We start from the raw sequence: 57,671 nt of genomic DNA on the forward strand, positions 1-57,671 counted from the left end.
CAGTATAGGTGCTAATGTATTAAATACTTAATTGAACTTACACATATTATTTTATTAATTATCAGCCCAGCCCGCTTTTGCATATAGTATTAACGACTAATTTGAGGGAGGCTTTTTCATTGTCAGAATATCTTCATTCAATAGAATTATGGTGTAAAGAGATGGCGCAAACATATCGGGAAGCAAGGGAATCTTTTCAAGAGGATGTCCGTAGAGATGCATTAGCTGAATGGGAAAAGGAATTCAATCAATTTCAAAAGGAGCTTGCAAATCATCAAGCTATAGAAGAACAGGAGGCTTATAACCAAGCGAATCATTTGTACACAACATTTAACCAGTATATAGAACAGTACACGGAGGAAATGCGAGCAGAAGGGAATCGTGAAAGAGTGGTTCCAATCGGCGGCCATACGCTTCCGCCGCTTCCGTACAGCTATGATGCTTTAGAGCCTTATATCGAACGCCGGATTATGGAGCTGCATCATGATAAGCATCATCAGAGCTATGTGGACGGTTTAAATAAAGCGGAACTGGAAATGCAGCAGGCGCGTTGGGATAATAATTATGACCTGATTAAGCATTGGGAAAGAGAAGCAGCGTTTAACGGTGCAGGACATTATCTACACACGATATTTTGGAAGGTGATGAGCCCGGATGGGGGCGGGGAGCCTACTGGAGATTTACTGCATGAAATCGAGCAATCCTTTGGCAGCTATGACCAGTTTAAAGCACATTTTACAGAAGCAGCAAATCATGTTGAAGGAGGTGGCTGGGCTATTTTAGTATGGTCTCCGCGGGCAAGACGTCTGGAGATTCTTCAGGCGGAAAAGCATCAAAATTTAAGTCAATGGGATGTGGTACCTCTTCTCGTCCTTGATGTGTGGGAGCATGCCTATTATCTGCAATATGAGAATGTGAAAGAGGATTACGTAGATAATTGGTGGAATATTGTCAATTGGACGGAAGTGGAGAACCGATTTAATAAGGCAAAACAATTGAAATGGCAGCCTTTTTAATAGGCGTTATAAAATGTTTAAATTTAAGCAAATACCAAATTTTCTTTTAAAATGAAAGTTTTAGCACTCATTTTGAAGGGAAATCCTCCTGTAGATGTAAAAATGAGGGAGGACAAAAGTTGTATGAAGAAGCATTATATTTTGGCAGTCATGGTATCTTTTTTACTAATATTAGCGGCATGTAATGATACAGGGGAAAATGACGCAGAAGACAATGGCAATGGAACAGATACACCAGAAGTTGATCAAACAGAAGAGGGAGAGGTAAATGAGGAAGAAGAGCTTCTGGAGGGAGCCCTAGATGCTTTGTCTGGAATTGATCAGCGTTATGAAGAAGCAACGATTACCATGGAGATGTCCTTAGATGAGGAGCTGGAGGAAGAACTGGGAGGAGAAGAGAACGCTGAAACAGAATCTTCTACTACGATGCATATGTACTCATGGCAAATGAATAATGAAGATGGAACGGTCAGTGAACGTACGGAAATAGAGACAGATGGCGGCCCAGTAGAATATAGCGCCTCTGATGATAGTGAAACTTCCATCAATTATACAGAGGGTGATGATACGGCATACGAAATCGAAATGTTAGATGTGGAAGCAAATCCAGCAGAAATCCAAATGGAAGAAGATCAGATTCGCGAGATGATGGATACGCACGACATTACCTATGAAGGTGAGACTGCTGTTAATGAATATGATGCGCATCACTTCGTATTCACAGATGGAGAGGAGGAAATCGACTATTATTTTGATACCGAAACCTTTGTCATCGTCCAGATGGAGATGAGCTCAAATGATGGTGAGGTTACAACAAGTATGGAATTAGAGGATTATGCACTAGACTTTGATTACGATGAAGGTTTTTTCCAGTTAGAGGACGTATTGGATGATAAGATCAAGGTTGAACAGGTAGCCCCTGATGAACATATGGAAGAGCAATTGGAAGACGAAGAGACGGAGGATAATGAAGCATAAGATGTATGATTTGCTTCTATATATTAACAAGGAAAAAACGGCTTCGTTGCAAAGGAGTCGTTTTTTTGGTGCGAAAAAAATTATTTCATCTTCCGGAGCATTAAAGGAATAGTTTGTTGGGTTAAAGTAAAAAGAATAAATTAATGAATAAAATAGAATCGGGAATTAAGTGATTGAACCTATTTCCATTCTCTTGTGAACTGGCAAAAGATAAAATAATAAGGGGACGAGGTTATCGTAAACCTATTGTTGAGAATTATATTGTTTTCTACTTGATTAAGAACAAAAATGTATTGATTATGCGCGTTTTATTTGGCGCTCAGAAATACGATGATTTAGTAAAATGATTTTAATTAATCATAGAAAATAAAGGCTGATACAAGTCATTTTTTTCTTGGTTTGGTATCAGCCTTTTCTGGCATACAGATAGTTACTGTCGTGCATCTTTTCGCTATTCCTCCAAAGCAGCTTGAATATATCTATACAACACACTGTCCAAGCCAAAATGCAAAGCAGGCTGTGGGTTTTTAGCGTAAAACTTTTCGGCGCTCTCTATCAAGTCCTTATTTCCTCCTGAAAAAGTATCCATCAATTCTTGCCATTCCTCTGCCAAGCTCTGAACGGATGGATCCTGTGGAGATACGCCATCTTCATGCTTGTCTTTTAACGCTCCAAGCAGTTCTTTAAAGCGTTTTTCCCCTTGTTTGTATGCTTTTTTTCCTGTATGAAGATAGTGTTCTCTCATTTTATCAAGCTGTTTATTTGTAAAATAGTCGGAACGATTTAATCGAATCAATTCAAAAAGGGAGGTCAGCTCTTGGAAAGAAATAGTTTTCATCTTAGCTGCTTCCTGTTTGGTATATTCTAACTGGCTCAGCAGTTTTTCCTGAACAGCTAATTCTGCTTTGACCCGGCTAATTTGTTGATCGAGTGTATCTAATAGGTTCTCGTTGTGTGTTTGGATAATCTCCTTTATTTCCTCCAATGGTAAATACATTCTTTTCAACACGAGAATTTGCAGCAGCATCTGCATATCCTCGCTGGTGTAGCGCCGATGTCCCGCCTCTGAATAGAGAGAAGGCGAAAATAACCCGATTTGATCATAGTACCTTAGTGTACGGATGGAAAGTCCTGTCAGCGCTGCTAATTGCCCGGTTGACCAGTAATCTGGCATGTGCTCACCTCGTTTGTAAAATAGTTTGTATTTCAGAAGGGTGAAATACATAGCTTCTGCCGCAAATATGGCATGTTGTATCAATAGAAGTGCTTGTTTCCACGGCTTTTTGTAATTCTTCTGCAGATAGGGAATACAGAAAGCCATAAAACATTTCCTTCGAGCAGGAACAGGAAAATTGGATTGGCTTATGTTCCAACACTTTAGAACGATAAAAGCGCTGGTTCAACGCCTTTTCTATCTCGGCGTCATTCATGTTAAGCAGCAAAGAAGCAAGGTTTTCTGCTTCGAATTGCTCCCGTACAAAATCCAATGCACCTTCCTCAGCTCCAGGCAAGGCCTGCGCATAGATTCCATAACTTTTAAGAAGACAGCTATTCCTGTCCAATTCAATATTTGTTTGTATCATGGTATCTGTCTGCTCACTTTGTTTAAAATAATAGGCAAAATCATCGTCCATATTTTGATAAGGCATATCTGTAACCCCAGTGAATTGGCTCATTTCCAATCCTTTCATCATTCGTATGGAAGCTTTTGTCCCGATAAGGTCCTGGAGTGAGTGGTTTGAATTCTGTTGTCGGGATGCTTTTAAAAGTGCTTGGCTGACGTAGCCGCGTACATTTCCTCCTGCATCTGTATCTGCATATATTTTATGATTCTTGTTCGTTAATGTAATAACCAAGCTGATTCGCTGATTATCCTTCAGTGCTGCGGAAAGAAGGCTCAGAATGGAAACCGCTTTAGCTAAAGCAAAACAGCAGGTCTTATCCTTTATTGTACTTAACTCCATGATTTCCTGTAGCATTTTTGTGTTATCCGTAAAGTATAAACGGATACTTTTATCTAAAATAAGGGTTTTTATAATTGTATTTATCATGTGATCCGCTCCTTTCTAATAATAGGATAAAACATGACGTGACGTAAGGTTCAAGCTTCATTTGGAAGAGTGTAAAAAGGAAGAACGGTCTTTTACAATATGGACAGTTCATCTTAAAATAGAATTAACAGGAATAGAAAGCAAAGGAACATTTCAGGTATTTTCATCAGCATGGTTACCGTGGAGGTGATAAAACAGTTGAAGCTTATACATTATTCTGTACAGGAAACAGATACACTTTATGCAGTGAAGGCGTGGCTTCCGGAAGATATGAGCGCTATTCCAATTGGCAAGCTGGGGCAATTTCATTTTCCAAAAGGGTATTATGTATATGCTGGCAGTGCCAAACGGAATATTCGTGCGCGGGTGGACAGGCATCTTCAGATAGACAAAAAGAAGCGCTGGCATATAGATTATTTACGCCCTTATTTACAAATTGAGGCTGTGCAAACGTATCCCGGTTTGGAAGGGGAATGCGGGCTTTTTCAGCGGTTGATGCGGGAAAATGCAGGAACAATGCCGGTAAAAGGCTTCGGATCATCGGATTGCAGATGTTTTTCGCATTTGTTTTATTCTGGTGAGGAAATGCCTGATTTTATTGGTTTTTAGCATCAGCAGCGGAATATTTAGGCAGAGAAAAGGCTGCTGCAGTCAATTCTATTCCTGCAGCAGCCTGTCTTTAATGTTCTCTCCGGGCAAAATCCACGAAACGAAACTTATCTGGACGATGCCTGGATTCGGTATATTGAAATAATGTCGCATCGTCTAGATAGACATAATTTTTTATCACCACGATATTATGAAAACCTTCTAAATCTAATAATTCACGGTCCTCTGCTGTTGGTTCTTCTACAATGATTTCTTTTTTTGCAAAGCTGATAATCAGTCCTAACTCATTTTCAAGATAGTTATAAATAGACGTTTCAGCAATGTCTTTGGAAATGTACGGAACCGTTTTTGTGATTAAATAATCCTTGTCCAAAATAATACGCTGTTCAGAGAAGGAACGGGTCCGGATAATTTCCCAGACTTCCTGGTTATCCTTGAGCTTTAATTGCTTCTGGATAAAATCATTTGCGCTGACTTTGGCACATTGATGAACAGCAGTAATTGGCTTTTCTCCCATTTTATCAGCTAATTCTTTAAAGCTGACTAACCCGGATACGGGAAAGTCAAATTTATTCCGTTCAATCACCGTGGATCCTTTCCCGCGGATTTTTTGAATATACCCGTTTTGAGCAAGCAAATTTAATGCTTTCCGAATTGTTTCCCGGGAGGTTTGATACTGCTCGGCTAATTCATTTTCCGAGGGAAGAAATTCATTTGCTTTAAACGTTTCTCTTTCTATTTTTTGGACCATTTCTTGATAAATAAGGACATATTTATTTCGCATCGCAATTAACTCCAGTTATTTCTTTAGATAGTAAACAACAGACTCATACGGCCGCAGTGAAATCTGATCTGACGTTAAAGATGGGGAATCGGTATAGTTAGACAGTATAATCTCGCTGTCTGTAAATGCACGATGAATCGATTCAGGTAAACCCAGCTCTGCTTCGTTTGCGTAAAAATTGTTTACTACTAATAGTTTTGTATCCTCATTTTCTCTTATATACGCAAAAATTGCAAAGTCCTTTGGTAAAATCAGCTCATATTTTCCATCTGTTATCACTTGGTAGTCTTTTCGAAGCTGAATAAGCTTCTGATAATGGTAAAAAATAGATGTTTTATCAGCCACTGCAGCTTCTGCATTGATTTCTTGATAATTATCAGGAAGGCCGATCCAAGGAATACCTTCTGTGAACCCGGCATTGGCTGAATGGTTCCATTGCATAGGAGTTCGAGAGTTATCACGGGACTTTTGCTGCAGAATTTCAATAATTTCCTGATTAGATAAGCCTTCAGCTTTTTTTATTTTGTACATATTCAGTGATTCGACATCGCGGTATTGGGAAATATCTTCAAAACCAGGGTTGGTCATGCCGATTTCTTCTCCCTGATAAATATAAGGCGTACCCTGCATCATGTGCATCGTTGTTGCCAGCATTTTTGCAGATTCCTTATGGTATGTTGTATCATCTCCAAAACGGGAAACGATTCGCGGCTGGTCGTGATTACACCAGAAGAGCGCATTCCAGCCGCCGCCTTCTTGCATCCCGGTCTGCCAGTCGGATAGCAGCTGCTTGAGATAAAGAAAATCAAATGGTGCTTTTGTCCACTTATCCCCGTTTGGATAATCGACCTTTAAATGATGGAAGTTGAATGTCATATCCAGTTCTTCGCGTTCTGGATTTGTATATTTGATACAATCCTCCATGGAGGTAGAGGACATTTCCCCGACAGTGAGGGTTTTACGTCCTTTAAAAACTTCCTGATTCATTTCATGAAGAAATTCATGTACCCGCGGGCCGTCTGTGTAAAATTTACGTCCGTCTCCTGGTGGTACACTGCCATCATCGTCTGGAAAACGCTGGTCTTTAGAAATTAAGTTGATCACATCTAAACGAAAGCCATCTACCCCTTTATCCAGCCAAAAATTCATCATTTGATAGACATCGTCGCGGACTTTTTCATTTTCCCAATTGAGATCTGCTTGGGTAACATCGAAGAGATGCAGATAATAAGAGCCGGTTGCTTCATCATATTCCCATGTGTTGCCGCCAAATTTGGACTCCCAGTTTGTCGGCAGCTCGCCAGGCTTGCCATCCTTCCAAATATAATAGTTTCGGTAAGGGTTATCCTTCGATTTTCTGGATTCCTGGAACCATTTATGACTGGTGGATGTATGGTTTACAACGATATCCATAATTATTTTTAAACCAAGTCGATGTGCTTTTTCCATCATTGTTTCAAAGTCTTCCATGGTTCCAAATTCTGGTTGGATTGCATAGTAATCAGCAATATCGTATCCATTGTCTTTTTGAGGAGAAAGGTAAATAGGGGTAAGCCAAATGACATCAACCCCCAGTTCTTTTAAATAATCGAGTTTTTCTGTAATTCCGTTAATGTCGCCCATTCCGTTGCCTGTCGTATCGTTAAAGCTTTTTGGATAAATTTGATAAACGACGGATTTTTGCCACCATTTTTCTTCCATAATCAACCTCCTAAATGTTGCTGTGTTTCAATTATTTTTTTATGAATGGAGGAGGGAGAGAGGCTCCCTCCTCACTTTATTTTTTACCTAAGCGTTTGTACGCGTCTACGCCCATTTTTGTTTTGGATAAAATCACTGTCAAGATGAATGGAATAACAATTGCTGCGACCATTGCTACAGCGAACATCAGCATATGCGGTACCTGAATAGATAAGATTCCTGGTATTCCGCCAACACCAATGGAGTTAGCCATGACACCTGAGCCGACTGAAATCACTGCTGCAACGGCAGATCCTGCCATACCAGCGAAAAGCGGGAACAGATATCGTAAGTTAACACCAAACAATGCCGGTTCAGTAACTCCCAAGTAACAGGAGATTGCTGCCGGGATGGTTACTTGCTGTTCTTTCTTATCTTTTCGGTTAAGATAAATCATTGCGACAACGGCAGAACCTTGGGCAATGTTTGATAAGGCAATCATCGGCCAGAGGTTTGTTCCCCCGAATTCACTCATCAACTGCAAATCAATGGCATTTGTCATATGATGCAAACCAGTAATAACAAGCGGTGCGTAGGCAAATCCAAATACCGCTGCAAATAACCAGCCGACTGCAGAAGTTAATCCGTCATATACAATATTTGAGATCCATGTACCGATTGTCCAGCCGATAGGGCCTAAGATTACATGGGCAATAATTACTGTTGGAAGTAATGCAAAGAAAGGTACAAAAATCATGGATACAACCTGCGGGATAATTTTTCGCAAGCCAATTTCTAAATAAGCTAATACAAAACCTGCTAAAATAGCCGGGATAACCTGGGCTTGGTAGCCAATCATTTCAATTTGGAAGAAGCCAAAATCCCAAACCGGTACTTCGGATGTTTCGACCACACTATAGGCATTTAAAAGCTGTGGAGAAATTAATGTAAGACCTAAAATAATTCCGAGTACTTGTGTCGTTCCCATCTTCCTGGAGATAGACCAGGTAAGAGCAACAGGGAGAAAATGAAAGATCGCTTCAGCAATCAGCCAAAGAAAATCATATAAACCTGCCCAAAATTGGGAGGAATCAGCCAAGGTCAGCGTTCCATTATTCAGCATCTCAATATCACCAATTACGTTTCGGAAACCTAGGATCAGTCCTCCGACAACCAATGCGGGAATAATCGGCGTGAATATATCTGCTAAATGAGATACTAGCCGCTGCATGATATTCATATTTTGCTTTGCAGCTTCTTTGACATCTTCTTTAGAAGTGTCACCAACCCCAGAAATTTTTGTGAATTCATTATAAAAGGAAGCAACTTCATTTCCGATAATTACTTGGAATTGTCCAGCCTGTGTAAAGGTTCCTTTTACCATATCAATATCTTCTATAGCTTCGACATCTGCTTTTTCCGGGTCATTTAAAACAAACCGCATCCTGGTAGCGCAGTGTGTGACCACAGATATGTTTTCACTTCCACCGACTTTTTCCAGCAGCTTCTTTGCATCGCCAGTAAATTTACTCAATGTCTTACCTCCTCTTTGTATCTTGTATATACAAGTGTTATCGCTTACAGTTTAACTTGTATATACAAGTTTGTCAATAAGAAGTTGAAGGATAAATTGTTATCATTTTGTGAATCTTGTATATTGAAGGCAGGATGACGAAGAGAAGACAATGAAAATGGATTCAAATAGGAGGGGGACATGATGATGGGAATAGAGGAAGAATATCTGCATGTCGTACGCAAAAGGTTTCAGAGTGTGAAGGAACTTGGCGATAAAACAATCAATCAATTGGCGGAAGAGCATATTCATTGGAGTTTGAATGAAGCATCCAACAGTATTGCTGTGATTGTAAAGCATTTGTATGGCAATATGGTATCGAGATGGACCAATTTTTTAACATCAGATGGTGAGAAGCCAACCAGAGACCGTGACCAGGAATTTGAAGAGACAATATATTCTTTGCAAGAATTAAGAAACACCTGGGAAAACGGCTGGAAAGTCCTCTTTCAAGCATTGCATGAAGTAAGCGGTGATGATTTATTAAAGACTATTCTGATTCGGAGTGAAGAACACACAGTAATAGATGCGATTGAAAGACAGCTGGCTCATTATGCTTATCATGTTGGACAGATTGTTTATATAGGTAAACAAGTAAAAGGGGAGGACTGGGAAACACTGAGTATTCCTAGAGGGAAATCGGAAGCGTATTTAGAAGAAATGCGGAGAAAATATAAATAAAAGGCTTTTGGGTGGCTTCTTCTTGCCACCCAAAAGCTTTTTAGAGAGAGAACACTATATTTTGAATTAACGGAGTTCAGGCCAATAATCTTTATTCGCAATCAACATATCATCAAGGACTTGTTTAGCTGCTCGCGCAGACGGTACGGTTTGATTTAAGGTAAATGCTTGTAAGGCTTTGTCATAGGAATTCTCAAAAAATGCATCCACAAGCAGTTTTTCTGCTGCAACCTGTGCTTCCATCATTCCTTTATGAAAATCATTGATAGGATGTAAAGCAAGCTGTTCTACACCGGTGGCGCCGATATAGGCAGGGACCTCTACAACTGCATCTTCTCTTAAATTTGGAATTGACCCTTTATTAGGTGTAATAACCATAAAACGTTTCGGTTCATCATTTAAAATCGCAACAGCTATATCTACAATATAGTTACCATGTTCACCAAAGTTGAAATGCAGAATATCTTCTGTTTCTCCATTTCTGATTTGTTCTGCCATTTTACGTGTGTTTGCTTCACGGCCCTCCATCACCATATTGGCTCTGGTGAAGTTTTTATCTTCATTTTCAACCATAAGATCGGGGAACCAGTAATATTCTAAATAATTATTAGGCAGTGCCTCAGGGAAATATTTCACCATGGCAGACATCAGTTGATACGTCTTCGCCCAATATCGATCTCCTTCATTAAATTCGGCAACGTCCATATTAACTTGACGCAGCTTGTCAATAATTTCAGGCATAACATCCCGTTTTAACGACGTATCATATATTTTGCTATACCAGCCGTAATGATTTAGACCATAGTAAGTTGGTATCCAGTTTTTTCTGTCGTACCCAAAGTTAGATGCAATGGTCTCTTCCAGGGATATGGTCATATCACACACATTTATCATATTGGCATCAGGATATTTTCTCCGTATTGCTTCGGAAATGATAGATTCCGGGTTCGTGTAGTTAAGAATCCAGGCATCTGGAGCATATTGCTGTACATAGCCTACAATCTCCAATATTCCGCCAATGGAGCGTAACCCGTATGCAAAACCGCCCAGTCCGCATGTTTCCTGGCCTACCAGGTCGTATTTTAACGGAATTTTCTCATCTTGTTCTCGCATAGCAAGACCGCCAACACGAATTTGGGAGAAAACAAAGTCCACATTTGTGAATGCTTCTTCTGGATTTTCTGTTACAACCAGCTTCATATCTTGTCTGTCCTTATCAATCAATAACTGATTGATAATTAACTTCATATCTTTATTTCTTTTTGGATTGATATCATATAACCGCATTTCTGTAATAGGAAATTTACTGCTATTACTTAATAGCGCAGAGACGATACCTGGTGTGTAGGTACTTCCGCCGCCGGCAATGGTTATGATTAAATTATCCTTCATTCTTTATTCCTCCAGTACATGACTAAACTTTTTATTCTGTTTCTTTTCCGAGATAATTATCTACATCCTCTTTGAGATTTTGCACAGATAATCCGATGATTACTTGAATGGCATTTCCGTTTTTAACGACACCTGATGCGCCGAGGCTTCTAAAATGCTCATCAGAAGCTATTTTTTCAGGATCCGTGACGAGCACTCTTAACCGGGTAGCGCAATTTGTAACATGCTCAATATTTTCTGGTCCGCCGAGAAGGTCCACATATTCACCAGCCAGATTCTTTTCTGTGGATTCTGCGCTTTTCTTTTCTTTATAGTCTTCTTTTCCATAAAGTTTGACTTCTTCATCAGTACGCCCTGGTGTTTTAATATTTAATTTCAAAATCATAAAACGGAATACAAAGAAGTAGATAAAGAAGAAGACGATACCAATGGCGATTTGAATTAAATAGGTCATCCAGTGATTGCTAAATAAAGGTATCCAGTTCATGGACATGAATTCCAGCAGTCCGCCGCCAAAATTTCCAGTGACGCCAAATATATACATCGTTGTAGCCAGAAAAGCATCCAGAACAGCTTTTACAGCAAATAATAATGGTGCAACAAAAATATACGTGAACTCAAGCGGCTCGGTAATTCCTGCCAAAACAGCCGTTATGGTTGCGGGTATTAATAATCCGGCGACCACTTTTCTTTTTCCTTTTTGTGCTGTTACATAGATAGCTAAAGCGGCAGCTGGTAAGCCAAATATATTGGAATTCCCCTGCATGGCGAATCCGCCTTCTGGGAATAGTTCTTTCAAGGAAGCAGTAGATTGGGCGAAATCACCCATATTTGCTGCCCAATTGGCATAAGTTCCGCCGTCAATAATAGCTGGTCCAAACTGGAATGGTCCGTAAATAAAATGATGTAACCCTGTCGGAAGCAAAATCTTTTCTAAAAAGATATAGAGCCATACACCGAAATTCCCCGCGTTAGCTAAAAATCCTTGAAGGGATGCAATCCCCATTTGGATGTAAGGCCATAACCAGGCAGTTAAGAAAGCAACTGGCAGCATAGCGAAGAAACCGATAATGACTACAAATGCAGACCCTTGAAAAATACCGAGATAGTCTGGCAGTTTCGTATCATAGTATTTATTGTGCAAATATACCGCAATAGCGGATATAATAATTGCGCCAAGAATGCTCGTATCTAATGTTTTAATCCCTGCAATCTCTGCTAGCCCGCTGACACCGCCGGCCTCTTGGCTGAAATCAACATTAAAAAATCCGGGAAAGCTTGTTAACATCGCATTAATGAAATAATTAAAGGTGAGAAAAATGATAATTGTTTCCATTAACGCTCTGCCATTTGCTTTGGCAGCCAATGCTACCGGAATGCCCATTGCAAAAATGAGGGGCATTTGATTAAATACGGTCCAGGCACCTTCTTCAATGATGAACCAAATCTTAGACCATGCAGTGCCTTCTTCTGCAAGACTGCCCATAATAAGAGGGTCATTAAAAAGTGTCGAAAAGCCTATGACAATCCCTGAAAATGCGAAAAATAAAACCGGAACAAACATAGCGCTTCCAAACCGTTGGAATTTCTGCATCATCTGTATTTCCCCCTAACTTAAAATAGTAATAGATAAAAGTTGTTACTTTTTCTGCTCCAAATAATCTAAATACGACCGGAAAAGCGCCTCAACCATAACGAAAAAGGTAGAAAATGTTGTAATCTCTAAAGCGAGATGGCTTTTTTGCGGATGAGCAAACGCATACATTCTTAAATCAGTTAATTGAGCAAGCTTGTTATTCTTTAAATCTGTTATTGACATCAATGGAATCTTTTTAGCAGCAATCCGCTGTGCAAAAGGAAGCATGGAAGGCGTATTGCCTGAAAGTGAAATAATAATAATTAAATCGTTTTCAGTTAAATCGTCCATTAATACATGAAAATCCATTTCGTCATCAATCACATGGACATATTTATTGAGTACCCAAAAATATCTTTTCAGTTCATTTGCACACAATTTTTGTTCTGTTCCTGTTCCGTATACAAATAAACGCTCGGATGATTCAATGGCTTCGCATATTTCTTCAAAGTCCCAATGCTGCAGCTGCTCAATATTCATTTGTATATCAGTGATGAGGCTTTTTTTATAAGACTTTTCTGAAGTCTCCTTTTGTTCCTGCCATTTTATTGCATATTTCATTTCGCTAAAACCCGCGAATCCAATCTTCTTAATAAATCTGGATATCGTTGATTTTGATGAATGACATGCATCAGCCAGTTCCCTGATGGTCATCTTCTCTACAGCTTCACGATGCTTCAGAATATAGGAGGCTATCGACTTATCTGTGGCATTAAATGTTTCATAATATTGGTTAACTGCTTCTTCTATTAAATCCATTTTTATCACTCCTGTAAGTCTTCCTTTACAAGGAGTATAATTTAAAAATCTGTATAAAAGCAATCACCTCACTATCCATAAATTTTTTCCTGCCGGCGATGGAAGGGGTTTCAACTGATTTTAATTTTAAATGCTGTTTTCAAGAACAACAATAGATGGAAGCGATTATGGATGCTTTTACTCATGCTGACACATGCGTTCATTTTCCGGGACATGTCCCAATGAAAAAAGCATTTATATGAAGCTGGGATTTTAGAGAGGATGAGAAATCCTTTTTAGAGCAGCTGATTGAAAATATTATGGTGGAGGGAACAGAGAGCGGCGTTTTTGAAGAAAATAATAAGAAGCCCCAGGAGGTTACCTTCACAGAGAGCTTCATTATATTCAGAGTAATATTTTGTTTATATTAAATATCTTCTATAAAATGTTCAGCGTACATATTCCAATACTTTTTAAATACGCGATTTTTCTTATTATCCCAATTAATCTGCTGATACATCCGGAAAGTAACGAGAATATCCTTATCCAATGAGGTAAATGGCCGCAGAATCAATTGTTCTGTTTGAATCTCCAAGATAACTTCACTCCCTTAATTATGTTCTTTACTCGCACTAAAGGTTATGAGAGAAGGGTCATTTTCTTGACCATAACCAATGTCATAATCGATGGAACTGAAACCGATATGTTTTAATAAACCTTCTAATTCCTTCAATCCATACCAGTAAAGAATGAAATGGGAGATTTCGGTTTTCTTTACAGCACCTTTATGCAGCAGTTCATATTTATGGATATAGGAAATTTTTTGTTCCAGCCAGTCGATGCCTTTGCTTATACTTGTAAATAATATCCCTGAATCCTCTGTTATAGGATAATTGCTTATTTCCATATCACCCGTTTGAAAGCCGATTGGCAATAAGGTATCAAAAATAAATAGTCCGTCTTCCTCCAGATGATGATAGATTCTTTGAAGGAAGGTATCGATTTGGTTTCTGGAAAGCAGACAAAAACTCCCTGAAGGCATAATGATGGTGCTATACTTCTGTTTTAAATCAAGCTGTATCAAATCTTGATTAAATAAATTGGTGTTTACTTGATATTTTTGCATATTGGTTTTGCACTGCGTCAGCATCTCTGGTGAGATATCTACGCCGTCTATGGCTATTCCTTCTTTTAAAAGGGGGATTAGCATTCTGCCTGTACCAACACCGGCCTCCAGTACCGAACCCTGTCTATTTTTTACTTTCTCAAGATAATATTCCATGTCGCCGTTCAATGAATGTCCAACTGGTTTGGTAACTTCATATAATTTTGTACTTAGTTCCCCGTACTCTTTGAACATACCTATCCCTCGATTCTGTCATATTCTTATTTCAAACTGCAGCATTCGTGAAGCATATATTACCATTCTATAATAAAATGGAGGAATAATCTAAAAAAGGATAAAAAGGCAGAAGTATTGCTAGTAATGTTATTCGAAAAAAGCTTGCCCTATATAACAAAGGCAAGCCATTCTGTGTTAAGAGGCACTTTCAACAGCTATTTGCAATGCGTCTATTGGATTGTCGATGCTCTCATCAATTTCATAAACGGTGTTTCCTTGCTGCCAGCGGATTCTGCGTCATTTTCTTCCGTACTATCCGTCTCAGAAGCAGTTTCTTCATCCGATTCCTGCTCCTGCTGTGAGGTGTCTCTTTCTGCCTGTTAAGCGCTCTGACATGTCCCCAGGATAAGTAAGAGTGCCATGCCTGGTGCTGCAAAATATGATTTTTTCAGTCTCATGCTGTATCACTCCTTCTAATGTATATATTTCCCTTATTTTTTTAAATGAATCCTGAAGTTCAAGATTGCTTTTGACAAATAGACAAATAGCAAAATGTTAGGTTGAAAAAGTGATATACTGGCTGTAGCTTTCTTTTTAAGGAGGAATCGACATGGAAGCATTCTTTGATAATGCTTGCTCTAGACTAGGCACCTTTTTGGTCTGAGAGGTCTGAATATAGTAAGCCGGAATAAATAATGAATGATCTCTTTAGGCCGTAAGTTTTAATAAATAGCCTAATATAATGGAGTGAATTCGAATGGGAAAACAAGTAATTGAGCCGTTTTTAACAGTAGCGAATTATCGTTTTATAGAGCAGCAGGCACATAAAATTTTAAGAGCCTTAACCACCACGAAGGATAAAAATGTCATTCTGGCAGTACGCGGAATTGTAAAAGCAGATGTCATCGATTCCTTTACATGGTCCGAAGAAGAAGAAAAAGTAATCCAGCCGTTGATAGATATAACAGACCGGACAGAGGGAGAAGCTTTTTTAGAACAGCTAACATCCTATATTGTTCCATTTAAAACAGTAGAAGCAAGTAAATTAAAAAGCTTATTTAAAAAGGAGAAAAAGTTGAAGCTTCCAACCCTTGAGGAGATGGATTTTCAGCACATTTCTTATTTAGCTTGGGATGATCCCGGGAAATTACGCAGATATATGGTGATAGAGCAAGATAGTGGGTTTAAAGCACTTAAGGGTACTTTTACACACCCTTCAACGAAAGGTATTTGTGCGCTTTGCAATCAGCACTCAGATGTTGTTCGTTTAACCACTTCCGTAAAAGGAGAGGTTCCCGGAACATTTACCAAACACTATAATTATATCTGCGCTGACAGTCAATTATGCAATCAGCAAGTAACGGATATAGAGAAGGTAAGAACATTCTTTGACAGAGTCACTAAGTAACTTTTATGAAAACAATTTAAAAGCAGACAGGTAAAGAAGGTGCGTACTTTCTTTGTCTGTCTTTTTTAAAGAATAGGAAAGTATATAAAAAATGCTGAATATAGCCGCTTTAGAAATACACTACGCTTTCCGTGGGCCCCGAGCTCATCTCCTCTAAAGAAGACTTGCTGATTGGCAAGCCGTCAGGCGCAGACAGAAGCATAGTCGCACTTATGCCCTACGGGTAGAAAAAAAGAAAAACACTTTTTTCCTGCGGGGTTTTCCCACTGGGACTGGGACTGCGATTACTCGTCCCATCGAAGATTTTGCGATTACTCGCCCCATCGAAGATCACTGCGCATTCCCACAAGAGTCTCCGTGTATTTCTTCCGCTAGAATTATGTTTTATTTCCTTGTAAAAAAGCAAATAAAACATAATTCCACTTGGATGAGAGCGGATGTTGTCGACTCCTGCGGGAAAAGCAACAGGTAGACCTGAGCAGGAAGCGATTTTCTTCCGAGGAGATTTAAGCGTTGCCCGCGGAAAGCGACTTCCCGTAGCGGACATCTGCTCGAAAAGAATACCACTATTTTAAAGACCAAGTGATTTTCTTGGTTTTTCTTAGAATGAAAACGCTAAAGAAAAGCCATTCCAGATCCTGTAACAGATCTAGAACGGCTTCAATTCGATTAATTACTTTTCAGAAGGGAATACATTTGAATATCAACAAAACCTTTGTTTACCTTTTCATATTGCCGTAATGTTCCTTCAAAGCTGAATCCCAGTTTTTTCAGGACTTTCACCGAATTCACATTTGCAGGCTCCACTTTCGCTTCGATCCGATTTATTCCCAAATTCTCAAAAGCTTCATGGATCAGTACCTGGATTGACTCAGGAGCATATCCATTTCCCCAATGCGCTTTCGCAATATCATAGCCAATCTCAACCCGGGCATTTTCAAGGTCGATAGCATTGAAGCCGCAGCTGCCGATAATTTCCTGTGAATCCAAATCAATCACACTGTAGCGGATGGCTTGATTGGTTTCAGCTAATTCATTCAATGTGTTAATCATTTCTATGGCCTGCGATTCGTGTGTGAAAGCAGAGATATTCATAAATGCTGCTACTGCCGGGTCAGACCAAATATGAAATAGAGCATTGGCGTCAGATGTCTGCATTTTTCTCAAGACTAATCTTTTTGTGAATAGTTCTTCTTTCAATACTTTTACCTCCAATAATCATTTAAATCTATTGTAAAAAGTATTGCTATCTGCGCATCATTCAGTCCCTTCAAGGTTTTCTGGTTAATTTACTTTTTCTTTTTCGGTTTTTCATCCAAAATCGATTTTAATTCTTCAATTTCTTCTTCAGACAAAGAATCTTCTTCAATAAACTGTACAAGCATGGATTTTACCGTGCCGCCATAGATTCGCTTGATAAAGGATTCCGCTTCGGCACGCTGGCACTCATCCTGTGAATAAAGGGGGTAAAAGGTATAGACCCGCTGTTCTTTATTTACACCGGCAACGCCTTTCTGCACTAACCGATCTAACAATGTGCGTACGGTTTTCGCCTTCCAATCTTTTTGCCCCTGCAGGGAGGTAATCACATCATTTGCTGTTTGCGGTGATTTTTCCCACAGGACATTCATTACTTCCCATTCTGCTTCAGAAATACTTGGTACTTTCTCCGTCATGTTCCTCACCCCGGTTTTATTCCTCATAAATTTGTTTATCTTTTAAAATCGCTAAGGTTATTTCTGTTGCTATACTTCCAGAGGCATTATCTTCGTCCTGTACATTTGTTGCGAAGAAATACGTGTTTGTTTCTGTTTCAACAAATCCGACAAACCAGCCATTGATATCCTTGCCGTTTACATTACCTGTTCCCGTTTTTCCGTAGAGAGCAGCACCGTCTTTTTGGTCCATTTGCAGGGCCTCTTTGACAGCTTGGATATGCTCTTCCTGAAAGTCAAAGCGATTGGTATAAAGTTCCTGCAACAGCTCTACCTGCTCTACTGGTGAAATTTTTAAAGTAGATTCCAGCCAGTATGGGTTCGTTCTGTCAGAAATATCCTGGTTTCCGTAATGAATCCGGCTTAGATAGGATTGAATGCTGTTTGCACCTAATTTTTGATCAAGCTGCTGGAAATACCAATTGACAGAACGGTTTAAAGCCGTCTCCAGATTTTGGTCCTGATTCCATTGGTCATAAGGCTGTTCTGTGCCATCCCATTCGATGGTGCTTTGTTCGGTTGTGATGATGTTTTCTTCTAATCCGAATAAAGCACTATAGATTTTATAAGTAGAATCAGGAGAAATCCGCAGTGTGCTCTGATCTTCATTATAGATATGGTATGCATCCTTCTGCATATCGTACAGAACAAAACTGCCCTCGTAATTTTGGAAATAAGAACTCAGGTCTTCCTCGTTTGTCTGCTCAGGCTTAAAGGAAGTATAACGATTATTGTCATTTGCCATTACAGAAGCAAATGGAATCTGCGTGATTACAAATAATCCAACCAGCAAAAAGATTCCCATGCTTTTGGCACGCTGTAATTTAGAGTCTGCTTGAAAGGAAGCAATCTCTACAATCCGTTTCTTTATCTGCTTTTTAGAGCCATTTAATTGATTTGCCAGCTTATTGTACGGAGGGCTGGAGGATTTATCGATAAAATGAATGATGGTATTTCCGTATTTTTTATGATTTTTGTCATCTAAAGACAACAGTACTGCGTAATCACAAGCAATTTCCCGGTCGAGACGCATTTCTTTAAATGCAATCCAAATCAACGGATTAAACCAGTAGATGATTTGAAAGAAAACCATCAGATAATTTGTAGGGATATCCTTGTATTTATAATGGTTTAATTCATGCAGGAAGATATGCCTGATATCATCCTCAGATAACCATTCTTCAAAATTCGCCGGCAGCACAACAAAGGTTTTACGCAAGCCGAATGTCAACGGGGAATGTACTTCATCGGAAACTCCCAATGAAATATTTTTTGAGATATTTAACTGCTGCTTCGCTCTTTTGAAAAGGTCAAGAATAGCTTTATTTTCCACCGCGGAAATAGATTTTCTTATTCCTTTTAATTTCAGCCATGCATGTATGGAAAGCCCGGTAAATACGAGAGCACCTGCAATCCAGATCCCGCCGGCAATTCCATTGAACAGATCCGTATTTGTCTGCGTTACAGTTACAGAAAAGTCCTGCATCCAATTTGTATTGGTTCCCCCGGATTCGGGCGCTGCAGTATTTATCGAAGCGGTACTTCCTTCGCTGGACGGGCCAGTAAATGAATGGAATAGGTTGCCGGCAGGAAGAAAGTGCGCAGGGATAAATGGAATGACCAAAGCAGCAAGCAATAAATACCATAGGTTATATTGCCATTTCGCAGATAATTGGCTTTGGAAAAGCTTTTTTATAAGCAAAATAAATCCGACTGTAATGGAAGAAATGATGAAACCTGTAAGAAGCGTTGTTACAAACATGCTTTTCGTCTCCATTCTTCATTTGCGGTAATAATATATAAACAATTTACCGAAAGTTATTTGACGTAAAGAAATACATCCATATTTCTTTCTGCATAAGTGCATCTGAAATTACATCTGTAATACGTTAAAGTTTAGCACGCTGAGGTAAAGTTATCAAACGTTGAATAAGAATGGAAAAATAGGAATTGACATATGAGGACTACATATGTAGTATTGTATTACAGTTGTAGTCAAAAAGAATGTTTAGGAGGAATTTAAACGATGTATATTCAAGGTATTTTTAATAAAAAAGGATTGGCCTTATTGTTATTGATTGCTGTGATAGGGTTAGCAGGCTGTTCCAATGAAGCGGGAAACAGTGATAAAAATCCTGAAGCTGCGGAGCGTGAAACGCAAAGTGAAGAAGTTTTTAAAGAGCTGGAGGATGAATTTGATACAAGACTTGGCGTATATGCGATAGATACGGAAACAAATCAGACTGTTGCTTATCGCGCGGATGAAAGGTTTGCTTATGCTTCTACGTTCAAGGTCTTAGCAGCTGCTGCCATTTTACAAACCGCATCAATGGAAGACTTGGAGAAAGTCATTACGTATACGGAGGATGAGTTAGTAACTTATTCTCCTGTGACGGAAAATCATGTAGATGATGGAATGAAATTAAAAGAAATCATGGAGGCTGCTATTCGCTATAGTGACAATACAGCTGGAAATCTGTTATTGGAAGAGCTAGGAGGGCCGGATGGACTGGAAGAAAGGCTAAGAGAAATTGGTGATGAAACAATCGAAGCAGACCGGATGGAGCCGGATCTAAATGAAGCAGCGCCGGGAGATACCAAAGATACGAGTACACCCAAAGCACTTGCTGAAAGCTTGCAAAAATATGTGCTCAGTGATTTGCTCTCTGAGGATAAGCACGATTTGTTAATTGATTGGATGACCGGGAATGAATCTGGAGATACATTGATTCGTGCTGGCGTACCTGAAGGCTGGGAAGTTATCGATAAGAGCGGAGCCGGGGGCTATGGTACAAGAAATGATATTGCTGTGGTATGGCCGCCTGACCATCAAGCACCGATTGTTATCTCCATTTTGTCCAGTCGTGATACAGAAGACGCAGATTTCGATGATGCAGTCATTGCAAAAGCAGCACGAGGTGTCATCGAGCAGATGCAGAATGAAGAATAGGAAGGTGGAAGAATGAAAGGTTATCGAATGATTCTCCTCCTGCTGGTGATGCTGCTTTTGATAATCGTTGGATGCTCCAAAAAAGAAGAGCCGTCAGAGGTACTGGATGATTATCTTTCCAACTGGGAGAATAAAGATTTTTCTGCTATGTATGAACAGCTTTCTGACGAAGTAAAAAATAAAATAACAGAAGAAGCGTTTATCGAACGCTATGAAAATATATATGATGGGATAGAAGCAGAGAATTTACAAGTGACATCGCAGGTAGATTCCGAGGAGCAGTTAAAGTCTGATGGAGGTGTTATGACTCTTCCATATAAGGTAGAAATGAACACCGCTGCTGGTCCAATTGAATACAGGCACCGGCTGACATTAGAACAGGGAGATGAGGGAGCGTGGCTGGTTAAATGGAATACCTCACAGATTTTTTCGCAGTTAAGTACAGGAGATAAAGTAAAGGTCAACACGTTAGAGGCAGAAAGAGGAGAGCTGCAGGATAAGAATGGAAACGGACTTGCCGTTAACGATGATGCGAATGTTATAGGGGTTATCCCGGGCATGCTGGAAGAAGGAACCCAAACAAAAGAGAAGCTGGCGGAGCTCTTGGATATTTCGGTGGAAGAAATAGACCAGGCGCTGGATGCATCCTGGGTAACACCGGAAGTGTTCGTGCCAATAAAAACCTTGCCAATGGAAGAAGACGATATAGAAGCCTATGTGGAACTTCCAGGAGTAAGCTCCCGCGTGGAAACCGTACGTACCTATCCGTTGGGAGCTTCGACCGCTCATTTAACAGGCTATGTCCGGGAAATATCGGCAGAGCAGCTGGAGAAGCTCGATGGTTATGCTGCTGGCGATGTAATTGGAAACGCAGGGTTGGAGAAGGTATTTGAAGATAAATTACGGGGAGAAAAAGGCGCCCATATTTATATCAGCAATACAGATGGAGATGTAAAAGAAACGCTTGCCAAAAAAGAACCTGTCGATGGAGAAGATGTACAATTAACCATTGATGCTGCACTGCAGCAAGAAATATATAATCAGTTTGACGGGGATGCTGGAACCTCCATTGCGCTCGATCCAAATTCAGGAAAAGTATTATCACTTGTCAGCTCACCGAGTTACAATCCAAATGCTTTTGTAAGAGGACTGTCAGACGGGCAATGGGAAAAATGGAGTGAAGACCCGGATGAACCATTCTTAAATCGTTTTATTAGCCGTTATGCTCCGGGGTCTGTATTTAAAACGATAACTGCATCGATTGGATTAGAAACCGGCATTACCAATCCGGAAAAGGTCCGTCAGATTGACGGTCTTCATTGGACAAAGGATGATTCATGGGGAGATTATTATGTCACTCGTGTTCATGACAAAGCAGATGTCAATCTGCGAGATGCTTTTGTTCATTCTGATAATATTTATTTTGCGCAGGAAGCTTTAGAGATGGGGAAAGACAGCTTTTTAGAAGAGGCAGCTGCTTTTGGATTTGGCGAAGAAATCCCGTTCCCATTTGCTATTCCAGCTTCGAATCTGACGAATAATGGAGAAATCGATCATGAAGTACAGCTTGCTGATACAGCTTATGGACAAGGGCAGGTAATGATGAGCCCACTCCATCTTGCGTTAACATACACGCCCTATCTTAATGAAGGAAACATGCTATACCCTTCTCTGGTTGAAGCGGATGAACCTGAGGTTTGGAAGGAAAAACTTATCAGCGAAGAAACCGCTGATTTGGTAAAAGAGAATTTGATTCAGGTCGTAGAAAGCCCGGATGGTACTGCACACAGCACGTATATACCAGAAGCAGTAATTGGCGGGAAATCTGGAACAGCGGAGATAAAAGGAAGCAAGGAAGATGATAATGGAAACGAAAATGGCTGGTTTGTCGGATTTGAAGAAGACGATTTTGACATATTATTGGTAATGATGGTGGAAGATGTGAAGGACCGCGGCGGCAGCGGTTATGTGATATCCAAGGCGAGAAGTATTTTTGAATATATGCAATAAAGAATAAAAATGAGCATTCACCTGAATCCGGCAAAGAGGATTCAGGTGAATATGTTTTAGATAGGTTTTTTATTCCCCGCCTTCAAAAATGTCCTCCACCTTGTCCTCATCTGATCCGCCTTCGTTATCATTTTTCTCTGTATCTTCTGATTCCGCTCCATCTTCATTGTCATTTTCTTCTTGACTTGGTTCTTGATTATCCGGTTCTTCATTTTCATCGTCCTGACATGCTCCAAGAAGAAGCATCAATGAAACTCCTAAGGCTGCAAGGTAAGATTTTTTCAATCGCATGATGTATTATCACTCCTTCTAATGTATGCTCTTACCCGATTTTAACAAAGAAAATCAGAAAAATTGCTTTTGTTAATAATTTGTAAAGGGATTTAGGTACAACATGTCATATTTCGTTTCAAATATGGACAAAATGTTCATATAGCTTTATTTATTTCTCCGTCAACTTCTTCATAAAAGTATCCGTATTTGTATAACTCAAGGACGCTTATCCCAAGGCTCTAATGTTCCAATAATTTTTATTTCCTGATTGTGAACAACAGCATCAATCACTCCATCGCTGATTTCCTGATGTGTTAGCCATCTGGAGTCTTCTTTCTCTAAAATAAATCCAAGCTGAATTTGTCTGTACTGGCAGCCTGGATATTTCTTTACAGCAGCATCTTTTATTTGATTTAAACTGGAGCTGCTCCCTAAGATGTGATAGAGTTTCCAAGCTGGAATTTCCTGTGCAACTTCATGACAGATAATATCTAACGCATGGTGCGCATCCGAATGAATCCATGCAATAACCAAATCGATTGGACCGTTCTGAAGGATGGCTGCTTTAATCCTTTCTTTCAGCCCCGCCCTATCTTTGTAGTTAACAAATAACGGGGTAATAGAGGAAGCCGCATCCGACTTGTTAAGTACTCTCTCCATTTTAGTCTGATTGCGTGCGATAATGGAAACTTTATCTGAATGATCAGCAAGCCATAAAGAAGCAGTGGATAACATTCCTGTTCCGCCGATAACCAAGGTGTGGGCAGGGAGGTCTTTCATTTTATTATGGATGATTTCCAGCCACGGATGCTTCCCGTTAAATTGCTGACGTAATGAATAATAAAGCCACTTTATTTCATTCTTTTTCAGAACGGGAAGCAGCCGTTCTAAATCTTTATGATCCTTCTCTCTGATAACAGAGCTGCCGCCCTTATATAACAATTGTATCTCTGGCTTTATATAGGGTATACCATCGTCTGTGAGTGCTCCAATCCTGCTGATAGACCGTTTGATTTGGTTCTCTCTTTTGTAAATCCATTCGTCATTCTCTGAATCTATTAGCATGATTTCGAATAACCAGCTTGTTCCCTGCTTCTTTCTGACCCAAAGACTGCCTGATGCTACGCTTAGGCTTTCAGAATCTTCCAGCTGTGTCAACATACTGTTATCAGCAATAAATAATTCATAGCTTTCTCCTAAATACTTTTTTAGTGCATCTAAATCTTCGCTTCTAATCAAAATATCCATATCGCCATGCTCTCTTGTCTGCTGTCCATAATGCAAATCAAGCGCCCAGCCTCCAGCAATCCACCATGACACAGAGACATCTTTCATCAGGTGATTTATTTCTTCCACTGTCAAAGCTTCCCAAGGATAATGCTGCAAAAAATCTCTCCTCTCCTTATATTTTCTAGCAGGACCTTTTATGTTTATTGTAAAAGCGTTTGCGCGAATCAGCAATGGAACCTATTCATTTTTCCTGCTAAATAAATTGTTATTTTCTGAAATTAATCTTTGTGTTACATTAAAGTGGGAGAGTGGTAAAAAATGGACTTCGAAACGGAAGAAGTATCCGCAAAAGAAGCATTTCAAAAGGAAAAAAAGAAATTGCTTCCATTAAGTATACGATTTTTTTGTGTGTTCTTATTTGCTTCCTTGTTGATGATGGTTATACGAAGTAATTATGCTAATGTAATTGATTATATTGGGCCACCGGTGATTGGCTTTTTTATATATTATTTTGTACAGTACGCTGAGGTAAAGAGAGCTTGCGGTAAAACAAGAAATAATTTTAGAAAAAGAAAATAAAGAAAGTTCAGAATGTATTTTATAAAAACGTTGACTTTGTATGCGCTTTCGTGTTATTTTAATTTTACGTAAACGTTTACTAAGGAAAATGGAACTGGAGGTAGATTATGAGCCAGGAAAACCTAATTGAACAAGAACCTGTTCATGAATCCAATATTAGGCGCCTTCCTTTTAAAGATTTAATGAAGAGAATTGGCCCGGGTATAATATTGGCTGGGATTGTTATTGGACCTGGAGCGATTACAACAGCTTCTATGGTAGGGGCGATGTATGGATACTCGTTACTTTGGATTATGATACCAATTGCTTTTATGGGTATATCTTTCTTATTAACAACATATAGAGTAGCTCTTTTGACTGGCATGCCAGCGTTACATGCGATTAGACATTATTTTGGCCCTTTAGCTGCTCAGATTGTTGGAATAACAACTTTTTTATCTTGTGTATTTTTTACTATAGGAAATATTTCTGGTACAGGTGCAGGTATGAATCTGCTATTCGGGATAGACTGGAAAATAGGTGCGTTAATTATGTTGGCCTTCCTAGTGTACTGTTATTTTTCTAAAGGTGTATATTCGAAAGTGGAAAAGATATCAATGTTGTGTGTTATTGGGTTAATATTGGCTTTTTACGCCACAATATTTCAAACTGGAGGACCAAATTTAGGTGAATTAGCGTACGGAATAAGCCATTGGACTTTTCCGGTTGGAAGTTTAGCTTTAGTATTAGGTTTTATTAGTACAAATGCTTCTATTACAACTGCGTTATATGGTACTTATTTAAGCAAAGAGAAAAAGTGGAAAAAAGCTGATTTATTTAATGGCGGTATGCTGGCTGATTCGATAGCGCATATAGCGGGAGTAATATTAGTGAGCGGCGCAATAGTTCTAGTGGGCGCTATTGTGTTATTTCCTAATCAAGTAATAATAAGCTCTCCTACGCAGCTGGCGGATATGCTAGTTCCTTTTATGGGAAGAGCTGCAAGTATAGTTATGGGACTTGCCCTAGTTGCTTGTGCGTTTTCATCACTTCTGGGAAACACACACAGATCAATTGTATTATTAAATGCAGGTTTTAATAAACCGACTGGCTTAGAAGAAAAAAGTGTCCGTTGGGGGTCTCTTGTTGTCTTGGTTATTTCTGCAGTTGTTAGTTTCAGTTATGGAGGGTCACCAATACAATTGATATATGTGGCAAATATAGCTACGGCTGTTGCTGCGCCGTTTGGAGGCCTTTTTATGTGTTTGCTTTTATATAACAAAGAAGTAAATAAAGGCTTGAAAAAACCAAAATTATTGCAAGTATGTATGACCATAAGTTATTTATTTTCTTTAATATTAATTACTTTTGTAATTATAGATGTAATTTCTAAAATATTCAGTTAATAAACGGAAGGATTTATATAAGGTCATTATTTATTATTGACAATATAATGAAACCGTTTTACCATTATTACGTAAACGTTTACGTTAAAAACAGGAGGAGATTATAATGAAAAATAAAGAAAAATGGAGTGGAGTATTTCCTGCAGTATTAATTCCTTTTAAGGATGATTATTCAATTGACGAACCAGAATTTCGTAAATTAGTTAGATGGGTGGCAAGTCATGAAGGTGTAAATGGAATAGTGGTTAATGGGCATACGGGAGAAATCATGACTTTATTACCGGAAGAGCGTGCAGAAGCAGTAAGGATAGCAGCAGATGAATTACAAGGGCGTATTCCAGTAATCTCTGGTGTTTCTGCAGAAGGGTCAATTGAAGCCATTCAACATAGTCAGGCAGTTGAGCAAGCTGGTGGGGAAGGAATTTTATTAATGCCTCCACATTCATGGTTACGCTTTGGAATGCAGCCGGATTCACCTGTTGAATTTTTTAAAGATGTAGCTGAATCGGTCAATATTGGAATTGTAGTCCATCAATATCCTACATGGACTAAACCATCATATACGACGAGTCAATTATTGGAAATGGCGAAAATACCTAATGTGGTCTCCTTTAAAATCGGTCAACGTGATATGGCACAATATGAAGTAGACGTAAGAGCGCTTAAGGAGCATGCGCCAGATGTTTCACTGTTAACATGCCACGATGAATATTTGTTACCGACACTTGTACAAGGTATTGACGGTGCATTAGTAGGATTCGGTTGCTTTGTTCCAGATTTGATTGCAGAACTGGTCAAACAAGTTAAGAATCAAAATTTAGCAGAAGCTAATAAAGTATATGATCGTATTTACGAATTAAAACAGGCAATCTATAAGATGGATGAACCTTCATCTACCTCACATTTAAGAATGAAAGAAGCAATGTATCAACGTGGTTTAATCAGCAGTTCTCTAGCTCGTCGTCCAGTATTACCATTAACTGAGGAAGAAAAACAAGAAATATCTGATGGACTTAAAAAAGTAGGGTTATCTGTAGAAGTATAAGTATTATTAATTAAAAATGTTTTATGATAAATAAAAAGCTAGTATGTTCCTGGAAAAAGAACATATTAGCTTTTACATATATCCCTATTCTATGAATTGGTGTAAGAATGTTTTATAATAAAAACAACAATCATTAAATGGGGGATAAGATAGTGACTGTCAGTATGAAAGATGTTGCATTAAAGGCAGGAGTTTCAATTGCCTCGGTTTCACGAGTCATAAGTGGAAAACCAGGTGTAGGCAAAGAAACTGAAAAAAAAATACGCGAAGTCATGGATGAACTAGATTACCGTCCTAATATGGGTGCTCGTGGGTTAGTTATGAAATCGACCGGAAATATTGCTATAGTAATACCCAGAGGTACATTTACTTTAAATAACCCTTTTTTTTCTACTGTACTAGAAGGTATTGCGAAAGGTTTAGATAAAACAGATTACAATATGGTGATGTCTTTTACTTCCCTGCAGCAAAAAAGGTTGCTGGAAACTCAATCAGTTGATGGAGTAATATTATTTGCTCCGAGATACAAAGAGTTGAAATTAGAATGGTTAGAAAGTATCGGATTGCCGATTGTAGTAATCGGTAGTTATTTAGAAGATTCGCCATTCCCTTGTGTACGGCCAAATGACGAGATGGGGACCAAAAAAGCGGTAGAAGAACTCTACAAATTAGGACACAGAAATATTGGTTTTATAAATGGGCCTATGGACTCTATGCATAGTGTGAAATGCTTGAAAGGTTATAAAAATACAATAGAGTCATTAAATATGGAATACACTAAAAATAATGTGTTTGAAGTGGGTGAATTTGAAATACAAGCAAGAAATCAGGATTTAGAAAAATTTTTAATTGAAAATTCAAGAATAACTGGATTTGTTTGTTCATCTGATTATTTAGCAATTGGTTTAATCAAAGCTGCCGGAAAAGTTGGTTTAAAGATACCTGAAGATTTATCTGTTGTTGGATTAGATGATGTGCCATTATCAAGCCATATTACTCCTGCGCTATCGACCGTGCATGTTGATTTGATTGGAATAGGAAAAAGAGCTTCAGCAATTTTAATTAATTTGTTAAAGGGTAAACAAATTCGCAAAAAAGAGATAGTTTTTGAAATGGATTTTATTTCAAGAGACACAACTGGAATTGTGAAGGATTAGTTTGAATATAATAATTAATTAAGAACGAACAGAATTTTCCCGGTGCTATTGTCATTTTACAAAAAACCTTTTTGTAAAATGACATGCTTAGCTCTATAAAAGAAGGTGTATGAAGATGACCGTTATAATAGAACGAGCAAATAACCTTGAATTATTAGTTGATTTTCTTGCGGATATGAATCATCAAAAGACCAATCATATTGGTTTCTGCGGAACAGATAAAGCGGATATTTTACAAGCGCTTAAAGAAGACTTTGTGAATGAGAAGGGAGAAGTTTCCTTTCTAATAGCTAAACGCAATACGGGAGAAATGATGGCTGCCTGCGGATTGGATATAGAGAATAACGAAGCAGAAGTCTGGGGTCCGTTTAATAAGACGGAAAGAATGGAATGGGATGTTCAGCTTTGGCAGCGATTAATCGATCGATATCCATCTGTTCAGTATTTTTCCTTCTTTATTAACGAAGAAAATAGAAAGCAGCAGGCATTTATGAAACAGATTGGAGCAAAACAAGGAAGGAAACACTTAAATTTAGTTATTTATCGGAACCGTTTTGAAAACGCTGATGAACGAAAATGCCGTTTCTTTACTGAGCCTGATTTTCCAGCATTCCGGCAGCTGCATGACAGCATTTTTCCAAATACATATTATGACGCAGAAACAATCCGGAACAGGTTAAACAAGAATAATGTACTGAAGGTTTTGAAGGATGATCATGGTGATTTCGTTGGTTATGCTTATTTTGAAATAAACAAAGAGCTTTCAGAGGCTTCATTAGAATATATTGCCGTAGCAGACAGGTATCAAAATAAAGGATTTGGAAGGCTTTTATTAAAGGAAGTGTTAACAGCTATATTTGCTTTTCCTAAAATAGATGAGATACATCTCACTGTGGATGCCGACAACCATCATGCGAATCATGTTTATGAAAAAATAGGATTTGAAAAGGGAGATACATTGATTCATTATAAAATTCAGTACTAGCGGATATACAGTGAGTAAGGAGTAAAAGCAGTCTTTTCCAGGAAAGGCTGTTTTTATTTATTTAAGAGACTGTTCAAAAAGGTAGGAATGACCTTCCGTTAATTCCTGCTTCGTTAAATAAGTTTAGAGGATATCACTATACAGGCCATTAGTAAAAATCACGGCTTTTTCATTTTAATAATCAAATTGAGATAGGGGGCCTTGTAGCGGGCTGCCTTAGCCGTCTTGTAAATAACAGGATGAAATACAAGATCATCCCCCGAATTAATCTTTCATCCCCATCAATTCCTTCAGTTCCTCTTCATTCTGTATTAAATCCTCTAATGTATATTCTTCCAGCACTTTAAAAAATTGAAATAACGCTTTATTCAGGACATGCTTTAAGGAGCATCCTGGTGAAATCACACAATGGTTGGTTCCCTTATCAAAGCATTCGAGTAAATTGAAATCACTTTCCAGCGAGCGGATCAATAATCCGATATTGATGTCAGCAGCAGGCTTAGCAAGACGAAATCCCCCATTTCTGCCTCTTACAGAGGTCAGTAATCCTCTTTTGGTTAAATCATGGACAACCTTTCTCAGATGCTCTGGTGAGATGGCATACACATCGGATACTTCTTTAATTGTCGAAAGTTCATCCCCTGACTTTAAACCTGCCAAAATCAAGACGCGCAAGGAGAAGTCTGTATATTTTTTTAAGTTCATGATATCTCTCCAATTGTTAATTGTTTCACATAATTGTAACATAAATTTGCTTTTGACACATTGAATTCACATTTTAACCGTATTAAAATAAAAGATGTATTCAAAATACATCTTTTAAATGATCAAGATAAAATGTACCTTGGTGCAATCGTCTGTAACCTCTCTGTTTCAAGGATTAAGGTGATTTATGAAGAGAAAACGGGAAGCAGCGGACGTGAATACCCCGATTGATTTAGCTAAAACTCTGTAAGAGGGAAGCAGCCCTCCATGGAGTGAATTTTCACTATTTAACAAAGGAGTGTTTTATAATGGCAACAACAACAGCGGGATTAGATCAAAAAACAATAGAAACAATAAAGGCAACGGTTCCTGTCTTGCAGGAGCACGGAGAAGCAATCACAGGACACTTTTATAAAATTATGTTAGAAAATCACCCGGAACTGAAAAATGTTTTTAATCAGACCAATCAGCGGAAGGGCGGACAGCCAAAAGCGTTGGCAAATACAGTATATGCAGCAGCGGCAAACATCGAGCATTTAGAGGATATCCTGCCGCATGTAAAACAGATAGCGCATAAACACACAAGCTTAAATATCAGACCAGAACAATACCCGATTGTAGGAAAATATTTATTAATTGCCATCAAGGATGTGCTTGGAGATGCTGCTACAGATGACATTATTAATGCATGGGAAAAAGCATATGGCGTGATTGCAGATGTGTTTATCAGCGTAGAAAAAGAAATGTATGAAGAAAAGCAAAATACGCCAGGAGGCTGGGTTGGATTTCGTGATTTTACAGTTGCTAAGAAAGTTCCGGAAAGTGAAGTCATTACCTCTTTTTATTTAAAGCCTGCAGATAACGGAAAGCTTCCACCTTATCAAGCTGGACAATATATTACTGTAAAAGCACAAATGGAAGGGGAAGCCTATGACCATTTACGTCAATATAGTTTATCCACTGCGCCGGGACAGGATTTCTTGCGAATCAGTGTGAAGCGGGAAGATGAGCATCATCCGGAAGGAATTGTATCTAATTATCTTCATAACCAAATAGAAGAAGGTGCTATTCTGGCAATTAGCGCGCCAGCTGGAGATTTTGTATTAAACGAAACAGAACAAAAACCACTAGTGTTAATCAGCGGAGGAGTTGGATTAACCCCATTAATGAGTATGCTGGAAACAGTGGTAGAAGAACAGCCGGAGAGAGAAGTTATCTTTATCCATGCGGCAAGATCTCGCGCCTATCATGCAATGAAGGATAAAATAGCCTCTATTGCAGAATCCAATAAACAAGTAACGCAATATACGGTTTATGCGGATAATACAGACGCAGGGGTATGTGATAAAGAAGGGCATATTGACTTGGATTGGCTAAAAACAGTTATTCCAACGGTGGACGCATCTTTTTATTTATGCGGTCCAAAAGGATTTATGGGTGCGATGCATGGTCATTTACGAGAAATGAATGTGGCAGATAATGATATTCACTTTGAATTATTTGCGCCAATGGATGAGATAGCGAATTAAACAATGGGAAGGCTGGTTGAAAAAACCAGCCTTTTCAACTTGATAATAAATTTTAGAGAACCTCCTCAATTGCCTTTGTTTAATCCTTTCCTTAACCAATAACATCTCCTCCAAATACAAAGGTCATTAAAGCACTGCTGACAAATCCAACAAGAAGGGCAACGATTATACGTTTTTTGAAATAAGGTTTATCTTCCGCTTTCCCGTCTATTTTGGTAAGAACAATGCCAATACCTAATGAAGCTGCTATCCCGGCGCTGATAAAATAGCTTACTGCATCCGGAAGCTGGAAATAACTTAAGAAAGTCGGAAAGACGAGCATTCCAACAAATAATATAAATAAAAACACAAGCACCCCTTTAAAGCTGATACGAGGTATTAATTTGGACTCTTCCATTATATTTTCCTCCCTGGGAGAGGAAACCTGCTGATTTCCTCTCTTGAATTTATTACGGAGAATCGTCCGTAAAGCTCCCGCTGAGTGACGTTTCGTCTTATGGAGCTGTATTATCTTCTTCCGTTTCTAAATCCACCATTTTTCGATCATAGACTTTAAAGAATGGGAAATAGATTGCTACGGATATCGCGATATTGACAAGAACCAGGAGGATAGCCCGCCAATCACCTCCCGTTGCCAGATAAGCGCCGATTGGAGCCGGCAGCGTCCAGGGGGCTCGTATAAATGTCGGCGATACCAGACCTATGGACGTTGCAAAATAAGAAATAATTGCAAGAACGATAGGTGTAATGATAAAAGGAATAATCAGTATCGGGTTTAAGACAATCGGCAGTCCGAAAATAACCGGTTCATTAATGTTGAAAAGGGCAGGTACACTCACTGTTCTGCCTAGATTTTTTAAATATTTTGATCGTGCAAATAAGATCATCACAATAACAAGACCAAGTGTGGCGCCTGAGCCGCCGACCCATATGAACCATTGGTATAAAGGCTCAGGGGCAACATGAGGCAGAACCTCTCCTGCGGCGGCGGCTTCTCCGTTATTTAACAAATATACTTCCCATACCGGACGTGCGACCGATCCGACAACCGAAACACCATGGATACCAAACGACCAGAAAAAGGTAATGAGAAAAACAGGGACTAATACACCAAATAAACTATCTCCAGCTGTAACGAGCGGAGCGGCCAGCTTTTCAACAACTGTATGCAAATTCACTCCGATAACTACCGTAATAAGAGTCATTAATACGATAACGATGGCTACCGGAATAAGTGCTTCAAAGGATCTGCTGACAGATTTGGGGACGGCATCCGGGAGTTTGATCGTTATCCCTTTCTGTTTACATATTCGGAAGATTTCTACAGACAGGATGGAAACAATAATCGTTACAAACAGACCGCTTCCGCCGAGAAACTCCATTGGTAAATAAAACAACTCATCAATTACTGTTGGTGTAATGGTAAGAAGCAAAGAAGCAACTGCAATTTGTGCCCCTGACAAAGGGTCGACCTTATAGGATTGCGCTAGATTATAGCCAATACCGAATGCGACGTAAAGGGACATAATGAACATGGTCATCCGATAAGGGATTAATATTTCTGCTGCATTATCTGCCGCCCATTGAGTAATTGCCCATGATTCGGGCAAAGGCGGAGAGGCAATAAGTAAAAAGAAAGACCCTACAATAATGAATGGCAGGGAAGAAATAACACCATCACGAATAGCTAAAAGATGTCTTTGTTCCGCCAATCTGGCCATCGGATTAGAAACCTTCTCCTCCAAAAAATCTGTAAATTTAGCCATGATACGTAACTCCTTTCCATCCCGAGCTATGAAATCAATTCATTCAGCGCTTTTAATAACGTAGGTCCGCCCAATGGGTTATAGGCCTGAGCAGGTATGGATCCGCATGGAACGCCATGTTCATCCGCTTTTTCCTTGATGCCTTTAAAGCGGTGTCTTATTTGCGGTGCAACCATAATGGCATCCCAATGATGGTCAAGTTCTGCGTCTACCTCACTGGAACCTACAGCCTTTACGTCAAGATCCTGTCCGTGTTTTCCCGCTTCTTTTTTTAATGCATTCACCACAATTTCACTCGACATTCCACCAGAGCATACAAATAATACTTTTTTCATCACGTCACGTCCTTTAAAAATAATTATTTGGATTTTACTGCAGCCTTTTATCCGTTTCCTATAAACAGTAAGCAACTTAAAAATAAGCTCGATTTTTTTATTGGTGGCCTCCTTCCTGAAAATATTTTTTTGGATAAATGATTAATTTCTTGAAAGGGCTTTCATATACTTGTATTATAGAATATATAAAATAAAATTTCAAATATATTTTAAAATTGTAAAATTAAAATTCAATCCGCTATCATGCGGAAATCAGCGGGAGGGGTTCAGATGGATATGGAAAAAGAAATTTTTGAAATTATATCGAATGGTGGAGATGCGAAAGCAATGGCTTATGAAGCGCTTGAACTAGCGCATGAAAATGATTTTCAGCAAGCGGAAGAGAAATTGAAAGAAGCAAATCAAACACTAAACACGGCTCATAATACGCAGACCAAACTGATTCAAGCAGAGTTGAATGGAGAAGGTGTTCCAATGACTTTGCTGATGGTTCACGCCCAAGACCATCTGATGGCAGCGATAAGTGAAATGTCATTGATTGAAAATATGATTAAGCTGTTAAAAAGAATTTCCGAATTAGAGAAGAATTAAAATGAATACATGAGGAGAGAGGTGTTCGAAATGAAAAAGCTTGGTATTTCCATCTATCCCAATAAATCAAGTGTCGAAGAAGACTTGGAATATATACAAACAGCAAGGAAATATGGTTTTGAACGTATCTTCACTTGTCTGCTATCCGTAGAAGGGGATAAAGAAAAAATAATCTCTGATTTTAAGAAAACAATTTCTTTTGCGAAAGAAAAAGAAATGGAAGTGATTTGTGATATCAGTCCGCGCATATTTGCTGCATTGAATATTTCCTATCAAGACTTATCTTTTTTCGCTGATCTTGGAGTGGATGGTATCCGATTAGATATGGGATTTACCGGTAATGAAGAAGCAATGATGACGTATAATTCTTATGGATTGAGCATCGAGATTAATATGAGTAACTCCAATAAATATCTGGAAAATCTGTTAAGCTATCAGCCTAATTTATCTAAACTGACAGGATGCCATAACTTTTACCCGCATCGCTACGCCGGGCTATCCTATGATTTTTTTATGGAATGCAGCCGGAAATTTAAACAGCATGGTTTGAGAACAGCAGCTTTTATCTCTTCCAAGGATGCTGCTTTTGGACCTTGGCCAATCGTAGAGGGTCTGCCGACAGTTGAGATGCATCGTGAATTGCCAATTGACGTGCAAGCGAAGCATTTATTTGCTACAAACGTTATTGATGATGTCATTATCAGTAATGCTTATGCATCTGAAGCGGAAATGAAGCGCCTCAGTGAGATAAACAAGGAGAAAATAACGTTTACTGTCGATACGGTTTCTACCGCAAGTGATTTGGAAAAAGAAATTATTTTTCGTGAGCCGCATTTTTACAGGGGAGACGTTTCCGATTATATGATTCGTTCTACGCAGAGCAGAGTGAAATATCGCGGGCATACCTTCCCGGCTCATCATACGCCGGATATAAAAAGAGGAGATATCATTATAGAAAGTGATTTATATCAACAGTATGCCGGAGAATTGCAGATTGCTTTAAAAGATATGGTCAATTCCGGTAAATCCAACGTAGTTGCAAGAATTAGAGAGGAAGAGATTTTCTTAATTGATTATTTAAAGCCATGGGAAAAGTTTGCATTTACGGCAAGAGCATAAGCAAAGAATGAAGGGTATCTTATCAGATGTTTAGGTAAACGGTGTGACGGAGGCTGTGGCGCTTTTTCTGTTGTGTAGCATGAAAACTTTCGTAAAGGGGAGATGACATGAGTAAATTGGTTGTAGGGTTAATGTCCGGGACATCCTTAGATGGTCTGGATGCGTCACTTGTAAAAATAGATGGTTATGGCACCGATACAGAAATCGATATTATAAAAAGCATTTCATGGCCCTACGATGGTGCTTTAAAACAAGAATTATTGGATGCTATGGACGTTGATAAATCAAATGTTGAAAATCTGTGCAGCTTAAATGTGAAATTAAGCTATTCCTTTGCAGAGGCAGTTAAAAGGGTTTGCAGAGAGGCTGGGGTCAATTTAGAAGATGTTGATTTAATCGGCTCTCATGGGCAGACGGTCTATCATATTCCTGAAGCAGATGGCTCCAAGGTGCGGTCCACCTTACAAATAGGAGATTCCTCGGTGATTGCTTATGAAACCAAAACAATGGTTGTTTCCAATTTTCGAATGATGGATATTGCTGCTGGAGGGGAAGGTGCTCCCTTAATTCCGTATATTGACTGGTTATTATATAGAGATCAGCATAAGGGAAGAATTTTACAAAACATTGGCGGCATTGGAAACTGTACGGTTATGGAAAAGGATTCATCTTTAGAAACGATTTATGCATTTGATACAGGCCCGGGGAATATGATTATTGATGCCCTGTGCAGAAAATTGTTTCAGGTGGGCTATGATGCAGAAGGTGCAATTGCGAAAAAAGGAACGGTTCATCAAGCTATCGCAGCAGAATGGATGGAACATGATTTCTTTGCTCTTCAGCCGCCTAAATCAACAGGAAGAGAACAGTTTGGAGAAACGTTTACCTCTAGAGTTATCAAGAACCATAAAGATTTGCCATACGAGGATTTAGTAGCGACTGCCACCTATTTCACGGCATATTCTATTGCGGATGCTTATCAGAAATTTGTGTTTCCCAAAACAGATATTACAGACATTATTATCAGCGGAGGGGGAGGAAATAATAAGACATTAATCACAATGCTCCAGAGTTTATTGCCTTCTAAAAATGTGTACACAGCGGAACAGATAGGGATAACTGCAGATGAGAAGGAAGCAGTCGGATTTGCTGTTCTGGCGAATGAGACCATTCATCAGCAAAAAACGAATGTACCTAACGCGACAGGTGCCAGAGAGCCGGTTATATTGGGGCAGATAACGCTTCCTCCTTATGGAGTTAATCCAAATTTCCTTCTATAATAAGTCTATACGATGCACAAGTCGAAAAATTAACAATGAAAGGTTTTATAAAATGAGAAATAATGATGGATTAATCCGAATTAGAGAAGCATTGAATATCATCAAACCAGCTGAAAGAAATGCCGCAAATTATATATTAGAGCATCCGGAAGAAGCAGTCCGGCTGTCAATCAAAGAACTCTCTGAAAGAAGCGGATCCAGCCAAGCCGCTATTATACGTCTATGTAAGAACATAGGCGTATCCGGATTTCAAGATTTAAAGCTGCGAGTTGCTGGGAATTTGCAAACTAGTGAGCTGAGCAACTATAACAATACAGAAATTTCCTCAGGGGAAAAGGTAAGCTCCATTATGGATATCATTTCACAGAAAAACATACAATCTATTGAGCAGACATTGAAGATACTTGATTTATCCAGTGTGGAGAGAGCCATTGAAGCATTAGATAAGGCAAATCGAATTGATTTCTATGGAGCGGCTGCTTCACAGGTTATTGCACAGGACGCACAGCAGAAATTTTTAAGAATTAACAAATATTGTACCGCATTTGAAGATGCGCACTTACAGTTGACCTCCTCCGTTACATTAACAGAAAAGGATGTGGCAGTCGGGATTTCTTATTCAGGAGAAACAAAGCATGTCAATTCATCGATTGAAAATGCGAAAAAAAATAATGCAATGGTGATAACGATTACAAGGTACGGAAAGAATACTCTGTCTGAGATGGCTGATATTCCTTTATATGTATCCTCTGTTGAGTCAGAACTGGTTAGAAGTGCAGCAACTGCATCACGGATGGCACAGCTTAATATCATTGATATTTTGTTTACCGGCGTTGCTTCAAGAAGTTATGATTCCACCTTATATTATCTTAATAAGACACGAGAAGTGTTGCAAAAGGAATTTCGGAATCCACATAAAGGGTGATGATAAATGTATATCTTGGGAATTGATGGCGGTGGAACGAAAACGAAAGCGTTATTGTTTCATAAAACAGAGGGGCATGTATGGGAAACGGAAGCAGAGGCTGCAAATCCCCACAGTACCAGCTATACTCATTCTGCTAAAGTCATCAGCCAAATCATAAGCGAGGCTTATGAACACAATCATTTTTCGGATAATACAGAGGTATCGTTAGGTTTGGGTATAGCAGGCTTAGGCAGAGAAGCGGACCGGAAAAAATGGGTCGAATACTTTCAAAAAACAACACCGCATAGCTTCCCCATTAATGAAATCGTTGTGGAGCATGATGGAACCATTGCTCTTTATTCAGAAACATTCGGCGCAGATGGTATTGTGTCTATCTGCGGAACAGGAGCAATAACGCTTGGGGTGCATCAATCAAGGACTGCCCGGGTTGGCGGATGGGGTCACGTGATTGGAGGAGACCCGGGCAGCGGCTATGATTTAGGCTCGCAAGCCTTGATAGCTGTATTCAATGAATTAGACGGGCTGGGACAAAAAACTGCGCTGACAGACCTTATTTTGGATGGAGAAGAAATCGTTTGTATAGAAGAATTGATTCCTATAATCTATCAACATTTTGAAAAACAGCGTGTGGCTGCATTCGCAAGCTATGTCTTTCAAGCGGCTGAAATGAAAGATGAAATCGCAATAACAATTATTCAAGAAACAGCTAAACAAATAGCGAAACGAGGTCAGGTTTTGTTTGAAAGGCTGTTTCAAACAACGGGCGAGGCTGTTTCATTTGTACTGACAGGAGGCATTTTTCAAAATAATTTCATTGTCGAAAAGGTGAAAGCAGAACTAGCTGCAATTCCCTCATTAAATGTTTTGAAATCACAAAATTCCCCAGTGATTGGAAGTATAGCTCTTGTTCTAAAGCAGCAGGGCTATTTGCCGGAACAAATCAAACGAATGCTGTCAGATACAGGGAGAAGAGGTGGCATAAATGAAGGCTTATGAACGGTATTTAGAGGAATTAGTTACAAAGGATGAGATTCCTGCAGCTGTTTATCTTGTCAGGCATCATCAACAACAGAAAACGTTACGAAGTGCAGGCTCCTTTTTAAATAATGAAGGAAAGAGAATCCCTGTTACTACAGAAACTTACTTTGACCTGGCTTCTTTAACAAAAATTATGTGTACACTGCCGAGCATTCTATTTTTACATGAGCGAAATGAGCTGCATATAGACGATGCAGTAAATAAATATATACCTGCGTTTCCGCAAAAGCAGATCAGCATTCGCCATTTTTTACAGCATACCTCAGGTGTTTCAGCAGATTTATCTGTTAAAAACCGGTATCAGCAAAGAGACGTATGGAAGGAAATTTTAAACTGTACAGCAGTTCACCCGCCAGAGACTCAGGTTTTATATAGTGATATTGGCATGATTGTTTTAGGAAAAGTTGTCGAAGCAATAACAAACCAACGGCTGGATGTTTTTGCGGATAAGGAGCTGTATCAACCTTGGGGGATGAAAGACACAGGCTTTCTTCCTGACAAAATAGAAAAAAATAAGATTGCTGCGACAGAAAAAGTTTCCGGAAAATACGTTCATGGTGAGGTGCATGATGAAAAAGCCTATCATTTAGGCGGTGTTAGCGGTTCAGCAGGTTTATTTTCTAATATTTCGGATGTAGCGACCTATGCTGCTTATTGGCTGTATCCAGAAAAGCAGTCGATATTAAGACCGGAGACAATGGCTTTAATCAAAGAAAATGTAATTCAAAATCGAGGTTTAGGCTTTGAAGTATTATATGATAAGACGCTTGGAACAACTTGCGGGTCAGCCTGGTCCATCGGCTCGTTTGGACATACTGGATTTACAGGCACAAGTTTATGGATTGACCCAAAAGAAGAAATCGTTACGGTCCTGCTTACCAATATGGTGCACTATGGACGACAGCATCGATTGTCTGAAATCAGAAAAAAGTTTCACACGATGGTTTATGAAACGCTGCTTACCTAGTAAAAATTAACATTTGGAAAGGGAGTTAATATATGCTGACGGAGAAGAGAAATAAACATTCCTATCATTTACATGAACAATCTACCTATGACATCTTACAATTGATGAACGAACAAGATAAGAAGGTGCCTGAAGTTGTTGAGAACGTGCTGCCTCAAATAGAGAGGGCTGTAGAGCTAATGGTTGCAGCGATAGAAAAAGGGAATAAAGTCATTTATTTAGGGGCAGGAACAAGCGGGAGGTTAGGTGTTCTGGATGCTTCCGAATGTCCTCCGACTTTTGGCGTTTCCCCTGACGTCATTCAAGGTATTATTGCTGGAGGAGATGGCGCACTGCGTGTAGCTGTAGAAGGGGCAGAGGATGATGAACAGCTTGGCGGAAAAGATGTAGAGGAGGCTGCAGAACAAGGAGATGTCATTGTCGGTATTGCATCCAGCGGCGGAACACCCTATGTATTAGGTGCTGTGAATAAAGCCAAATCATTAGGGCTTTCAACGATTGGCATTTCTTGCAACGAGGATACAAAACTATCGCAGGATGCGGATATAGCTATCGAACTCCCCGTTGGTCCGGAGGTTGTCACAGGTTCTACAAGGCTAAAGGCGGGAACGGCTCAAAAGCTCGTTTTAAATATGCTGTCCACAGCAACAATGGTGCGGACTGGAAAAGTCTATGAAAATTTGATGGTTAATTTGCAGGCGAAGAATCATAAGTTGCGTAAGAGGGCAATCTCTATTATCAAAGAGTTGACGCAGGCAGATGATAAGGAAGCTGCGCAAGTTTATGATAAAGCAGGTGGTAATACAAAAGCAGCTATTTTAATGCAGATGTTTGGCGTTGAGTTGGAAACAGCGCAGGAAAAACTGGACAAGTACAAGGGGAATTTTGTCAAAGCCATAGGAGAATTGAATAGTGTATAATATGTCCGAAAAAACCTTGAACCTGCAGATACATATGGTTATCTGCAGGCTTGAAATTCCAGATTCATACTCATATTCTCTGAAAATAGTTCCCTCAGCCGAAGTGCATCTACTTTATTCTCTCTGCATAGTCAGCTCTATCGGTTCATTATCATCCATCGTGGCTTGATATAATGTAATATTTCCATTCTGCCGCTCTGGTGTATCTTCATTAACCTGAAAATTTTCATCCAAAGAGACAGTCCAGGCAGCCTCGTTGTTTTTTTCTAAAACGACAGCAAGCGTTCCGAACTGATGGATATCGTCCCATTCAAAATGTTCGGATTCGCCATCAGCTGTGATAGAAATCCCTTCTGTATCACTGACCAGCTGTACGTTTTCCCCCTGCCAAGTACCGTGAATCTCAGCACCTACATAATAGTAGCTCGTTCCGCCTCCGCGATCTCCATAGGTAGCGATAAATTGCTGCGTGTTGTTATCAACAGTTTGATACGTAACTGCCGCCGCATCATTAGCCAGCCATTCTACTTTAAAGTCTCCTTTTACTGGAGACCGCAGTCTTTCTTCCGGCCGACCAATAATACCGAAATAAGGCCGATAATAAACGACCTCAGTCGTCTGCAGATTTTCTTTAATAGATAAAACATTTTTCCGGTCGGGAGACAGACTTGTTACGCTTTTAATCAGGTTATTACTATTGAAGAGCATGATAAGCTGTACCACGATGAGAAGAAGTACAATACCTGAACCAATGATTTTCAACCTTCTTGTCGTGGAAATAAAAAGAAAAACCCCAGACGTGAGAAAACCCATACAGGCGATATTGATAATGTAAAAAAGCCTGTGATCAAGATAATCAATTAAACGGCTGGACCGGATAAAGAGGTAGCCCATCTGCAAACAGAAAAAGCCAATTGCAAGAAGTAATAAAATAGCACCAATGATTTTTTGCCACTTTCTATCTTTATTCTGACGCTGTTTCATCAGGATCCACCTCCTCTAAAAAGTCCCATGTTTCTCCATTGTCTTCAGATACAAATTTTCCTTTTACGAAACCGCCGGCATAATCGCCATTAGGGCCCTGGTTCACTAAAACAGTCAATTGGTCTTCTTCCTGTACGGGGGGTTCGGCGATAACAAAGACATGATTGTATTCCTCAGGAATATGAAATGCAGCTTCTTCCCAGCTATCTCCGCCATTTTGTGTCACATAAAGCATTGGTTCTGCGGGATCAATGGTTCCAAATGATAAAAAACCTGTTGATTCATCTACAAATCCGCCGTCTGCAATCATTCTTGATACTCCTGAATTATTGGTCTCCTCCCAAGTTTCTCCGCCGTCATGGGTTAGGAAGACGGTAGAAAATTCCTGAGACATCGTGCGATCACCCGAAACGATGACATAACCAAATTGATTATTTACAAAATCAACTTTTCTAAAACGCATTGCTGGAAAAGCATCGGTTATTTCAGACGTTTCCCATGTCGCTCCCTGATCTAAAGAATAAGTGAGAAAAATGCTTCGCAGACGTTGATTTGATGATTTTGCATGTAAGAAGGCAGCCCGGTCTTCCGTCAGTATATAGCTGTGCTCCATCAATTCTTGCTTGTTTCCTTGATATTCTCCGGAAAATAGCTGTTCTTTCTCGACTGGTACGTTCACCCAATCTTCCCCCTGATTATAGGTGAGACGCAGCTCATCGTTTTGCAAGGAATAACTAATGGAAGCTTCATAATCAACTGGGCGCAGGGCGTCAGCTGCTGGTCCTCCAGGTGCTGAAACAGTGGTATCGTCTATTTCAGAAAATCCTGGTGGAGAGGTTATAAAAAAATCAGATTTTTGGTAAACGAAAATACTGATGATAGTTAATAAGGCAATCATTAAAGCAGATATACCAAGTACAAAAGATTTCACGAAGAAGACTCCCTTTGGACGATTTATTTTTAAATGAAACATTCATTCTAAATTAGAACACAAAAAAGTATAACATAGTTAAAAAGATGAAATATATGTGTAACGAAAAAACTTCTTTTATTTTTTAACGGCTCTTCACCAAAATCTATGGGTGACATAGTAGATATAAATTTGCTGTAAGCGACCGCTAAGGAAATACACTACGCTTTCCATGGACCCCGAGCTCATCTCCTTTAAAGAAGACTTGCTGATTGGCAAGCCGTCAGGCGCAGACAGAAGCAAAGTCGCACTTATGCCCCGCGGGTAGAAAAAAAGAAGTTCGCTTTTTTTCTGCGGGGTCTTCACACTGGGGCTGGGACTGGGACTGCGATTACTCGCCCCATCGAAGAGCTTTTGCGATTACTCGCCCCACCGAAGACCATTGCGCTTTCCCATAGGAGTCTACGTGTATTTCCTCCGCTAGCTAGTTGCTTTTATCACATTTAATTATATTTTCCAACCATAGATTTTGGTGTTGATCCTTTTTAACAAAACTATTTTTCTTTCTGGAGTAGGTTATTTGTTAAAATAATAGCATGAAAAATATCGTGTAAGAGAGGGAAGGATTTCCGATTACACATACAGCAATAAATGGAGGAGGAGCGGCATGCTATTACCTAAAAGTAACCAAGAACTGGATTTGCATGTAAGCAGGGTCGAATTAAAAGTAACTTCAATTTATAAGTTGCTCTATCAGTTAAATGATTTGATTCTCGGACTCGTCTTTTTGACTGGCAGCTTTCTGTTTTTCAGTGACAATACAATGTTTGCCGGGACCGTTTTGTTTGTGATCGGAAGCATTCAGATGCTGGTACGTCCAATCATTTCGATTATCCATGATTTTCATCTGTCTAAGGTGAAACAAAAGCAGAAGCGGGATAAAAACATTTGACTGATGATATAGCAGCTAAACATGATTTTAACTGCTATATCATTTCTGTTCTTTAAAACCACTTTTTTAATTTGAAATAAATGATTAACCCCATGCTGATAAGCAGCATAACAACAAGCACTGCAACGTACCCATAATCCCATTGCAGCTCCGGCATATGCGAGAAATTCATGCCGTAAATACCGGTAATTAACGTGAGCGGCAAAAATATAACTGAAACGAGAGTTAATATCTTCATTACATTATTTAAACGGTATGAGCTTAACGAATCATAATTATCGCGGATATCACTGGTCATTTCCTGTGCAGATTTAATGATGTTCATTTGTTTAATAATATGGTCTTCAATATGATGAAGGTAGAGCCGCTGTTTCTTGGTTTTGGTGAAGGCTGTTTCATCTTTTAAATGCTGTATCAATTCCTGCATCGGCAGAATAACACGCTTTAATTTAATCATCACCGCCCGGATTTGAAAGACGTCCTCCATCAGCTTATTATCGGCTGTATCATTGACATGCCGATCTTCAAAGGAAAATACTTCATCTTCTACGTGGTATACGTATTCAAAATAGCTGTCCACAATAAAATCTAAAATAACAAAAGCGACATCTGCCGGAGTAAGAGGCTGGGACGGATAGCGTTTTTGAATTTCCTCTCCGATAGTGCCCAGCTTGTTTAGATCATCCTGATGATAGGTTACAAGAATATGATCTTTCATAAACAGGTTTACCGCCCGTGCGCGATAATCATCTGCATTAACAAGATGACAAACTAAAAAGTGGTATTCTGGGTATTCTTTCAGCTTGGGCCGTGACACTGTTTTAATCGTATCCTCAATGGCCAGCGGGTCAAAATGAAATTGGGTGGTAAGCAATTCACTTTCCTCTGTACTGGCTTGTACAAAATCATACCAAATAAAAAGGGCATCACTGGGAACCGCTGCACCACTTTCTGCCTGCTTCCATTCTTTTGAAGCTGTTTGGTAATGTATTGAGATGGGCATAATGAAACTCCTTTTTTGCACTTTTTAAAAGTATATAATAAAAGATAATTATATGGAAAGCGGATAAAGTATTAATTTTAAAGCTGTGTGCCAAGGTTACGGTTATATTACCATCGATGAATTTAAGTAGACAGGAAGGCGGTAAGGGCTTATTGATAGTAGATTGATAACCAATTTTCAACTATCTAGGAAACTGCTATAATAATGAGAGCGTTTTCGAGATTTGATTAAAACGGAAGGGAGCATTATCATGTTTGAATTATTAATTACGTTAGTAGAAAGAGTTGGAATTATTGTAACAATAGCCTTTGTGCTGACAAGGTTTCGCTTCTTCCGGAAAATGTTTTATCAGGATCAGCTGAATCGTCAGCAGCATCTTACAGCTATTCTTTTTTTCGCCTTTTTTGGGATTATCGGTACATATACAGGGCTGAATGTAAATACGGACAGCCTGCAATTTAACCGTTGGGCAACGGACTTGATGTCAGAAGAAGCGATTGCAAACGCAAGGGTTATTGGCATCGTTATCGCTGGGTTACTCGGAGGGCCTAAGGTTGGTATTGGAGCCGGGGTGATTGCCGGAGTTCATCGCTTTACGCTGGGAGGGTTTACAGCAATAGCCTGTGGTGTTGCCACAATGATTGCAGGAATTATTGCAAGTCTGTTCTATAAGAAAAATAAACGGATTAAACTGCAAACCGCTTTTTTTGTGGGGGCGATTGCTGAGGCAGTACAAATGCTGGTTATTCTGGCTTTAGCCCGGCCGATAGAGCAGGCTTGGGCTCTAGTTAATTTAATTGGGCTGCCAATGATTTTAGCTAACGGCATCGGCTCAGTGCTTGTTCTGCTGGTTATTAAAAGTGTATTGAAGGAAGAAGAGAAAGCAGGTGCTGTACAGGCTCAAAAAACGTTGAGAATTGCAGATCAGACACTGACGCATTTACGTAATGGCTTGCAAATAGAAGCAGCAGAGGCAGTTTGCCGTATTATTCATAAAGAGTTAAACACAAGCGCTGTATCCATCACAAATAAGACAGCTATCCTTGCACATGTCGGACTTGGACATGACCACCATCAGCAGGAAAACCCAATTCAGACAAAAATTACTGCAGAAACCATAGCAAGCGGGAAAATCAAAATGGCAACAGCGGAATCGATTCATTGTACAAACCCAGATTGTCCGCTGGAAGCTGTTATGATTGCTCCTCTTAAAGAACAGGGTGAAATTATAGGTACACTAAAATTTTATTTTCAGTCAGAAAATGATTTGACCAACGTTAATATGGAATTGATTACAGGGTTAAGCTCCATGATCAGTCATCAGCTGGAAATTGGTCAGGCAGAACGCGTATATCAGCTGGCCAAAGAAGCAGAAATAAAAGCGCTTCAGGCTCAGATTCATCCGCATTTTCTATTTAATACATTAAATACAATTGTATCACTTATCCGTCTTCATCCGGGGAAAGCTCGGAAAATGCTGATTTCCCTGTCTCATTTTATTAGGCAGAATCTATCCGCTACCACACAAAAAATAACGACTTTAGACCAGGAATTAAAACAGGTCCAGGCTTATCTGTCCTTGAATGAAGAAAGATTTAAAGATAAGTTAACGGTGAATTATCAAATTGATGAGAAGGCGCTATCGGAAGTGATTCCGCCTTTAACCCTGCAGCCAATCGTTGAGAATGCAATCATGCATGGGTTTAAAGATAAAGAAAGCGATTGTGTCTTAGAGGTTACGATGAAAAAACACCCAGACAGTGTTTATATCGGGATTAAGGATAATGGCATGGGGATGAGTGAAGAAGCAGCAAATCAAATACGTCAAGCACCGATAGATTCGACATCAGGAAATGGCTTAGCGCTTTACAATGTAAATCGGCGGCTGCGTATTCTGTTTGGCGAGGAAGCGTTACTTCAAGTAAGAACCAACGAGGAAGGGACCAATATTTATTTTGTCCTGTCGCATAAGGAGGAAGAGAAGCAATGGATCAGTTAATGCAAGTGCTTATCGTTGATGATGAACCATATAACCGGGAAGAATTAAAGCATTTACTAAGTGAATTCACGCAAATACAATCTGTTCAAGAAGCAGAATCAGGTGAGGAAGCTATCATGAAGACTATGCAGCATCAACCGGATGTTATTTTCTTAGATGTTGAAATGCCAAAAGTGAGCGGAATGGAAGTAGCGAAGGCGATACAAGAACTGAAAAAGCCGCCGCTGGTCGTTTTTGCTACAGCATATCCGCAGTTTGCTGCAGAGGCTTTTCGCTATGATGCTGTAGATTATTTACTGAAGCCTTATGATGAAGAACTGTTGAAAGAAACAATCGGGCGGCTGGAGAAAAAACGTGGTGTGAAAGAGCAGACAAATCAAGGGAAGGAACGTGGAAAGCTGGCGATAGAAGTGGAAGGAGATATTCACTATATAGATCTGAAAGATATTTTATATATGTCACGAATAGAAAAACGGACAAAATTAATCACAAAGCAGGGAGAATTTGATACCAAAATGCCGCTGAAAGAACTGGAAAATCGCTTGTTAGCGTATGGATTTTTCAGAATTCATAAAAGCTTCTTAGTTAATCTGGAGCATATTCAACGATTAACTCCATGGTTTAATGGCGCTTATCATTTGCAATTAGAAGGAAGTAAAGACACGCTTTCTGTCAGCAGAAATTATATAAAAGCCTTACGTGCTAAATTAGAAATCTGATGCTTTCTTTCAATGCATCTTAATTTCTTGAAAGAACATCATAACGCTTAAAAATAACCTTTTGTTCCTGATTTCCCCTTCTCCTGCTTTGTATATTCTATACTTATTGAAAACGTATTCATTGATGGTGGTAGAGGGGGAGAAAATTTTGTATACATTTCTAGCAGGAATTGTTTTATTAATTATCGGTTATTTTACGTATGGGAAATTTATTGAGAAGCTTTTCGGAGTCAAAGAAAGCCGGCCGACACCTGCCTATGTGAACGGTGACGGCATGGATTATATTCCGATGAGTACACCTAAAAATTCGCTGATTCAGCTTTTGAATATTGCTGGTACCGGGCCGGTTTTTGGTCCGATTATGGGAGCGTTATATGGACCGGCAGCATTTATCTGGATAGTAGTGGGATGCATTTTTGCAGGGGCCGTCCACGATTATTTAACAGGGATGATTTCTATCCGCAATCGGGGAGCGCATCTGCCGGAGCTTGCGAGCAAGTTTTTAGGAAAGGTTATGAAGCATGTCGTTAACGGCTTTGCAGTCCTTTTACTATTGCTGGTTGGTACGGTATTTGTTTCTACACCAGCAAGTCTGCTTCATTTATTGGCGGACGGGCGTGTCGCCCTAGGTATCTTTATTGCATTTATTTTTGCTTACTATATTTTGGCTACGATGCTTCCAGTCGATAAAATTATCGGCAGACTGTACCCTTATTTTGGAGCATTACTTTTATTGAGTGCAATTGGTGTTGGGATTGGTTTAGTAGTAACGGGAGCACCAATTCCAGAGCTTTCTTTCCAAAACTTTCATCCTGAAGGGGCAGCTATCTTTCCATTATTGTTTTTTACTATTTCATGTGGTGCTTTATCAGGTTTTCATGCTACACAAACACCGATTATATCGCGGACAACCAGAAAAGAAAAAGAAGGACGTAAAATTTTCTATGGCATGATGATTGCAGAAGGGATTATTGCAATGATATGGGCTGCAGCTGCCATGAGCATGTTTAACGGCTATAATGGATTGAATGACATTTTAGCGGCCGGCGGACCAGGAGCCATTGTAAGTGAAGCTTCCACTACGCTTCTGGGAGCAATTGGCGGAACACTGGCCGTGCTGGGTGTTATCATACTTCCAATTACTTCTGGAGATACAGCATTTCGCAGTGCGCGAATGATTATTGCAGACTACTTAAAAATTGGACAGAAAAAGTTCTCCAGCCGTTTGTGGATTGCCTTGCCATTATTTGCAGTATCGATGATTTTAACGCAAATTGATTTTGAATTATTGTGGCGCTATTTTAACTGGGCAAACCAGTCAACGGCAGTAATTGCTCTATTTGTTGGTTCGATGTATCTCTATATTGCAGGAAAAAATTATTTCGTCGCATTGATTCCGGGAACATTTATGCTGATCATGGTTATTACCTATATTTTGTCACAGCCAATCGGTTTTAATTTACCTATGAATATATCATGGGGAGGCGGCTTTATTGGAGCAGCGCTGCTAGTAGTTCTATTTTTTAAAGCAGCTGCAAAGGCACGTGCTAATAATATTCCGCTTGAAGTGGATGTCTCTGATTGGAAGCAAGCTTCTTAATTATAAAAAACAAGATGACTGGAAGCGGTTATCTTGTTCTTTTTTTTATAAATTTTACAAATTCATTTCATTTTATTTAATTATTTGTGAATATTAACCATAATTATGAGGATATCCCTTAAAAATTAAAAGAATGCTTCTACTTCCCATTGAAATTATGTTACATTTAAACTAGGTAAAAAATTTCATGAAGAGGAGAGAGGATTTTGGATTTAGGGCAAAAACTTAAATTTTTACGAAATAAGCAGAATTCTACCCAGCATGAGATTGTTGAAGGTATTTGTTCTGTATCCTATTACAGCAAGATTGAAAACGGTAATGTCGTTCCTAATGAAGAGATTCTACAATTGCTTGCTGAACGGTTTGGAATCGCCCCTGAAGAATTAGTACAAATAGAAGAAGTGGTGAATGATCAGGTTGTTCAAGAAGCAGAGAATATCTATAATTTGATTAAAGAAGACCAAGCTGCAGCCAAAGAAGCTTATCAATCATTTTTGGAAGACTTCGAAAATTCATCAGATCCTGGTATCAGACTGCTGATCAGCTTAATAGAGTTGCGATTTGCTTTAAGATTTTCAACAATAGAGGAAATTGAAGAAAAATTTCAAGAGGCAGAATCTTTACAAGATTATAGTAATTTGAAGACGATGCCTTTATTTAATAGAGTTTGTGGCTTATACTATTATGAAACAGGTGATTACGATGCTGCATTAGAGTTATACCTGGGGCTGGCAAACTCTTTAAATTATCCGTATAAAGCAGATATTCACTATGAACTTTCTTTGGTTTACAACCGGAAAGGTAACATATATAAATCGATTAAGCACTTGGAAAAAGCTTTAAATGAGTATTTACAGGAAATGAACTATGATAAATGTACAGTTTGTTATTTTTTGCTGGGTATTAACTACTTTAAGATGGGCAATTATGACGAAGCGATTGATTATTATGATCGTATAGAGAAGGTTATAGAGGATGATAAAAATTTACTTCGGAAGGTCTATCATAATCTGGGACTGGCCTTTGAAAAAAAGAAGGATATTGAAAAAGCAATTGACTATTATCAAAAAAGTTTCTCCGTCTCTGTAGAAGAACAACATAGTATGAAAACAATATATGCCTTAGCAAAATTGTACTTGAGCATGGAGAATAAAGAAAAAGCGATGCAGTATATTACGGAAGGACAAGAAGTGGCAGAAAAAAAGGGATTGGAAGAGTATATCATTAAGTTTCATGTACTTCATTTACAGTTGAATGAAGAGAATATTAAAGAATACTTAGAAACCATTGCCATACCGTTTTTGGAAAAGAAAAATGATAAAGAGTTTCTAATACATTATAATGTATTGCTATCTAACTACTATTCTCAAAATAAGCAATATAAACAGGCTTATTTTAAGATAAAAAATGTTTTGGATATGAAAGGAGGGATTTGATGAAGAAATTATTAATTGCTGCATTAGCCGTATTCGCATTTTTCAGTGTAACGATGTCTGTAAGCGCTGCAGACGAAATCGAGTACCCAGATTCAACGCATAGCCTTGATCCGAAAGATTTTTAAGAGAGTATGTGAAGGATGAAAAGCTGTCTTGTACCATTAGATTGGTGGAAGATGGCTTTTTTTTTGCAGAGCAGATGAATTTGGATACTTTTTTAGGGAATAGATACATATCGTAAGGAAGCGTTGGAAGTTAGAGAGCGGTTTATCGAAAAAGAGATTGTTTTTATTTATATTTCATGGTAAAGTAATAATATTTCCGTTACAAATCGTAATGATTACGTTTTTTTGGTGAATTATTTTATGGGAGGGCGTTTAAAATGGAAAGCTACATAGAAGCAAAACTTTTGAATAAGGTGATCAGCCGATTTCTCTCAAACGAGGAGCAGTTATTATATGAAAAAGTAATAAATATAGAAAATATGATTTCTGAAAAAGCATTAACACCCGAACATTTTATAGATTTAATCCGAGCTGAATCTCCTCATAAGCATGTAGCTGAAGCGTTCAATTTATCCTTACATGAACTTTTGGAAGTGTTAAAAGAAATAGAAATAAAGATAGAGAAAAGAACGAAAATGATAAAAGCAGAAGCACGTTGGCTTGATTGTACAAATGTTGTTTCGACTGCCTTTGAAAAAAATGAACATAGAAAATATTTTTATACAGAAGGATTGTAATGAAAGGTAATAGAGAAAAACAACTATTCGGAAGCGGATATGGGAATCAAATAGGGAGGAATCTTAAGAAAAAATTTTAACTTTTCAACCGTAATGATTACGTTTTTTGGGAAGGAGAGGAACAGGTATGTATAAATGGATAGTGATTGGTGGAGGAATCCAAGGAAGCTGTGTTGCTTCCCGGCTGCTTGAAGAGAAAAAAGCAGAGGTAAAAGATGTACTGATTATTGATCCACATAAACAGCCATTGGAAAGATGGCGCACAATCACAGAGAAGATTGAAATGAAATATTTACGCTCTCCTTTAGTACATCATTTGCATACGGATCCATACAGTTTAAAAAAATACTCTTCTGAAAACAATTATGCCTCGGGTTTGAAAGGACAGTATCAGCGACCGCGTTTGGATATGTTTAATCAGCACAGTATGGATTTGTTAGAAGAAACAGGCGTCATGGAATGTTGGCTGCAGGGAGTGGTAAACGGACTGTCATGGACGGAACAGGGATGGGAAGTTTGGGTGGAAGACGGACGTTGTTTCTTTAGTGAGCGAGTGGTGCTTGCTATGGGAGTGAATCATACCCCTCATTATCCCTCATGGATTGACTCGTATAAGGATCATAAAGCGATAAACCATGTGTTTGAAATGGATGGCAGCCTTCCGGAAACGGGGGATGTGATTGTAGTTGGCGGCGGGATGACGGCAGCACATCTTGCCTATGCACTTACACAAAAAGAATCTATTCATTCTGTCACCATGGTGAAGCGGCATCCGTTACGTATTCACCATTTTGATAGTGATCCAGGATGGCTCGGGCCCAAATATTTGAATAAGTATCATAAATTGACCAGCTATAAGGAAAGAAGGTCAGTTATACAAGAAGCAAGGAATCGAGGTTCCATCACCAGGGATTTATATTTAAAATTATTGAAACAAAAGAGAGCAGGAAGGCTGGATATTCATACAGGCTGTATTCAAAAGATTAGAGAAGACACGGATGGAAGTATGCAGCTGTTTATGGAAAATGAAGCAAAGCTGGAAGGAACCGCTATTTTACTGGCAACCGGTCCAGCCATTGCAATGCCGGGAAAGGAATGGTTAGATCCGGTAATTGAGCAGATGCAGCTGCCCTGCGCCCCATGTGGTTTTCCGATTGTTCCTAGATCGCTGGAATGGAAGAATGGTTTGTTTGTGGCAGGAGCGTTAGCTGAGTTGGAGATAGGTCCGGTTTCCAGAAATATTGCAGGAGCAAGGAAGGCTGCGGAACGGATTTTGCAGTTTGCTTAAGGAAATAGAATAGGGAGTTAGGGCCGCCTCATTGACTATGGATTATTGTGTGAGGCGGTTTTTTTGGTTGGATGACGAGATGAAATTAGCTTTATTTTTATCATGTACCTAATGATAGCTAAAGATTCGCTTGAAAAATAATATACTTATTATTTACGCTTTTTCTTGCGATTAAATACAATTGTAGCTCCAATAATAGAAAAAATAAGCAAACCAATAAACCAGATAATCGTAATCCATACATTATTATGAAGGGGTGTTCCAGTGAGTAAACTGCGTAATGATTCTATAAATGGTGTCATTGGCTGATTCTCTGCAAAAGTATGGAGCCATTTAGGCATGGTTTCTGTTGGCACAAAAGCACTGCTTAAATAGGGGAGGAAAAGCATTGGAAATGTTATCGCATTAGCAGTCTCTACACTTTTTACAATAAGGCCAAACAGTACAAATAACCAACTAGCAGCGAACATAAATAATGCTAAAATACCGACAACTCCAAGCCATTCTAATAATCCAGCAGTTGGTCGGAATCCAATAATAACTGCTACGAGAATAGTAATGGCTGTAGCGAGCCCATTTCTAGCCATTCCTCCAATAACATGACCTGCTAATAAAGCGGAGGGAAGGATAGGCATCGTACGAAAGCGTTCAAATAAACCTCCAGTCATATCATCAGCAACTTCTACAGCAACAAGCGAACTCCCAAAAGCGACACATGTTACAATAACGCCTGGAACAACGTAATTTATATAAGATGTTCCTGTGTCTATTGCACCACCAAAAATATAAACAAACATAAGCATAAGCGCAATGGGGAGACCAATACTCATCATCAGTGATTCTATATTTCGGAAAATATGTTTTAATGTACGCTGTGTCATTGTCCAACTATCCAGAATAATCCAAGTCCATTTTGATTCATTCATAAAATTATCAGCTCCTTTCCTGTTATTCATACTTTTTGTTTTTTGTTATCTGCATAAATACATCATCTAAGGTTGGTTTACGAATACTTATCGAGGCAGGTTCAATTCCATTTTCATGAAGGAGTTGTAATTGTTCGCGCAAATTGTTTACGGATGATAACGGAACAAGAATAGTAAGATTCTTTTCATCTGCTTTTCCAGCCAAAAGCTGCTTGGCAATGGACCAATTTTCTTTTTGATTAGCAAGGTTAATTTCTAGTTTTTCCTCACCCACTAATTTTTTCAATGCTTCTGCTGGACCTTGTTCTACAATTTTTCCCTCATGTAAAATAGCAATTTTATCAGCGAGTTGATCAGCTTCTTCCAAATACTGCGTTGTAAGAAAAATCGTAACACCTTTATTGGAAAGTTCTTGGATAAGCTTCCACATGTTGTTTCGGCTTCTTGGGTCTAGTCCAGTTGTAGGTTCATCGAGAAAAATCACCTCTGGAGAAGCAAGCAGACTGATTGCGATATCGAGGCGTCGTCTCATTCCTCCTGAATATGTTTTTACAGATTTATTTGCTGCATTTACTAAATCAAACTGATGTAAAAGCTCGACGGTTCGTTTTTTTACTGTTTGTCTGTCTAAATGATTCAAGCGTCCCATCATCATAAGATTTTCTTTTCCAGTCAGTAATTCATCTACAGCAGCGTATTGTCCAGTTAAACTGATTCGTTTTTTTACGTTATCGGTATCTTTGCGTGTATCATATCCTCCAATCAGGACAGAGCCGCTAGTAGCGGAAATGAGTGTAGAAAGTATATGAACAGTAGTTGTTTTGCCGGCCCCATTTTCCCCCAATAAAGAAAAAACACTCCCTCGCTCTACTTCGAAGCTTATTCCTTTTAAAACAGAATGATTTCCGTATACTTTTTCTAAATCCTTCACTGAAATAACAGTTTCCAAACTAGAACCTCCTTTTTGTTGATTGACTAATTCAATCAATCAATAATTTATAATAAACTCCTCCTTTTGTCAAATCTTTTTTGGAGGAGTTTTGTTTTTAATTTTAGGGTCTGGAAGTCAGGGGAGAGGTTATCGTGTAGTAATCATTCTGAGCAAAATTTCTACTTTGCGCTCCATGTCCTCTTGCCAAAATGTAATATCATCAGCAATGACACCTGATAAAGTTGTAAGGAAAATCCCGACAAGTTCTTCGGAATCTTCTTGGATAATTTCTCCGTATTCTTGTCCTTCTTTTATAAGAGGTATAAGGAAATTGATATACATTGTCCCAAGACTATCCACATAATTTTTAACTTCTTGCGGAGTTTCTTCTTTATTATCCAAATTTTGTATAATTCGAAACACGTAACTAGAAGTGGAGTCTGTGGAGGAAAATGCATATAGAACAAATTTTTTAATTTTTTCAGATGGAGACAGGTCATCTTCTTTTAATTTTTCTAAAAAATTAGTTGATGTATTGACAGCAGTTGCCCATTTTAAGCTTTCATACAGAACTTCTTCTTTTGAAGAGAAATAATGATATATTAATCCATGGCTTACCTTTGCAGCTTTTGCTATCGTGCTTATTTTTGTCAGCTTAATGCCATTGTCTGCAAAAACTTGAAGTGCTGCACTCATAATCTGTTCTTTTCTTTCATGACGAATCTGTTCTAATTGATTTTCGTTTAAAGGTGCCATCAGCAGTGACCTCCATCTTCTTTTATTAAAGTAATTATTATAATTTAGCCAAAACCGGGTAAAGATAATCGCTCTTAAACATACGAACTTCAGAATCTACAAATACGCACTTATATAAATACAAACAGCGTACTCCAGATGCCCTATATAAACAAGGCTTCCAAACCAGAAAAGTGCTAACCTTCCTAATAACTTATATTCGTTTAGGTTAGCGCATAAACAAATAAAAATAAGGTGAAAAGTCCTTTAAATTAAAATGTTTAAGATAATCATACTTTATCATAAATTACTTGATGAAAAAAATTCATTAACTTTTTTCATCAAGTAATTTAAAAATAATCCCCTTATTAAATTTTAATAAATTATGAAAGAAAAGCTAAATTAATGTTTAAATTTTGTTTAAAAATAGAAATTGTCTCTTCTTTTCATTCGCAGAATTGCTATGATTGTTTATAAAGGAATAATTATGTTTAATTTAAGAAACAAACTTGAAAAGAAGAAGCAGCCATAAGGAAATGCATTAGATTATGAGGTGGAATAAATGGCACATATCCTATATATCGAAGACGAACAAGAAATCGGGCAATGGGGAACAGAGGACTTAACAGGAAGAGGTCATCAAGTAACTTGGCTAACATCTGGGAATGAATTAGAAAAATATATAAATGATATAGATCTTGCCATTTTAGATATTATGTTGCCGGGACTTGATGGTTTCTCTATTGGTAAACGAATAAAAAAAGCAAACCCAGACACACCAATTGTGATGTTATCTGCGCGTTCAGCTGTGGAGGATAAGATTGAAGGTTTAAGCTTTGCAGATGATTATGTCACAAAGCCATTTCATCCAGATGAATTAGCTGCGCGAGTCGAAGCATTACTCCGCCGTTTCCAAAAGAAAGAGGACACGATTGAAATCGGACATCTGCAAATCGATACGAAATCATTGGTTATTACCAATAAGCATACAGCAGAAGAGATTTTGTTGACAGGAAAGCAATATCAACTGTTTCAATATTTCATTCGTCACCTGAATCAAATTTTGACGAAGGAGCAGCTTTATGAAGGCGTATGGGGAGAGCGTTTTATGGAAGGAGATAAAACGCTGATGGTGCATATTCGCTATTTGCGTGAAAAAATTGAAGCAAATCCGGCGAAACCAACAATTATTGAGACAATTCGCGGGATTGGATATCGGGTGAAAAAATGAAGCGGTTTTTGAAATCTTTATTAGCGAAATATATATTGATTATCCTCATTGCTATTTTTTTAATACAAGCAGCCTACTTCATTATCATTTTTGTTTTTTTAAATTTAGTAGATGATTCAGATTCACCGGAGGATGGGGAAAATACATTTACAGAAATAGAGGAGAAATGGCATCAGGAAGCCAATGCCGTAGTATCGGAAGACGATGTGAATCAACTATTTGAAGAGTGGCGGGAGGTCTATTCAAACGCATCTATGTTTTGGGTGAATGGGAACGGTATTTTGTCTGTACAAAGCAACCTTCAAGAAAACTTACCTGTGGAATGGGACGCAACTTATACTGCAGATTTCTTAAAAAGAAATTACAATAATGATCCATTTACTGTTGTTGCTTTTGCAGGAGAAAATGAGGAAGATGGCTTTATTGTCTTTCAACTGGAGCGGGAAGCGATGAAGCCTCAAGGACAACGCCTTTTTGATCAGTATAGCTGGGCTATTGTTATGTTAACGATAGGTGTTGTGTTTTTGTTTATTTTTATATCCCTATGGTTTTTCAGAGGAATTCGTAAACGTCTTGTCCACCTGCAAGAAGCAATGGAAATTCGAGATACAGATGGGTTACCGATTCCTATTGAAGAAAAAAAACAGGATGAGATTGGTGATTTAGAGAAGTCTTTTAATCAAATGGTACAGGAATTAAGAGAGAGCAGAGAGCGTGAACAAGAAGAGGAACAACTGCGTAAAGAACTGATTGCTAATTTGTCACATGATTTACGAACACCTTTAACTAAAATAAATGCACAGGCGTATACATTGCAGAAAATGAATTTGCCAAAAGAGGCAAAGCATTCCCTTAAGTTGGCGACAACCTCTATTGAAGATGTGGATAAATTGATCGAAAATTTAATGTCTTATACGTTGCTTATGGCGAGTAAATATAAGAAGGAATTAAAAGAAATAGATATGATGCGTTTTCTCCGCCAATATTTAGCGACCTGGTATCCGGTTTTTGAGAAGGAAAGGTTTGAAGTTGATATTGACATAGAACCTTTTGAACAAAATATGTGGAAAGTAGATTCATTGTGGTTCAGCCGGATTTTAGATAATTTGTTACAAAATGTGCTGCGTCATGCGGCAGATGGCGAATATATCGCAGTGCGGACAGAGTCAACGGGACACCACGATGCCATTGTTATTATAGATAAAGGAAAAGGAATGCAGACGAGTACAGATCAAAATGGTGCTGGGATTGGTCTTTCTATTGTTGATATGATGGTAAAAGGTATGGACCTGGATTGGGACATGAATTCTACGGAAGAAGGAACAACGATAAAAATTATTAGAGTAAAAAGAGCTGATGTTTAGGCCTTGTTTTGAGTAGAGAAATTCTCTTAAGGGAGAAGTGATAATGAAAAGTGCTTACGTATATTGGGGAAATGGAAAAGTAAAATTAACTTGTATACAAGCTAACGAACTTCCAGAAAAGGAATTGATAACAAGTGCACACGGTTTATGCTTCAAGGATAATAAATTGCTCCTGATGAATTTAAATCACAGGGGCTGGGATATACCGGGCGGGCATATTGAAAAAGAGGAAGCGCCTGCAGATTGTTTTAAACGTGAAGCTTATGAAGAAGGCTATATTACAGGCAGTTGTTCGCTTTTAGGATATATCGCAGTAAATCATACCGAAAATATCGAATGGAATTCGGAAGGACGTTACCCAAAAGTTGGTTATCAGATTTTTTATCGCATGGATGTGCAGCAAATTTATGAATTTAAAGCCGCTCATGAATCGAGAGATAGAATATGGATAAATCC

The 57,671-nt window shown here is 38.8% G+C and carries 57 protein-coding genes (1 of these 57 cut by a window edge); 32 read left to right on the forward strand and 25 right to left on the reverse strand.

The features are described 5' to 3' along the window. The first annotated feature begins 101 nt into the window (after positions 1-101). From ACZSMY_RS13275 to ACZSMY_RS13285, 3 genes are all read left to right on the forward strand, one after another. Positions 102-1,016: a superoxide dismutase gene (locus ACZSMY_RS13275; RefSeq protein ID WP_413465439.1), complete on the forward strand. Its 915-nt coding sequence runs from the start codon at positions 102-104 to the stop codon at positions 1,014-1,016. Between the two features lie 123 nt (positions 1,017-1,139). Further along, positions 1,140-1,994, forward strand: coding sequence for a hypothetical protein (locus ACZSMY_RS13280; RefSeq protein WP_465147874.1), 855 nt, complete (start codon positions 1,140-1,142; stop codon positions 1,992-1,994). A gap of 173 nt (positions 1,995-2,167) precedes the next feature. Then, entirely contained in the window at positions 2,168-2,341 is a 174-nt protein-coding gene (locus tag ACZSMY_RS13285; protein ID WP_084612888.1) for a type II toxin-antitoxin system RelE/ParE family toxin, read from the forward strand. 104 nt (positions 2,342-2,445) lie between these two features. Here the strand turns inward: ACZSMY_RS13285 and ACZSMY_RS13290 are convergent, their stop codons facing one another. Both ACZSMY_RS13290 and ACZSMY_RS13295 read right to left on the reverse strand, forming a co-directional pair. Then, positions 2,446-3,168 carry a MerR family transcriptional regulator gene (locus ACZSMY_RS13290; RefSeq protein WP_465147875.1) on the reverse strand — a complete coding sequence of 241 codons (723 nt, stop codon included), beginning with the start codon at positions 3,166-3,168 and terminating at the stop codon, positions 2,446-2,448. A 4-nt stretch (positions 3,169-3,172) separates the two neighbouring features. Next, the gene (locus tag ACZSMY_RS13295) at positions 3,173-4,045 is read right to left on the reverse strand and encodes an Hsp33 family molecular chaperone HslO (RefSeq protein ID WP_042531350.1); all 873 of its coding nucleotides are present in this window, start codon (positions 4,043-4,045) and stop codon (positions 3,173-3,175) included. A gap of 198 nt (positions 4,046-4,243) precedes the next feature. Here ACZSMY_RS13295 and ACZSMY_RS13300 point away from each other — a divergent pair, with 198 nt between their 5' ends. Beyond that, entirely contained in the window at positions 4,244-4,654 is a 411-nt protein-coding gene (locus ACZSMY_RS13300; protein ID WP_226894740.1) for a GIY-YIG nuclease family protein, read from the forward strand. Between the two features lie 70 nt (positions 4,655-4,724). On the opposite strand, the gene treR is transcribed toward ACZSMY_RS13300, so the two are convergent. The 3 genes from treR to treP form a co-directional block, all read right to left on the reverse strand. Continuing rightward, the gene (gene treR / locus ACZSMY_RS13305; RefSeq protein ID WP_465147876.1) at positions 4,725-5,438 is read right to left on the reverse strand and encodes a trehalose operon repressor; all 714 of its coding nucleotides are present in this window, start codon (positions 5,436-5,438) and stop codon (positions 4,725-4,727) included. A gap of 15 nt (positions 5,439-5,453) precedes the next feature. Further along, positions 5,454-7,139 carry an alpha,alpha-phosphotrehalase gene (gene treC, locus ACZSMY_RS13310; protein WP_465147877.1) on the reverse strand — a complete coding sequence of 562 codons (1,686 nt, stop codon included), beginning with the start codon at positions 7,137-7,139 and terminating at the stop codon, positions 5,454-5,456. 76 nt (positions 7,140-7,215) lie between these two features. After that, entirely contained in the window at positions 7,216-8,652 is a 1,437-nt protein-coding gene (gene treP / locus ACZSMY_RS13315; protein WP_042531356.1) for a PTS system trehalose-specific EIIBC component, read from the reverse strand. A gap of 186 nt (positions 8,653-8,838) precedes the next feature. Between treP and ACZSMY_RS13320 the strand changes: the two genes are divergently transcribed. Continuing rightward, complete coding sequence (locus ACZSMY_RS13320) at positions 8,839-9,372, forward strand: DUF1572 family protein (RefSeq protein WP_465147934.1); 534 nt, start codon at positions 8,839-8,841, stop codon at positions 9,370-9,372. A gap of 66 nt (positions 9,373-9,438) precedes the next feature. Here the strand turns inward: ACZSMY_RS13320 and ACZSMY_RS13325 are convergent, their stop codons facing one another. The 5 genes from ACZSMY_RS13325 to ACZSMY_RS13345 all read right to left on the reverse strand — a co-directional run bounded on the left by ACZSMY_RS13325 (position 9,439) and on the right by ACZSMY_RS13345 (position 14,498). After that, entirely contained in the window at positions 9,439-10,764 is a 1,326-nt protein-coding gene (locus tag ACZSMY_RS13325) for a family 4 glycosyl hydrolase (protein WP_193062635.1), read from the reverse strand. Positions 10,765-10,795: 31 nt separating this feature from the next. Further along, positions 10,796-12,361 carry an alpha-glucoside-specific PTS transporter subunit IIBC gene (locus ACZSMY_RS13330; RefSeq protein ID WP_042531362.1) on the reverse strand — a complete coding sequence of 522 codons (1,566 nt, stop codon included), beginning with the start codon at positions 12,359-12,361 and terminating at the stop codon, positions 10,796-10,798. A gap of 42 nt (positions 12,362-12,403) precedes the next feature. Next, positions 12,404-13,159 (reverse strand): MurR/RpiR family transcriptional regulator, encoded by a 756-nt coding sequence (locus tag ACZSMY_RS13335; protein ID WP_042531364.1) that lies wholly within the window; start codon positions 13,157-13,159, stop codon positions 12,404-12,406. A 406-nt stretch (positions 13,160-13,565) separates the two neighbouring features. Then, entirely contained in the window at positions 13,566-13,733 is a 168-nt protein-coding gene (locus ACZSMY_RS13340) for a hypothetical protein (protein WP_175297024.1), read from the reverse strand. A gap of 15 nt (positions 13,734-13,748) precedes the next feature. Then, positions 13,749-14,498 (reverse strand): class I SAM-dependent DNA methyltransferase, encoded by a 750-nt coding sequence (locus ACZSMY_RS13345; protein ID WP_042531366.1) that lies wholly within the window; start codon positions 14,496-14,498, stop codon positions 13,749-13,751. Positions 14,499-15,237: 739 nt separating this feature from the next. Between ACZSMY_RS13345 and ACZSMY_RS13350 the strand changes: the two genes are divergently transcribed. Next, positions 15,238-15,888 carry a FusB/FusC family EF-G-binding protein gene (locus tag ACZSMY_RS13350; protein WP_042531369.1) on the forward strand — a complete coding sequence of 217 codons (651 nt, stop codon included), beginning with the start codon at positions 15,238-15,240 and terminating at the stop codon, positions 15,886-15,888. 669 nt (positions 15,889-16,557) lie between these two features. Here the strand turns inward: ACZSMY_RS13350 and ACZSMY_RS13355 are convergent. The 3 genes from ACZSMY_RS13355 to ACZSMY_RS13365 all read right to left on the reverse strand — a co-directional run bounded on the left by ACZSMY_RS13355 (position 16,558) and on the right by ACZSMY_RS13365 (position 19,365). Then, entirely contained in the window at positions 16,558-17,088 is a 531-nt protein-coding gene (locus tag ACZSMY_RS13355) for a GNAT family N-acetyltransferase (RefSeq protein WP_084612891.1), read from the reverse strand. 89 nt (positions 17,089-17,177) lie between these two features. Beyond that, positions 17,178-17,564 (reverse strand): penicillinase repressor BlaI, encoded by a 387-nt coding sequence (blaI, locus tag ACZSMY_RS13360; RefSeq protein ID WP_042531371.1) that lies wholly within the window; start codon positions 17,562-17,564, stop codon positions 17,178-17,180. Positions 17,565-17,580: 16 nt separating this feature from the next. Then, a complete protein-coding gene (locus ACZSMY_RS13365) occupies positions 17,581-19,365 on the reverse strand; it encodes a BlaR1 family beta-lactam sensor/signal transducer (protein WP_193062641.1) in 1,785 nt (594 codons plus the stop codon). 264 nt (positions 19,366-19,629) lie between these two features. Between ACZSMY_RS13365 and bla the strand changes: the two genes are divergently transcribed. Together bla and ACZSMY_RS13375 are read left to right on the forward strand one after the other, a co-directional pair. Next, a complete protein-coding gene (gene bla, locus ACZSMY_RS13370) occupies positions 19,630-20,553 on the forward strand; it encodes a class A beta-lactamase (RefSeq protein WP_193062643.1) in 924 nt (307 codons plus the stop codon). Positions 20,554-20,565: 12 nt separating this feature from the next. Continuing rightward, on the forward strand, positions 20,566-22,563 hold the full coding sequence (locus ACZSMY_RS13375) for a penicillin-binding transpeptidase domain-containing protein (protein ID WP_465147878.1): 1,998 nt from the start codon (positions 20,566-20,568) through the stop codon (positions 22,561-22,563). 69 nt (positions 22,564-22,632) lie between these two features. Here ACZSMY_RS13375 and ACZSMY_RS13380 read toward each other — a convergent pair whose 3' ends face one another. Next, positions 22,633-22,854 carry a hypothetical protein gene (locus ACZSMY_RS13380; protein ID WP_193062647.1) on the reverse strand — a complete coding sequence of 74 codons (222 nt, stop codon included), beginning with the start codon at positions 22,852-22,854 and terminating at the stop codon, positions 22,633-22,635. A gap of 198 nt (positions 22,855-23,052) precedes the next feature. Further along, positions 23,053-24,222, reverse strand: a complete 1,170-nt coding sequence (locus ACZSMY_RS13385) for a short-chain dehydrogenase (RefSeq protein ID WP_289584709.1) — start codon at positions 24,220-24,222, stop codon at positions 23,053-23,055. A 162-nt stretch (positions 24,223-24,384) separates the two neighbouring features. Here ACZSMY_RS13385 and ACZSMY_RS13390 point away from each other — a divergent pair, with 162 nt between their 5' ends. From ACZSMY_RS13390 to ACZSMY_RS13410, 5 genes are all read left to right on the forward strand, one after another. Continuing rightward, positions 24,385-24,645, forward strand: a complete 261-nt coding sequence (locus ACZSMY_RS13390; RefSeq protein ID WP_465147879.1) for a hypothetical protein — start codon at positions 24,385-24,387, stop codon at positions 24,643-24,645. A gap of 107 nt (positions 24,646-24,752) precedes the next feature. Then, on the forward strand, positions 24,753-26,030 hold the full coding sequence (locus ACZSMY_RS13395; protein WP_042531382.1) for an Nramp family divalent metal transporter: 1,278 nt from the start codon (positions 24,753-24,755) through the stop codon (positions 26,028-26,030). A 106-nt stretch (positions 26,031-26,136) separates the two neighbouring features. Continuing rightward, a complete protein-coding gene (locus tag ACZSMY_RS13400; protein WP_042531385.1) occupies positions 26,137-27,075 on the forward strand; it encodes a dihydrodipicolinate synthase family protein in 939 nt (312 codons plus the stop codon). A gap of 152 nt (positions 27,076-27,227) precedes the next feature. Continuing rightward, complete coding sequence (locus tag ACZSMY_RS13405) at positions 27,228-28,232, forward strand: LacI family DNA-binding transcriptional regulator (protein ID WP_368901324.1); 1,005 nt, start codon at positions 27,228-27,230, stop codon at positions 28,230-28,232. Between the two features lie 115 nt (positions 28,233-28,347). Beyond that, on the forward strand, positions 28,348-29,217 hold the full coding sequence (locus ACZSMY_RS13410; RefSeq protein WP_368901325.1) for a GNAT family N-acetyltransferase: 870 nt from the start codon (positions 28,348-28,350) through the stop codon (positions 29,215-29,217). Between the two features lie 264 nt (positions 29,218-29,481). On the opposite strand, the gene ACZSMY_RS13415 is transcribed toward ACZSMY_RS13410, so the two are convergent. Beyond that, positions 29,482-29,922, reverse strand: coding sequence for an RrF2 family transcriptional regulator (locus tag ACZSMY_RS13415; RefSeq protein WP_193062659.1), 441 nt, complete (start codon positions 29,920-29,922; stop codon positions 29,482-29,484). Positions 29,923-30,230: 308 nt separating this feature from the next. Between ACZSMY_RS13415 and hmpA the strand changes: the two genes are divergently transcribed. Continuing rightward, the gene (gene hmpA / locus ACZSMY_RS13420; RefSeq protein ID WP_193062661.1) at positions 30,231-31,451 is read left to right on the forward strand and encodes an NO-inducible flavohemoprotein; all 1,221 of its coding nucleotides are present in this window, start codon (positions 30,231-30,233) and stop codon (positions 31,449-31,451) included. Positions 31,452-31,542: 91 nt separating this feature from the next. On the opposite strand, the gene ACZSMY_RS13425 is transcribed toward hmpA, so the two are convergent. From ACZSMY_RS13425 to ACZSMY_RS13435, 3 genes are all read right to left on the reverse strand, one after another. Then, on the reverse strand, positions 31,543-31,848 hold the full coding sequence (locus ACZSMY_RS13425) for a hypothetical protein (protein ID WP_193062663.1): 306 nt from the start codon (positions 31,846-31,848) through the stop codon (positions 31,543-31,545). 97 nt (positions 31,849-31,945) lie between these two features. Continuing rightward, a complete protein-coding gene (locus ACZSMY_RS13430) occupies positions 31,946-33,217 on the reverse strand; it encodes a PTS sugar transporter subunit IIC (protein ID WP_256705591.1) in 1,272 nt (423 codons plus the stop codon). A 26-nt stretch (positions 33,218-33,243) separates the two neighbouring features. Then, positions 33,244-33,552, reverse strand: a complete 309-nt coding sequence (locus ACZSMY_RS13435; RefSeq protein WP_042531409.1) for a PTS sugar transporter subunit IIB — start codon at positions 33,550-33,552, stop codon at positions 33,244-33,246. 270 nt (positions 33,553-33,822) lie between these two features. Between ACZSMY_RS13435 and ACZSMY_RS13440 the strand changes: the two genes are divergently transcribed. The 7 genes from ACZSMY_RS13440 (at position 33,823) to murQ (ending at position 40,395) form a co-directional block, all read left to right on the forward strand. Further along, complete coding sequence (locus ACZSMY_RS13440; protein ID WP_246528981.1) at positions 33,823-34,143, forward strand: PTS lactose/cellobiose transporter subunit IIA; 321 nt, start codon at positions 33,823-33,825, stop codon at positions 34,141-34,143. A gap of 30 nt (positions 34,144-34,173) precedes the next feature. Further along, the gene (locus tag ACZSMY_RS13445) at positions 34,174-35,262 is read left to right on the forward strand and encodes a DUF871 domain-containing protein (RefSeq protein ID WP_042531411.1); all 1,089 of its coding nucleotides are present in this window, start codon (positions 34,174-34,176) and stop codon (positions 35,260-35,262) included. Positions 35,263-35,369: 107 nt separating this feature from the next. Continuing rightward, positions 35,370-36,542, forward strand: a complete 1,173-nt coding sequence (anmK, locus tag ACZSMY_RS13450; RefSeq protein WP_465147880.1) for an anhydro-N-acetylmuramic acid kinase AnmK — start codon at positions 35,370-35,372, stop codon at positions 36,540-36,542. Between the two features lie 52 nt (positions 36,543-36,594). Then, positions 36,595-37,467 carry a MurR/RpiR family transcriptional regulator gene (locus ACZSMY_RS13455; protein WP_042531415.1) on the forward strand — a complete coding sequence of 291 codons (873 nt, stop codon included), beginning with the start codon at positions 36,595-36,597 and terminating at the stop codon, positions 37,465-37,467. 6 nt (positions 37,468-37,473) lie between these two features. After that, on the forward strand, positions 37,474-38,466 hold the full coding sequence (locus ACZSMY_RS13460) for an N-acetylglucosamine kinase (protein WP_193062671.1): 993 nt from the start codon (positions 37,474-37,476) through the stop codon (positions 38,464-38,466). Continuing rightward, positions 38,453-39,475 (forward strand): serine hydrolase domain-containing protein, encoded by a 1,023-nt coding sequence (locus tag ACZSMY_RS13465; RefSeq protein ID WP_193062673.1) that lies wholly within the window; start codon positions 38,453-38,455, stop codon positions 39,473-39,475. Before ACZSMY_RS13460 ends, ACZSMY_RS13465 begins: the two co-directional genes overlap by 14 nt. A gap of 32 nt (positions 39,476-39,507) precedes the next feature. After that, a complete protein-coding gene (gene murQ, locus ACZSMY_RS13470) occupies positions 39,508-40,395 on the forward strand; it encodes an N-acetylmuramic acid 6-phosphate etherase (RefSeq protein ID WP_193062674.1) in 888 nt (295 codons plus the stop codon). 114 nt (positions 40,396-40,509) lie between these two features. Here the strand turns inward: murQ and ACZSMY_RS13475 are convergent, their stop codons facing one another. Together ACZSMY_RS13475 and ACZSMY_RS13480 are read right to left on the reverse strand one after the other, a co-directional pair. Continuing rightward, positions 40,510-41,379, reverse strand: a complete 870-nt coding sequence (locus ACZSMY_RS13475; RefSeq protein WP_332093930.1) for a hypothetical protein — start codon at positions 41,377-41,379, stop codon at positions 40,510-40,512. Next, positions 41,360-42,310, reverse strand: a complete 951-nt coding sequence (locus ACZSMY_RS13480) for a WD40/YVTN/BNR-like repeat-containing protein (protein ID WP_455725331.1) — start codon at positions 42,308-42,310, stop codon at positions 41,360-41,362. Before ACZSMY_RS13480 ends, ACZSMY_RS13475 begins: the two co-directional genes overlap by 20 nt. A 646-nt stretch (positions 42,311-42,956) precedes the next feature. Between ACZSMY_RS13480 and ACZSMY_RS13485 the strand changes: the two genes are divergently transcribed. Next, on the forward strand, positions 42,957-43,241 hold the full coding sequence (locus ACZSMY_RS13485) for a YrhK family protein (protein ID WP_332093928.1): 285 nt from the start codon (positions 42,957-42,959) through the stop codon (positions 43,239-43,241). A 52-nt stretch (positions 43,242-43,293) separates the two neighbouring features. Here ACZSMY_RS13485 and corA read toward each other — a convergent pair whose 3' ends face one another. After that, the gene (corA, locus tag ACZSMY_RS13490) at positions 43,294-44,244 is read right to left on the reverse strand and encodes a magnesium/cobalt transporter CorA (protein ID WP_193062682.1); all 951 of its coding nucleotides are present in this window, start codon (positions 44,242-44,244) and stop codon (positions 43,294-43,296) included. A 250-nt stretch (positions 44,245-44,494) separates the two neighbouring features. On the opposite strand from corA, the gene ACZSMY_RS13495 reads away from it, so the two are divergent. The 7 genes from ACZSMY_RS13495 (at position 44,495) to ACZSMY_RS13525 (ending at position 52,028) form a co-directional block, all read left to right on the forward strand. After that, positions 44,495-46,243, forward strand: a complete 1,749-nt coding sequence (locus tag ACZSMY_RS13495) for a sensor histidine kinase (RefSeq protein WP_332093927.1) — start codon at positions 44,495-44,497, stop codon at positions 46,241-46,243. Next, positions 46,231-46,962, forward strand: coding sequence for a LytR/AlgR family response regulator transcription factor (locus tag ACZSMY_RS13500; protein ID WP_193062686.1), 732 nt, complete (start codon positions 46,231-46,233; stop codon positions 46,960-46,962). The genes ACZSMY_RS13495 and ACZSMY_RS13500 overlap by 13 nt, the downstream gene beginning before the upstream one ends. A 148-nt stretch (positions 46,963-47,110) precedes the next feature. Further along, entirely contained in the window at positions 47,111-48,562 is a 1,452-nt protein-coding gene (locus tag ACZSMY_RS13505) for a carbon starvation CstA family protein (RefSeq protein ID WP_343765040.1), read from the forward strand. 206 nt (positions 48,563-48,768) lie between these two features. Beyond that, a complete protein-coding gene (locus tag ACZSMY_RS13510; RefSeq protein WP_193062690.1) occupies positions 48,769-49,998 on the forward strand; it encodes a helix-turn-helix domain-containing protein in 1,230 nt (409 codons plus the stop codon). After that, a complete protein-coding gene (locus ACZSMY_RS13515) occupies positions 49,998-50,123 on the forward strand; it encodes a hypothetical protein (RefSeq protein ID WP_256705596.1) in 126 nt (41 codons plus the stop codon). The genes ACZSMY_RS13510 and ACZSMY_RS13515 overlap by 1 nt, the downstream gene beginning before the upstream one ends. A 257-nt stretch (positions 50,124-50,380) precedes the next feature. Then, complete coding sequence (locus ACZSMY_RS13520; protein ID WP_193062692.1) at positions 50,381-50,740, forward strand: hypothetical protein; 360 nt, start codon at positions 50,381-50,383, stop codon at positions 50,738-50,740. A gap of 127 nt (positions 50,741-50,867) precedes the next feature. Then, positions 50,868-52,028, forward strand: coding sequence for an FAD/NAD(P)-binding protein (locus ACZSMY_RS13525; RefSeq protein ID WP_465147881.1), 1,161 nt, complete (start codon positions 50,868-50,870; stop codon positions 52,026-52,028). Between the two features lie 149 nt (positions 52,029-52,177). On the opposite strand, the gene ACZSMY_RS13530 is transcribed toward ACZSMY_RS13525, so the two are convergent. From ACZSMY_RS13530 to ACZSMY_RS13540, 3 genes are all read right to left on the reverse strand, one after another. Then, on the reverse strand, positions 52,178-52,954 hold the full coding sequence (locus ACZSMY_RS13530) for an ABC transporter permease (protein WP_193062696.1): 777 nt from the start codon (positions 52,952-52,954) through the stop codon (positions 52,178-52,180). Between the two features lie 22 nt (positions 52,955-52,976). Continuing rightward, positions 52,977-53,903 carry an ATP-binding cassette domain-containing protein gene (locus tag ACZSMY_RS13535; protein WP_193062698.1) on the reverse strand — a complete coding sequence of 309 codons (927 nt, stop codon included), beginning with the start codon at positions 53,901-53,903 and terminating at the stop codon, positions 52,977-52,979. Between the two features lie 129 nt (positions 53,904-54,032). After that, entirely contained in the window at positions 54,033-54,641 is a 609-nt protein-coding gene (locus ACZSMY_RS13540) for a TetR/AcrR family transcriptional regulator (RefSeq protein WP_193062700.1), read from the reverse strand. 541 nt (positions 54,642-55,182) lie between these two features. Between ACZSMY_RS13540 and ACZSMY_RS13545 the strand changes: the two genes are divergently transcribed. The 3 genes in view from ACZSMY_RS13545 to ACZSMY_RS13555 are tightly spaced (at most 43 nt apart) and all read left to right on the forward strand, a layout consistent with a single transcriptional unit that may run on beyond the window. Then, the gene (locus ACZSMY_RS13545; protein ID WP_332093925.1) at positions 55,183-55,851 is read left to right on the forward strand and encodes a response regulator transcription factor; all 669 of its coding nucleotides are present in this window, start codon (positions 55,183-55,185) and stop codon (positions 55,849-55,851) included. Continuing rightward, positions 55,848-57,215 (forward strand): HAMP domain-containing sensor histidine kinase, encoded by a 1,368-nt coding sequence (locus tag ACZSMY_RS13550; protein WP_465147882.1) that lies wholly within the window; start codon positions 55,848-55,850, stop codon positions 57,213-57,215. Before ACZSMY_RS13545 ends, ACZSMY_RS13550 begins: the two co-directional genes overlap by 4 nt. A gap of 43 nt (positions 57,216-57,258) precedes the next feature. Continuing rightward, a protein-coding gene (locus tag ACZSMY_RS13555; RefSeq protein WP_465147883.1) for an NUDIX hydrolase crosses the window boundary here: on the forward strand, positions 57,259-57,671 show its 5' portion. 85 nt of this gene lie beyond the right edge of the window; only the first 413 of its 498 coding nucleotides appear in the window; it begins with the start codon at positions 57,259-57,261; its stop codon lies off the right edge, out of view.

The organism is Oceanobacillus sp. B139/18, from assembly GCF_055524595.1.

What these genes read in the sequence shown, in the direction of transcription:
- ACZSMY_RS13435 (WP_042531409.1), bottom strand. Translation starts at nt 33,552, where the DNA reads ATGAAAAAAGTATTATTTGTATGCTCTGGTGGAATGTCGAGTGAAATT.
- murQ (WP_193062674.1), top strand. Translation starts at nt 39,508, where the DNA reads ATGCTGACGGAGAAGAGAAATAAACATTCCTATCATTTACATGAACAA.
- ACZSMY_RS13335 (WP_042531364.1), bottom strand. Translation starts at nt 13,159, where the DNA reads ATGGATTTAATAGAAGAAGCAGTTAACCAATATTATGAAACATTTAAT.
- anmK (WP_465147880.1), top strand. Translation starts at nt 35,370, where the DNA reads ATGAGTAAATTGGTTGTAGGGTTAATGTCCGGGACATCCTTAGATGGT.
- corA (WP_193062682.1), bottom strand. Translation starts at nt 44,244, where the DNA reads ATGCCCATCTCAATACATTACCAAACAGCTTCAAAAGAATGGAAGCAG.
- ACZSMY_RS13400 (WP_042531385.1), top strand. Translation starts at nt 26,137, where the DNA reads ATGAAAAATAAAGAAAAATGGAGTGGAGTATTTCCTGCAGTATTAATT.
- ACZSMY_RS13375 (WP_465147878.1), top strand. Translation starts at nt 20,566, where the DNA reads ATGAAAGGTTATCGAATGATTCTCCTCCTGCTGGTGATGCTGCTTTTG.
- ACZSMY_RS13530 (WP_193062696.1), bottom strand. Translation starts at nt 52,954, where the DNA reads ATGAATGAATCAAAATGGACTTGGATTATTCTGGATAGTTGGACAATG.
- ACZSMY_RS13295 (WP_042531350.1), bottom strand. Translation starts at nt 4,045, where the DNA reads ATGATAAATACAATTATAAAAACCCTTATTTTAGATAAAAGTATCCGT.
- ACZSMY_RS13460 (WP_193062671.1), top strand. Translation starts at nt 37,474, where the DNA reads ATGTATATCTTGGGAATTGATGGCGGTGGAACGAAAACGAAAGCGTTA.
- ACZSMY_RS13475 (WP_332093930.1), bottom strand. Translation starts at nt 41,379, where the DNA reads ATGAAACAGCGTCAGAATAAAGATAGAAAGTGGCAAAAAATCATTGGT.
- ACZSMY_RS13330 (WP_042531362.1), bottom strand. Translation starts at nt 12,361, where the DNA reads ATGATGCAGAAATTCCAACGGTTTGGAAGCGCTATGTTTGTTCCGGTT.
- ACZSMY_RS13425 (WP_193062663.1), bottom strand. Translation starts at nt 31,848, where the DNA reads ATGGAAGAGTCCAAATTAATACCTCGTATCAGCTTTAAAGGGGTGCTT.
- bla (WP_193062643.1), top strand. Translation starts at nt 19,630, where the DNA reads ATGTATATTCAAGGTATTTTTAATAAAAAAGGATTGGCCTTATTGTTA.
- ACZSMY_RS13320 (WP_465147934.1), top strand. Translation starts at nt 8,839, where the DNA reads ATGGGAATAGAGGAAGAATATCTGCATGTCGTACGCAAAAGGTTTCAG.
- ACZSMY_RS13390 (WP_465147879.1), top strand. Translation starts at nt 24,385, where the DNA reads ATGGACTTCGAAACGGAAGAAGTATCCGCAAAAGAAGCATTTCAAAAG.
- ACZSMY_RS13440 (WP_246528981.1), top strand. Translation starts at nt 33,823, where the DNA reads ATGGATATGGAAAAAGAAATTTTTGAAATTATATCGAATGGTGGAGAT.
- ACZSMY_RS13415 (WP_193062659.1), bottom strand. Translation starts at nt 29,922, where the DNA reads ATGAACTTAAAAAAATATACAGACTTCTCCTTGCGCGTCTTGATTTTG.
- ACZSMY_RS13550 (WP_465147882.1), top strand. Translation starts at nt 55,848, where the DNA reads ATGAAGCGGTTTTTGAAATCTTTATTAGCGAAATATATATTGATTATC.
- treC (WP_465147877.1), bottom strand. Translation starts at nt 7,139, where the DNA reads ATGGAAGAAAAATGGTGGCAAAAATCCGTCGTTTATCAAATTTATCCA.
- ACZSMY_RS13430 (WP_256705591.1), bottom strand. Translation starts at nt 33,217, where the DNA reads ATGGCTAAATTTACAGATTTTTTGGAGGAGAAGGTTTCTAATCCGATG.
- ACZSMY_RS13500 (WP_193062686.1), top strand. Translation starts at nt 46,231, where the DNA reads ATGGATCAGTTAATGCAAGTGCTTATCGTTGATGATGAACCATATAAC.
- ACZSMY_RS13520 (WP_193062692.1), top strand. Translation starts at nt 50,381, where the DNA reads ATGGAAAGCTACATAGAAGCAAAACTTTTGAATAAGGTGATCAGCCGA.
- ACZSMY_RS13545 (WP_332093925.1), top strand. Translation starts at nt 55,183, where the DNA reads ATGGCACATATCCTATATATCGAAGACGAACAAGAAATCGGGCAATGG.
- blaI (WP_042531371.1), bottom strand. Translation starts at nt 17,564, where the DNA reads ATGACGGAGAAAGTACCAAGTATTTCTGAAGCAGAATGGGAAGTAATG.
- ACZSMY_RS13495 (WP_332093927.1), top strand. Translation starts at nt 44,495, where the DNA reads ATGTTTGAATTATTAATTACGTTAGTAGAAAGAGTTGGAATTATTGTA.
- ACZSMY_RS13540 (WP_193062700.1), bottom strand. Translation starts at nt 54,641, where the DNA reads ATGGCACCTTTAAACGAAAATCAATTAGAACAGATTCGTCATGAAAGA.
- treR (WP_465147876.1), bottom strand. Translation starts at nt 5,438, where the DNA reads ATGCGAAATAAATATGTCCTTATTTATCAAGAAATGGTCCAAAAAATA.
- ACZSMY_RS13445 (WP_042531411.1), top strand. Translation starts at nt 34,174, where the DNA reads ATGAAAAAGCTTGGTATTTCCATCTATCCCAATAAATCAAGTGTCGAA.
- ACZSMY_RS13410 (WP_368901325.1), top strand. Translation starts at nt 28,348, where the DNA reads ATGACCGTTATAATAGAACGAGCAAATAACCTTGAATTATTAGTTGAT.
- ACZSMY_RS13465 (WP_193062673.1), top strand. Translation starts at nt 38,453, where the DNA reads ATGAAGGCTTATGAACGGTATTTAGAGGAATTAGTTACAAAGGATGAG.
- hmpA (WP_193062661.1), top strand. Translation starts at nt 30,231, where the DNA reads ATGGCAACAACAACAGCGGGATTAGATCAAAAAACAATAGAAACAATA.
- ACZSMY_RS13455 (WP_042531415.1), top strand. Translation starts at nt 36,595, where the DNA reads ATGAGAAATAATGATGGATTAATCCGAATTAGAGAAGCATTGAATATC.
- ACZSMY_RS13380 (WP_193062647.1), bottom strand. Translation starts at nt 22,854, where the DNA reads ATGCGATTGAAAAAATCTTACCTTGCAGCCTTAGGAGTTTCATTGATG.
- ACZSMY_RS13290 (WP_465147875.1), bottom strand. Translation starts at nt 3,168, where the DNA reads ATGCCAGATTACTGGTCAACCGGGCAATTAGCAGCGCTGACAGGACTT.
- ACZSMY_RS13325 (WP_193062635.1), bottom strand. Translation starts at nt 10,764, where the DNA reads ATGAAGGATAATTTAATCATAACCATTGCCGGCGGCGGAAGTACCTAC.
- ACZSMY_RS13280 (WP_465147874.1), top strand. Translation starts at nt 1,140, where the DNA reads ATGAAGAAGCATTATATTTTGGCAGTCATGGTATCTTTTTTACTAATA.
- ACZSMY_RS13515 (WP_256705596.1), top strand. Translation starts at nt 49,998, where the DNA reads ATGAAGAAATTATTAATTGCTGCATTAGCCGTATTCGCATTTTTCAGT.
- ACZSMY_RS13525 (WP_465147881.1), top strand. Translation starts at nt 50,868, where the DNA reads ATGTATAAATGGATAGTGATTGGTGGAGGAATCCAAGGAAGCTGTGTT.
- ACZSMY_RS13350 (WP_042531369.1), top strand. Translation starts at nt 15,238, where the DNA reads ATGGGAAAACAAGTAATTGAGCCGTTTTTAACAGTAGCGAATTATCGT.
- ACZSMY_RS13365 (WP_193062641.1), bottom strand. Translation starts at nt 19,365, where the DNA reads ATGTTTGTAACAACGCTTCTTACAGGTTTCATCATTTCTTCCATTACA.
- ACZSMY_RS13395 (WP_042531382.1), top strand. Translation starts at nt 24,753, where the DNA reads ATGAGCCAGGAAAACCTAATTGAACAAGAACCTGTTCATGAATCCAAT.
- ACZSMY_RS13345 (WP_042531366.1), bottom strand. Translation starts at nt 14,498, where the DNA reads ATGTTCAAAGAGTACGGGGAACTAAGTACAAAATTATATGAAGTTACC.
- ACZSMY_RS13485 (WP_332093928.1), top strand. Translation starts at nt 42,957, where the DNA reads ATGCTATTACCTAAAAGTAACCAAGAACTGGATTTGCATGTAAGCAGG.